The sequence below is a fragment of the Synechocystis sp. PCC 6714 genome (assembly GCF_000478825.2).
GTDB lineage: Bacteria > Cyanobacteriota > Cyanobacteriia > Cyanobacteriales > Microcystaceae > Synechocystis.
The window spans coordinates 1-57,671 of sequence record NZ_CP007544.1; the positions used below are offsets into that span (position 1 = coordinate 1).

Sequence of the window (57,671 nt, forward strand, 5' to 3'; positions counted from 1 at the left end):
CGTGGAATTTTTCCAACTCTCCATCGCTCAACACAAATTATTGCTAATTATTCTCAGTTGATAAATCCTGAAATCTATCACCATGCCCTAAATCGCCTAATATGGGTCTTTGCTGAAGAAAATGATGTATATCAGGTGAAAAGCAAAATACAAAGCTTACAGACGATTCTCAGTGGTGTATTTTGTACTGATTTAACTATGAAATAAAATCATTGCCATGGGATACTTGATGCCAAGGCGGTAGCTGGATTAAGTCATCAAGATTAGCTTGCATTGTTTGACAGATTTGATCCAATGGCAGATCGTTGGCATCCTGGCCAAAAGGATTTTCAATCTCCACACCAATTTCCTCAATGCCAAAGACAGTGAAAGCGATAATGCCCACAACAAAAGCAGTAGCCCAGTGGAGGGTGTTGACCATCTGGAAAGGGGTAATAAAGCAATAGAGGAAAATTAACTGGCGCAAATGAATAGCGTAGGCCAGGGGAATGGGAGTCTTCAAAATCCGTTCACAACTGCCCAACACATCAACCATGCTATCTACCAAACGCAACATGGCAGTCAGTTGATAGGCGTTAATATTTTTCTGGTTATATTCCTGTTGTAAATAGTTACTAATCCAAAAGGCAATTTCCAGTGGTGGGTTATTCAAGTCTTCAAGTTGGCGGTAACCGGATTCCGGTAAGAGGGCCCAGATTTCTTGATTTAATGGTTCAGAACGGAGATGTAATTTGGTTGCCACAGCAAAAGCGACCAAAAGGTGCAAAATTTTAATTTTGTCGTTGTGGGCATCGGGGGTAGGTGTCGCCACAGAAACCCAAATACCACGGGATAGGTTACGAATGGTATTTACCAAGGTTCCCCAAGCTTTTCGTCCCTCCCAGAAGCGTTCATAGGCAGTATTTGTCCGAAATACCAACAGTAAACCCAACACAATACTCGGCACAATGCTTTCCTGGAGAGGAATAGAAAATTCATAACCCCGCCAATCGACAATACTTACCCCCAGAGAAAAAGCCATACAGATTAAAACCCTAGAGGCGATCGCCGGAATAACTGACCCCTGCCAGCAAAAGAGAATATCTGTCCAGACCCGATGGGAACGATGCTGAGGGATAGGGGGGTTAAAAATACCAAGGAATTTCATTAATTTTCAATAGGTGGAGAGAGTTACCGACTCTCCTTTTCTATTTTCCAGAGTAAAGGCTTAGGGCCTACCCCACTCAAGCCAGCGAATTAATAGTTTTCCCTCCCGGTGGTGAACAATTACCGACACAGCTTCGGCAAAATCTTCCCCGGCTTTTTCAATGGAGCCAGAACCATAGCTAATCATTTCTTCCACCGTTTGCCGTAGGGTTTGGGGTGAATATTGCTGCTGAAGTTCCGGGACTAACAAAGTGTAAGCAGTGTCGTAATCAGCCTGGGTTAAATAATTTCCAAATCCTTGGGCTAAGTCAATGGCTAGGTTAATCATTGTTGATGTCCAAACTGGTAGAGGTACAGCATTATAAACACAGTTTTAGCCCCCTAACCGTAACTGGAGTTGGTAGAGATCGCCAACTTTAAAACCCCTAGTAAAAATTATTGGGGTCGATTTATCTAGCTAAAACTTCCTACTGAGATTGATAAATATCGTTACATTTTAGCCCCCACTTAATAGCATCCCCAATAATCAGCTCAGCAGTTAACTAGGATTGTCAGAGCGTTAGTGGACAAATTAAGGAAACTTTAAAGAAAGTTAAATTTTCTAATCTTTGTGGTCATTTCTCTTTAGCTATTGGACAATATAAATTATTAATTTTAAGGAGTTCACTATGGAATTTAACTCCCACGACTGGCCTACCCATAAACAAGGTGAAGTTGTCCGCCAACTAATACTGGATGCGTTGGACAGTCCAAAGACTAAGGAAGAATTGTCCAGTTTGTGCAATAAGAGCGTTAGACAAATCACTAGACATTTGCAACGTTTGTCCAGCGAAAATAAGATTTTGTCCAATGGCAAAGGGCAATTTGTCCGGCGGATTACCGCTGGATTTTTACTCCTTTACGTTGGACAAATTTAGTCCAGCGTTGGACTTGACAGAAAAAAATTGTCATATAGAATCCCCTAAACGACAAGTTCCACAAAAAAATATTTGGGAGATTTAAAAAATGTCCATCGCTGGAAAGTCCAAAGGTGACGTTGTACAACAACTGGAAAAGTCCTACGGGGTAGCCCGGACAACAGTGTTCAATCGGCTGAAATATTTAGGCTATTCGTTGGACAAAGTTGATGATTTGTTCAGTTTGTCCGATGAACAAATGGCTGAACTTGATAACCTCCACCGCTGGATAAGTGATGGAGGCAGAATGGCCGATTATCCCAAACCAGGGCAATTGGCCACGGTTAACGAAATGGAACTAGAACAATATGGGGAAGTGATTAATTTTGATGCCCTAGAAGGGGACGAGGAACTGGGTCACGCTGAACTGATTCGAGCCGCCCAAAATCAAGCCGCTGGTATCTTAATTGCCCAGAATTTACTAACCGCTGAAATCCTGAAAAATCCCCAGTATCTACCCCAGGATTTATTAGCCCAGGTGGAACAGTCCAAGGTGGCGATCTCGCAGAGATCCGCTACGCGGCGCGCCCCAAAGCCCCAGAATCCGTTGGTGGTGGCTTCGGAATGGATTACCAAGGCAAAGAGTTACCAGAAGAATCAGAATCAGGAACCATTGGCGGCCTAGAAGATTATGTCCAGCCCCAGGGGAACAACTGTTATCGGCAACCGGAAATGGATGGTCTGCTTAATTCCCTCTATTCTGCTCGGTCGGTGCTAGTCACCTCTGGGGAAGGCATGGGCAAAACCTACTTGGTGCGCCGGGTCTGGGAACGGTTGTTAGCAGAGGGGGTGGTGTGCGAATACTTTGAACCCGCAACACCCAAGACGGTCTTAATGGCGATCGCCGACATGGCCGGGGTCGATATTAAAAATCTGGAAGGACGGAGCAAAACGGTGGAAGTGCTTAAGCAGGAGTTAATCCAATGGTTCAGCGTTAATCGGGCGGTGTTGATCTTTGACGATGCCCATTACCTGGAAGTGAAGTTTCGGCTTTGGCTCAAGAAGCTCAAGGATGTGGGGGTTCCCATTCTGTTGGCGGCCACCAATCCCCCCCGCACTGACCTGTTTATTTATGTGCCCCGCATCGAACTCAAGCCCCTCGCGGAATAAGTAGGGTTTGGTTGGCGATCAGATATAAATAGGGTAATATGCCAAAAGTTTCCACATATCGTTACTTTAAAGGGTGTTATACAGAAAGTTTCCGTATAATCAATAGTTAGCCTGGTTAAGTATCCATGGCAAGTGAAACATTAAGATTAATTTTTATTGTTAGGGTTTCGTCTCAAGTCAGCCTATTATGTCCACAAAGAAAAGAGCGATCACGCTAAATAAAAGTTAATCCACGAACGCATCAAAAACCCATAAATCAAGCTCACAAGCATTTCTTCATTACGTAGCACAACCAAGGAAAGAGAAACATGAGCACCATCACTACCAAAGACGGTACGGAAATTTACTACAAAGACTGGGGTTCTGGGCAACCGATCACGTTCAGCCACGGCTGGCCCTTGAGTGCGGACGCTTGGGAATCGCAGATGTTTTTTCTTGCCTCCCATGGCTACCGCTGTATTGCACACGATCGTCGTGGTCATGGACGATCAAGCCAACCATGGAATGGCAATGATATGGACACCTATGCTGACGATTTAGCAGAACTCTTCGAGGCTCTAGACCTAAAGGATGTGGTGATGATCGGTCACTCGACGGGTGGTGGAGAAGTGGCGCGTTTTATCGGACGACACGGCACTCAAAGGGTATCCAAGGCGGTGTTGATGGGGGCAGTGCCGCCGCTCATGCTCAAAACGGAGGCAAATCCGGGGGGGCTTCCCATTGAGGTCTTTGATGGCTTTCGCGCCGCATTTTTGGCTGATCGATCACAGTTCTTTCTGGATGTAGCAAGTGGTCCATTCTTTGGTTTCAATCGACCTGGTGCTAAAGTCTCCCAAGGACTGGTCTATTCATGGTGGATGCAAGGCATGATGGCTGGACATAAAAACGCCTATGATTGCATCAAGGCATTTTCGGAAACAGATTTCACTGAGGATTTGAAGAAGTTCGATGTGCCAACGCTGATTATTCATGGCGATGACGATCAGATCGTACCGATAGGTGCTTCCGCTCTACTGTCTGCGAAGCTTGTCAAGAATTCAATCTTAAAGATCTATCCCGGTGGATCGCACAGCCTAGGTGACATGAGTAGGGAACAGCTCAATGCCGACTTGCTAGAATTCGTTAAGTCCTGATGCTAAAGCGCTTACGTAATAAATTAAATTACTGTCAAAGATTCTGAATTGATGGTTCTCGTCAGTTTGTACCCGTTTCGGGTAGACCGTTCAAACTTAATACACACAACACTTACAATCGTGAAAAAACTGGACGGAAAAGTTGCAGTCGTCACAGGGGCATCTAAAGGAATCGGTGCCGAGATCGCCAAACATCTAGCAGGCGAAGGTGCAGCCGTGGTTGTCAACTACACATCGAGCAAAGAAGGAGCCGATCGCGTGGTTGACGAGATTGTCAGCACAGGTGGAAAGGCGATCGCCGTGCAGGCAAATGTTGCCAAAAAAGCAGAGATTCAACAGCTTTTTGCTGAGACGAAACAAGCCTTTGGCAAGCTCAATATCCTGGTCAATAATGCAGGCATCTACGAATTTTCTCCGCTTGAAGGCATCACAGAAGAGCATTTCTACAAGCAATTTGATCTGAATGTGCTGGGTTTGCTTTTGACCTCACAACAGGCAGTAAAGTCCTTTGGTGAAGAGGGCGGTAGCATTGTCAACATTAGTTCAATTGTTAGCACTCTGACACCCGCAAACAGCTTGGTCTATAACGCCACCAAAGCGGCAGTCGATGCCATTACGAAGTCACTCGCCAAAGAGTTGGGTTCACGCAATATTCGCGTTAACTCCATCAATCCTGGCATGGTAGAAACGGAAGGTGCTCGTACAGCAGGAATTACCGAAAGCGAAGGTCGCCGACAGGTTGAAGCGATAACTCCCCTCGGTCGAATCGGACAGCCGCAGGACATCGCCCCTGCTGTCGTCTTCTTGGCGTCTTCCGATTCAGCCTGGATCACTGGCGAAACGCTGTACATCACAGGTGGTCTTTATTAGTTAGAACGGCATTGAGTTGTTTGTCAATGAAGGGATAGGACAAATCCAAATAGGTGCGATGGTTTATTTCTTTGCTCTGATTATCGGTATTATTGCGGGTCTGCGCGCCATGACTGCACCCGCTGCTATGAGTTGGGCGGCCTATTTGGGTTACCTCAATCTTGGTGAGGGCTGGCTCGCTTTTATGGGTTACCGCTTCACGCCATGGATTCTCACCGTACTGGCACTGGGCGAATTTGTGACAGATCAGCTACCTTTCACGCCCAGTCGCAAAGTACCGGTTCAGTTTGGGGCTCGCCTGGTCAGTGGTGCACTCTCGGGAGCCATGGTAGGGAGCGATGGCGGCACGCTCTGGGGTGGGTTGGTAGCAGGCATTGTCGGTGCGGTGATTGGCACGTTAGGTGGTTCAGCGGTGCGTTCTCGACTCGCCACTGCTTTTGGTCGTGACCTACCGGCGGCCCTGATCGAAGATGCCATCGCCATCATCGGCGCAATTGCAGTGCTGGGTATGTTGCGATGATTTGATTCAGTCCTTTGATGCCCTGATTATTGGTACCGCTCATCTTGCCCACCGCGCGTAGACTATGGTGTGATTGTGATGATCGCGGGGGTGATCGCCAATAAAGCTGGGGTTTGGGCTAATGGGGATGCGGAACGCCCTTGGGATTGGCGGAGAAAGAATAAGTAAGGATTGGTTGGCGATCGGAATATTGACGCATATACTCATTCAAATAGATTTTTTTGTACCCAGGTTTTGGCTGGCAATTCAGAAGGTACAGACAGAATTTTCTTCAAAGATTCCTCCATGTTATCTTTGCTAATAACAATTACCGTATTGTCTTCTTTAAGAAGTTGTCTATTTAAATCGTATTTAGAATTATTAGCATTTAAAACAAAATCATACATAATAGCTCTAGGAATTGAGTAGCTTAGAGCATAATTCATTGCGTATCTTGATCCGCTATCATTTCCCAAGCTATTTTCTGCATAACTAGCCGATAAAATAACACAATCACTAAACAATGCCTGTAAACGATTACGTTCGACATATCTACTATTCAACTGCTTCTTAGAATTAGCTTTTTCATAGTATTCGGAAATTAACAGTCCGTTTTTTTTGACAATTTCTTCCGCTAGCATTTCGTTGCTCTTAGGCAAAATACTGTTGATCGGGCTGGGAAGTATTGCTATGGTTTTACCATTAGACATAAGGGCCTCTTGATGTGCTACTGAGTCGCAGCCTAATGCAAGTCCACTTAAAATTGTAACGCCGTGATTTACAAGAGTGGAAACAACTTTTCTTTCAAATAATTCAGTATCTTTATCTGGATCAAGAAGTCCGATCACAGCAACATTTTTATTTTGTTTTTCCAAAAGACTTAAGTTGCCACGATAGAAAAGTACAATTGGCTTTTCACTATTTTTAACTACTCCCCGATGTAAAGGAAAGCTTAAATCTCCAATTGCCGTAACACCATCAACGACTCCTCGCAACTTCTCAAATTGACGACATATGATTTGTTTCCTTTCTTCAAATTCAGGAACCGATATCGTACATTCCTCTTTTATACTTTGATTTAATAAATTTACCAATTCATCGATAAGTTCATTGCCTTTGATGTTTTTTACAATCCAGGCTTTGCCAATACCTCTATAGGTTTTAGCAGTCAAAATATTCAGTACATTATCTGTAAATTGCATGATTTCAACCTTTATAAAACTCTTGCAACCGCATAGAAGATTACTGTATTTGTGCCCATCTCAATTAAGGCATTGATAACATCTTCATCTATGTTTACTCGTGGCGTATATATATCATCAATAAGCAAAATGTTCCGCCCTTCAACATTCGGTGAAATTTCACAGGTTTCTCGCGTAATTCCTGGGTATGGTAATGGCCCATCATTTATGTAATTAGGAATCGGGTTGCGAAGGTGTGTAGTCATAGTATTGACATTACGACGTATAAAGTCCGTTCCATCAACAAGCCCATCAACCTGCCGAACAACTTCCTGTACTGTAATCTTAAAAAGTCTTTGTTTTATATGATAATTATCTTCGGCTTTTGCCCTAGGTACAACACAAACAGTTATAGCATCAAAACCTAATAACTCGGGTATCTGCGGAAGATCCTCTTGTAAAACGCTTCGTAATTCTTGTACAGCAGATGATAATTTACGCTCCGAGAAATCGTTGAAAGTGTTTTTCAGGACATTCAAATAATCGGGATTTCCTGGATTTCCCATACGAGTATAGTTAACATGGTAGAATGAATTCACATTAATATTTAAATAATCATTAGCTAAAATTTGAAATTGCATCATAATGCTCTTCCCCTTAAGTTAAACGTATATTGATATTGTTTTTTGGTATTCCTGCAAGTACTGCTTTTTTAATTTCAAGAATTTCATTCTCAAACACAAGTACAGCATTTGGATCGACCTTCATCAAAGTCAAAGCGTATGCATACTTACATTGTAACCCTGACTCTAGCACATCCTCCTGATAAATTAAGCGGACGAAGTAATCTAAAATATTATGATACTGCAATGTTTCAATAGCTCTACTTTGTCTAGAGTTTGTCACTAAAATAGACTGAATCATGGGGTTGCACCTTCGTATGAAATTAGCCAGATCATTATTTAATCTAGTTTTCGGAAGGTAATCACGGAAATACTTAGCTTTGAGAGCCACAATATTTTCGAGCTGATGCTCAGTGAGACTCGGGATGCATTTTTGTAAACTTTCTCTGTTAAGCCTTTTCAGATGATCAAATTCAATATCATACTTTTTTTGTGTTACCTCGATAAGCGCACGACTATAAGCTAGATAGTTTGCATAGTCAGTATCGATCAAAGTTCCATCCATATCGCAGAAAATGCTATATCCAACAGGAACTTCATCGCCAATGTTATTCCCTTTGTGAATCACAATATTCATTTCATCAATTCATCTCACACATAATTATATACTATATAAAAACCTCCTTACATGATCTAGAAATAGAATAATCGTAGGAAAATTTAGATACAGCACCCCAAGTTAAGGTAATCGCTGACTAATATATTCCAAGGAAAACGCTAAAGTTTAATCAGCCTCTTAGAGGCTACCAACTGTCTGAAAGTAAAGAGCAAGAATTCATAATTCTTTACAAAACTCTCAAATCTTAAGTGATCGCCAGAAATTACCAGGGGATAAGGTTTAAAACTTGGTATTTGGAGATCCAGAAAACAAGCCAGATATGGTTCCCGGCACTTTATGGTCGTCGTCCCTCCCTTTTTTTACTGCCTCCCCACCCCCCTAACCCCCCGAGTGTGGGAACCGGAATTGACTTCGGCTAAAAATTACTGGAGGTTCACTGGCGAACTCCTAGCACAAATAGAACAAACAGGAGGAAAGCAACGGATGAATTTGGTAACAGTTAGAATTGTTGAAATATTGTTCCTCCTGAATGAAAAAAGTAGATTACCTCCTATCTCTGCCAAATCTGCCGACTCTCCCAATCATTAGGAAATCCCATTGCAGATAAGGACTGAGGACAAGTATAAATTAAACCCTTTAATTCCTTACCCCATTTATGACTTGGTGCAACCTGATCCATAAGATAAAGTAAAATCACTAAGGTATTGTAAATATTGCGTGAATTGCTTACAAAATCATTGCTTAAAGGTTGTCTAGAACTCGTAATTAAGATAGGGACAACTGTAAATTCTCTATTCCATAGACGGGAGTGATGGGCGCAGGTATTCCGAATCATTGCAAGGTGGTGTAACCAAGATTCAAGAAAATTTGCTCGAAGGTTATAGGTGGTGGCGATCGCCGCTTTTGTGCCAGCAAATCGAATCGTTTTAAACCATCGAGATAATAATCCAAAAGACATCACTTCACAAACAACCCAAACAGGGGGTAACGATTCAGTATAAGTCTGTTGAAAATGCTGGACAAAATCTTCTTCAGAACGATTAACTTCTCTCATTAAATCATTTAAGTTCCGTTGCCAAAAACGACGATCAAATAAGTTTTGATCAAGATGAGCATGGGAACCATGAAGATGTGCCAAATGATAGGCCCATTGGCTACGAATAGAGACTTCAATTCGTTCTATAGCATCAAGTATCAGTAAGCGAAACTCTCTGTCAAAAATGTATAAATCTAGAACATCCTGAAATCGAGTCCCTTCCCGAAACTGATGGGATGTTGAGTCTGTCTCAAAAAATAGCCAATAAGCCCTTAATCGATAATAGTTTAGATGTTTTAAGTAAAATTTTGCTTGCTCATGATCCTCGATGAGCATCCTCCTTGACTTTAGTAAACTCACTTGTTCATCAAGAGTTTTGGGCAGTTTTGAGAAAGGTCGTGACATCCACCCCGAAAGAGAGTAACCCGCCTATTTGAGGATGTTTACACACTAGCCTTGGCGGGTTTTGTTAGCTAGATCGTAGCGTGTCATCTGTCAGCAGTCAATCAAAATATCAATGGCGATCGCCAGTATAATCTCTAGTCCTTTGATCCTTATGTTGGGGGCCATCAATTTAGAGGATGAGGCACTTGCCCTAATGGAAGATGAGGAAATCTACCTCGACCCGACCATTAAGGTATTGAGCGGACATTGGAGTTCCAGGGAATAACAACCCCATACATTGGACGAAAGATAATAGCTCAAAAATTACTAGGGGTTAATGGGACGACCTGTAGGAGATCTCTAGGCGATCGCCAAAATATTCACCACGCACCAACCGATAGCTCTCTCAAGTTCTAGTTATTTTGGTTAGCGACAAACCGATTAACCAGTTCAACATCAATATCTAACTCCTTGGCAATTTCGGCAATTGTAAGACCTAATTTCTTGAGCAGGGGTATGGTTTCTAGTTTCGCCTCCAGCCTACCTTCTAGTTTGCCCTCCAATTTTCCTTCCAACCGACCCTCCAGTTTCCCGGCAATTTTACCTTCCTCTAAAATTTCTTGATAGACTGCGGATTCCTTCATAATTTCACTCCTTAAAATTGTCTTGATCAGCTCAGGGGCCAGCAGAATTCCTCCAAAAACCGAGGTTGCTGTCATGAGATTTGCCTTAACTCGATTATCCTCAATCTGATCTAGTGCAGTCGCCACTTCCCTCAATTTTAATGCCGGGTCAGAGGTCTGCGTCAATACCGCTAGGGGCAATAGCCATGCTAGCAACCACGCGGCATAGTCTTCAGAAAAGGATTCAGCCAGAAATTTGCAGAGATTGTCAAACATAGCTGAATTTTACTGGCGATCGCCAATGGTTGTGACCCCTATAGTTGCCAGGCTATTGGATACCCGTTGGATAACCTCGGGCCAATCCCCTGGGGTTGATTGTCGGAACAAGCGCATCGTTGGATACCAGGGAGAATCCTCCCGCTCTAGGAGCCAGCGCCAATGGGGATTATCGCTGAGTAGCGTCCAGACAGTTTTTCCCAGTGCCCCGGCCAGATGAGCCAGAGGAGAGTCCACCGTAATTACGAGATCAAGGCAATCAACCAGCGCGGCGGCGTCGCCGTAATCCCCGAGGTGAGAAGCCAGATCCAGCAAGGGTGATTCAGAGGAAAGGCTCTCAAGCCCGACAGCACTGTCCCCGGTCTGGAGGCTATAAAACTGACAGTCGGGCGTTTTCAGTAGGGGTAAAAAATCTCTGAGAGAACTATTTTGGACGGCGTCCGAGCTACCAGACCAGGCTAATCCCACCTGCAAATTCCGGCTTTGTTTTAGCGGTTTTAAAAACTCACCCAGTGCCGTCCGACGAGGAGCCTGGAGATAGGGGACGGAGTAGGGAATGGTCTCTAGAGTGGTTTGGAAAATTGAGGGCAAACTCGTCAAGGCGCAATGGACGTCAAAGTCCTTGAGGGAGATTTCCCCGGCCTGCCGTGGCTGAATGGCTCTAGTCATACCTTCCAGAAGGGTCTTTAGATAGGGGCTACAGACGAAAATAATTTGATGACATAGTTGCGCCGCCAGGGGAAGATAACGCAGGAATTGAATCGCCTCCCCGGCATCTGATTCGGCGTAAATGAGCAGTGTTTGCTCTGGGAGCGTCTCCCCAGCCCAGAAGGGTTTCGGCGCCGCAAAGGGAGTGAAGCCCTTCGTTCGCCAGCGCCATTCCCATTCTGTCCACCCCCGCGGCCAGTCTCCGAGCCGCAGTAACATTAAGCCCAAATGATAGTGCGCCTCAACATGACCCGCTTCATTGGCGGTCACGATCGCCAATTCCTGGGCTGCTTCCCCGTAGCGCCCTAAATGGCCACAAGTCACCCCCAGACCATAACGAGCGGGGAGATATGTGGGGTCTAGTTCTAGGCATTTTTGAAAAGCGCCGACAGCTTCCGCAAATTTACCGGCTTCGTAGAGGCGATTACCGCGAACAAAATAGGTTTCCGCAAACTCCCAATCTCCGGCGGGTTGCACCGCGTTGGCCAGCGCCACCTGGGGCAACACATAAGACTGGGCTAACAATTCAGGCTCCCAGGCAAGGACTTCAGGAAACCTCGTTTCTGGCAGGACGCAAACGGCAAAAATTTCCTGTACCCCTTCCTCAAATTTCAAAAAGGCGAGGGTCTTCCCCCGCTCAATGTCCACAATCCAAACACCGCAAATGCGTTCTGAGAGGGTTTGGGTGAGGGGTAGACCGCTAAAGACTGCGGATTCCCGAATTTGGGACAGACCGACGAAGGCTAAATTGCCGTAAAAATCTAAGCCCCTGGTAAATCCCGGCATCTGGGCTACTGTCACTAGTTCCGTACTAACGGGATCTAAGTAGGATAAAGTACCCTTGCCGGACTCCAACAACCAAAGGCGATTTTGATGCCAACGGGGAGAATGGGGCATGGAGAGACCCCGGCGCAAAATGGTATTGCTCTCAATATCCATTACAATCCCGCCGTTCGCTTTGTTCCGGCGCCAGCCACCAGGGTCATCAGTTTCACCTAGGGCGGTCACGTATCGGGGTCGTCTATCCCGAAGTCCTAAACCATTGAGGTGGCATCGGTCTCGTAGGTCATAGGCGCTGATAAAGGGGGGGCGCCATTGGGGCACGAAACTATGCTCCCGATCCAGAGTGCATAAGCAGGAAAATCGGGTGTTAATAAACCATAATTCGTCATCGACCCAGGCCATTTCGTGGATATCAATATCGCCGGTGACGCGAATCTCTCGCGGTAAAAAGCAGGCGTCGTGCTTGCTGGCCGGGGAGAGCCGTTGGGCGGCGCCGATGTTGTTGCGTAGTTTCCAGATGGCTGTCGCGGCGCCAATCGCTAACTCCCCGCCCCGGACGGCAACGCCCATGGGTTTTTGAAAGGCTTGAAAATGGGTGTTTACTACTCCGTCGTCGGCCCGGAGGACGATCAGTTTACCCGCTTGATAGGTGGACACGACAAGAGAAATCCCCAGTTGTTGGAGAATTTCAAAGAAGGTACTAGTATGAATACTACGCAAGGATTGATCTGGATTGGCGTTAGGCTCTGGGGAGAAATTCATTGGGTTCTGAGTCGTCTCCTAGGGGGCGGTCTGTAAAAATCGTCGCTAGCCGTTGGGGCGCAAAGGGTTGCAGAGATATGGGCAAGTATAGTTAATTCCAGTACTAGTGGAAATTTCTTATGTTTCCTATAATTGTTATCTAGCTATCATAAGAAATTCTGCACTATCGGTGCGAATTTTTTAAAGATGAGGCTATGATTACTAAGGGTTTAATCGGTAAGGTCATTTAAGTGAAAGCATAAATATTTCTACTGACAAGTTTTTTATTTCATGTCTGCATTGTGAACAACCAGCATTAGCACTCTTGGCATTTATGAATCTCTCTGTTGCTCTCGGTCTAGTTTACGAGCAGTTAAATGCTGTCGCCCAGTCCCCGGACTATTGGACAATTCTCAATACTGCTTTTGGCGATCGCCACGATCCGGATCGAGCGACCCAGCTTCAGCGCCAGTGGCAAGAGGAGGACTTCGGCGATTTACCGTCAGTTCAAGTTCTTAGCGCTGATGTTTTAAGTTTTGCGAGGGGCGCCTACGCCGTTAGTAACAATACGATCTATCTGGCGGATTCTTTTCTCGCCACTGCGTCGCTGGAGGCGTTAAACGCCGTTCTGTTGGAAGAAATTGGGCACTATGTGGACAGGTTGATTAATGCCGAGGATAGTCCGGGAGACGAGGGAGAAATTTTCGCGGCGCTGGTGTTGGGCGTTGAACTGAGCGAGCTGGACTTAGAAAGCCTCAAGGCTCAACCTGATCAATTCACGATTTGGGTAGCCGGGGAACCAGTTGCTGTGGAAGCGGCGACTTTTACCGTTACCAATACGAACGATAACGGCGCTGGGAGTCTCCGTCAGGCCATCATCGACGCCAACGCCAACGCTGGGGCTGATACCATTACTTTTACTGGCTCAGTCTTCACCGATGGAACGCCCGACAAGATTACCTTGATCTCTGGTGAGCTAAAGATTACGGATAGTGTGACGATTCAAGGCCTGGGCGCCAATTTATTAACGATTAGCGGCAACAACGCCAGTCGAGTCTTCTTGATTGACGACGGTAATGAGAGCAAACTCGCTCAGGTGATGTTGAACTCTCTTACTATCACCGGCGGAAATAATTACTATGGAGGAGGGATTTTTAACCAAGAAAATCTGAGCCTTAGTAACATTACCCTCACTGATAACTCTGCCTTCCGAGGGGGCGGGATTTACAACAACGGGACAGCGACGATCGCCAACAGTACCCTCAATGGCAACTCTGCTGACGAAAGCGGCGGCGGGATTTTTAACAAAGAAAATCTTAGCCTCAGTAACAATACTATCAGTGGTAACTCTGCCGCCTTCGGCGGCGGGATTTTCAACGACGAAGGTGGAACAGCGACAATCGCTAACAGTACTATCAGTGGTAACTTTGCCAGCTTCGGCGGCGGGATTTACAACAATGGTGTAGCAACAACTTCTCTAACCAGTGTCATTGTCGCCAACAACACAGCAAGTAATAATGGCAATGATCTTTTACGAAGTTCAGGTTCAGGAACGATCAATGCGATCAATAGCTTGATTGAGAATAACGCTGACCGAATCAATGGAACTAAGAGCAACAACATTACGGGACAAGATCCCCTGCTAGGGCCGTTACAAAATAACGGCGGCCCCACCCAAACCCTTGCGCTGTTACCCGGCTCTCCCGCCATAAACGCTGGCAGTAATCCCAATAACTTAACCACCGACCAACGGGGCGCAGCTCGTTCCCAAGGCGCGGGAGTGGACATCGGCGCCTTTGAATTTTTTAGTGAGTTGGTGGTGGATACCCTGGTAGATGAAAACGACGGGAACTTTTTGGCGGGGGATCTATCTCTGCGGGAGGCCCTAGCTCTGATTGTCGACGGCGGGACAATTACCTTCGCCAATAGTCTGACCGGGGGAACGATTACCCTGAATGGCACAGAACTATTAATTAATAGGTCCCTAACCATTAATGGAGACATTAACGGCGACAACCGCGCCGATATTACCATCAGCGGCAACAACAACAGTCGAGTTTTCTTGATTGACGACAGCAACGGAAGCAACCTCGCTCAGGTGACGCTGAACTCTCTTACTATCACCGGCGGAAATAGCGGAAATAATTACTATGGAGGAGGGATTTTTAACCAAGAAAATCTGAGCCTCAGTAACATTACCCTCACTGGCAACTCTGCCCTCATCGGCGGCGGGATTTTCAACGACGACGGTGGAATAGCGACAGTCGCCAACAGTACTATCAGTGACAACTCTGCTACCTTAATCGGCGGCGGGATTTTCAACGAAGACGGTGGAACAGCGACAGTCGCCAACAGTACCATCAGTGGCAACTCTGCCAACTTAGGCGGCGGGGTTTTCAACGACAAGAGTGGAACAGCGACAGTCACCAACAGTACCATTAGTGGCAACTCTGCCGAGTTGGGCGGCGGGATTCACAACATTGGGACAGCGACGGTCGCCAACAGCACCATCAGTGGCAACTCTGCTAATTTCCAAGGCGGCGGGATTTTCAACAGCAACAGTGGAACAGCAACGGTCGCCAACAGTACTATCAGTGGCAACTCTGCTACCTCCCAAGGCGGCGGGATTTTCAACCGTGGGACAACTTCTCTAACCAGCGTCATTGTCGCCAACAACACAGCAAGTAATGGAAATGATCTTTTACGAAGTTTAGGAACGATCAATGCGACCAAGAGCCTGATTGAGGAGGATGTTAATCCTAGTCTCGGTGAAGAAAAAACTATCAATGGAACGGATATCGATAACATCATCGGTGAAGACCCCCTGCTAGGGTCGTTACAAAATAACGGCGGCCCCACCCAAACCCTTGCGCTGTTACCCGGCTCTCCCGCCATTGATGCCGGCAGTAATCCCAATAATTTAACCACCGACCAACGGGGCGCGGCTCGTTCCCAGGGCGCGGGAGTAGACATCGGCGCTTTTGAGCTAGAAAGCCCAGCACAGACGGTAATTACAGTGGACAGCGCCGGTAATTTGGTGATTACTGACCAAGTCGATACAGACGACACCTTAACCCTTTCCTCCAACGGAACTTTTCTAACTATTACCGACGCGAGCGGCAAAGTGATTAGGACGGCGATCGCCGGAGCCACAGGTAATGGAACCAATACCGTCGCCATCCCCCTCAGCAGTTTCTCTGGCAGTATCCTGACCAATACCCTCGGCGGCGATGACACCCTGACCGTAGATTTTTCCGGGGGAGCAAATCCGATTCCCACAGGGGGATTAACCTTTAATGGCGGCACCCAAACAACCTCTGCCAACGGCGATAAGTTAGTTTTGACAGGTGGCAGTTTTACTAATACTACTTATAACTACACCAACGAAAACAACGGCAGTATTAATTTGGATGGGAAGGTCATTACCTACACCGGCTTAGAACCGATCACCGCTAGTGTGACAGCGACCAACGTCATCCTCAATTACAGCGCAACGGCTGAAACCATTACCCTCACCGGCGCCAGTGCCACCCAAACCACCGTTGACTCCACCGCCGGAGAAATCACCACCTTTAACAATCCTTCCCAGTCTTTAACTATCAATGGAGGAGCAACAGGTGCCAACACTTTCAATCTCAACGGTATTAGCTCTGGTTTTGTCGGAGATCTAATCCTGAATGGCAGTGGCGATACCAATGGCGATACGGTCAATATTAACGTCAATCCCCACAGTAATCGGTTTAATATTACTAACATCCAAAATATCAATGTCGCTGGCACTGCCAATATTACAACCAATGATACGGGCGAAAATGGGGATGTAAACTGGACCACCGGACAAGCCATCAACTTAATCAGTGGTTCGAGTTTAAATACCACCCAGGGAAATATCAAGCTCACAGCCAAAGGCGAAATCACGGGGATTGATTACCGGGGTATTGTCGTTGACAATGGCCAAATCACATCGAGTCAAGGCGCGATCGAACTCAGTGGCACCGCCAACGGCGCTAGTAGCGAAAGGTATGGTGTTCATGTCGTCAATGGCGGGCAAGTAATTTCTGCTGATAGCGCGACAATTACCATCACAGGTCAAGGTTCGTTATCCGGTACGGGCACGGGGAACTACGGGATTCGCATTGAGGGAACGAATAGCAAAATTACTTCTGTGAATGGGACGATTGACATTGAAGGTAAGGGAGGAACAGGAAACGGTTTTAATAGTGGCATTTTGCTCTCCGGTGGAGGAGAAATCACTAGCGCAACAGGTGCGATCGCTCTCAAAGGTACAGCCGATAGTCAAGGTGGAACCAGTATTGGTATTGCCGTCGTTTCAGAAGCAAAAGTAACCAATACCGTGAATGGCACAATTGTTCTGATCGGACAAGGTTCAAAAAGTGGGACAGGAAATGGAAATGATGGTGTTCGCGTAGAGAATACTAATAGTCAAGTAACCGCTCAAGACGGTTCAATTTCCATTACGGGTACAGGGGGAAGTAATCGAAGTGAGAATTTGGGAGTTCGTATCACTGGCGGAGGGCAAGTCAAATCGATAGGAAACGCCACTATTGATATCACTGGCCAAGGTAGCGGAAATGGTGTGGACACCAATTATGGAGTACAAGTCACGGGGGCAAGTAGTTCTATCACATCTAATGACGGTGACATTACGATCACAGGTACGGGAGGAGGTACAGGCGGGAATAATCGTGGTGTTTCGGTAGAAGGGGGCGGCACGATTTCCTCTACAGGAACAGAAGCCAATGCCGCCCAAATTAATATCACAGGTCAAGGCTCGACTACCGCTTCCGGCACTAGCAATTACGGCGTTCTCCTTCAAAGCGCCGGCAGTCGGATCACCTCCGCGGATGGCGCCATTAACGTCACCGGGACCGGCGGCTCCGGCACAAATAATAACACCGGCGTTTTATTGTTTGGTGGCGGAGAAATTACTTCAACGGGAACCGGAGCGACTGCCGCCACCATTACCATTCAAGGTACGGGTGGCAGTGGCGCCAACAGCGATGGCATCAGGCTGGAAAACGCAGGCTCCAAAATTCAGAGCGATAGCGGCGCGATTAACCTGAATGGAACAGCCAGCGGCGCTAACTTTGGCATTAATTTGCTGAGCGGCACGGTAATTACCAGCGCCACGGGTAACATCAACTTATTGTCCAGCGCCATTAATCTTGCGGATACCGCCAGCCTTACTACCGCGGGCAATGTCTTGATCAACCATGATGACGACGCAACCGTCGGCGCAACTACCATTGGTGCGACCATCAACGTCACAGCAACTAAGCTCTACCTAAACGACACTATCAACATTGACTACAACTCAGTCCTTAGTCGTTTTGATACTATTGATCTTACTGGCGAGGTAGATCTAGCTGGTTCAAACCTCAATCTCGACCTCACCAACTTTGTCCCCGCTTTTAACGGTTTTTATACTCTGATTGACAATGACGGTAGCGACGCCGTCACGGGAATCTTCGCCGGGTTAGCAGAAGGGGCGATCGTCAGCACCCAGAGCACCTACAATCTCCTCATCACCTACAAGGGCGACGCTGCCAACCCTTCCTTAGCCAATATCGGCACAGGAAACGATGTCCAAATTTATGTGAATCAAGCCCCCACCGCCGTTAGCGTTCCCAATGCCAACCTAGCGGAAAATACTGACACCACTAATCCGGTGAAAGTAGCAGATATTATCATCACCGATGATGCTTTAGGCACCAACAACCTCAGCCTGTCCGGTGCCGATGCGGCGCTGTTTGAAATTATCGGTACTGAATTGTTTATCAAAGCAGGCACCAATCTGAATTCTGAAACCCAAAGTAGTTTTTCTGTCACCGTGGAAGTGGATGATCCCGCTATTGGTACAACTCCCGATGCGACGGTGGTGTTCAATCTGAGCCTCCAAGATGTCAATGAGTTACCAACTATTGCCCTTGATAACCAGGTCAACACCTTGGAGGAAAATACTGACACCACTAATCCGGTGAAAGTAGCAGATATTATCATCACCGATGATGCTTTAGGCACCAACAACCTCAGCCTGTCCGGTGCCGATGCGGCGCTGTTTGAAATTATCGGTACTGAATTGTTTATCAAAGCAGGCACCAATCTGGATTCTGAAACCCAAAGTAGTTTTTCTGTCACCGTGGAAGTGGATGATCCCGCTATTGGTACAACTCCCGATGCGACGGTGGTGTTCAATCTGAGCCTCCAAGATGTCAATGAGTTACCAACTATTGCCCTTGATAACCAGGTCAACACCTTGGAGGAAAATACTGACACCACTAATCCGGTGAAAGTAGCAGATATTATCATCACCGATGATGCTTTAGGCACCAACAACCTCAGCCTGTCCGGTGCCGATGCGGCGCTGTTTGAAATTATCGGTACTGAATTGTTTATCAAAGCAGGCACCAATCTGGATTCTGAAACCCAAAGTAGTTTTTCTGTCACCGTGGAAGTGGATGATCCCGCTATTGGTACAACTCCCGATGCGACGGTGGTGTTCAATCTGAGCCTCCAAGATGTCAATGAGTTACCAACTATTGCCCTTGATAACCAGGTCAACACCTTGGAGGAAAATACTGACACCACTAATCCGGTGAAAGTAGCAGACATTATCATCACCGATGATGCTTTAGGCACCAACAACCTCAGCCTGTCCGGTGCTGATGCGGCGCTGTTTGAAATTATCGGTACTGAATTGTTTATCAAAGCAGGCACCAATCTGAATTCTGAAACCCAAAGTAGTTTTGCTGTCACCGTGGAAGTGGATGATCCCGCTATTGGTACAACTCCCGATGCGACGGTGGTGTTCAATCTGAGCCTCCAAGATGTCAATGAGTTACCAACTATTGCCCTTGATAACCAGGTCAACACCTTGGAGGAAAATACTGACACCACTAATCCGGTGAAAGTAGCAGATATTATCATCACCGATGATGCTTTAGGCACCAACAACCTCAGCCTGTCCGGTGCCGATGCGGCGCTGTTTGAAATTATCGGTACTGAATTGTTTATCAAAGCAGGCACCAATCTGGATTCTGAAACCCAAAGTAGTTTTGCTGTCACTGTGGAAGTGGATGATCCGGCTATTGGTTCTATTTTTGAAGACTCCATTAACTTCTCCCTCACCCTCACAAATATCAACGAGATTGATGGCAATAATGCCGCTAATTTGCTTTTTGGAACTCGAAAAAATGAATTAATTCGAGGTTTTGGCGGTAATGATATCCTTTTCGGTAATGGCGGGAATGACACACTAAATGGTGGTCAAGGTCATGACTATCTTGATGGAGGTATTGGCAACGATATCCTCAATGGCGGAGAAGGCAATGATATTCTCATCGGAGGCTTTGGTGATGATGTACTGATGGGAGGAGGGGGAGCAGATAAACTAAGTGGTGGATTTGGCAATGATCAGTTTCTCTACAAAGCCTTAAACGAAGCGGCAGACGTAATCCTTGATTTCAATCGAAGCCAAGATCAGTTAGTTTTAACCGAGTTATTTAAAGATCTTGGTTACACCCGTGGAAATCCCGTTGCCGATGGTTATTTACGCTTCAATCGCGCAGGATTGAGTACACAGGTGCAAATTGACTCAGATGGTAGTCAGACTGCCTTCAACTACACTACCCTGACTACCCTGATTGGAGTCTTGCCTTCTGGTCTCATTGTAGGAAGCAATGTGGTTATCTAAACTTCTTTAGGAAGAAATGGTGTTAATTGGGGTCACCACAGAAAAGGGAAAAGTCGTAGGCTAAGCAAGATTTGGCAATAAGAAAGCCTATAAATAAAAAGTTTTAGCATTTAGCCAGGCTTCCAAATATAGTCACCAGTAAGGCCAATATGCTCCCAACCGAGGGGGGAAAGATATTGCAATAAATGGGGAGGGATGGATTGTCCAGAGTCTTCAAGAAACTGGAGAGCCTTTTGCAAATAGACAGTATTCAATTGGAAACGTCCTTATAGTCAATCAAAGTAAGCTTGAGACGGCTAAGGTCTTTACCAAAGAGGCTTTTAGCTCCGGTCAGTGTCTTACTTTCAATTAAATCAACTATAAATGACACAACCATTGATTTGAATCCCTTTTTATTGCTCTATTTTCCTTAGCGTACGTTTTTTTCCCTTTTCTGTTGTGACCCCTTGAAGAGTTTTAGGCAAGCCTTTGAAGAATAAGATGGCGTTGCCAAACAACATCCCACGGGGTTAGCTAGCGGAGCGGCAGGGAAAACTCACTACTTCAACACCAAAGGAAAAACCCTAGACCTTGCTTGTGGAGAACTCTATGATGGTTGTCCCTTGTATGCCGCCTAGAGCTTATTCATAATGGCGATCGCCAGAAGTTGTTGTTGGTTACTGATGGGCAGGAAAGTCCGACCGGCTAAAGCCCATCTTTCTGTGGGGTCTATATTTGATGGCACCGTGGATTACCACCGTGCATTAAGAATGTTGTAAACGATCGCCAACAAAGCTGGAGTTTGGACTAATGGCAATGCAGAACGCCCTTGGGATTGGAGAAAGCAGAATAATTAGGGGTTGGATTGGCGATGGGTCAACACTAGATTCACTAGGAAATTTTCCGGCGATCACGGCTAAATGGAGTGATATCCCGAAAGTCTCGACATATCGTTACTTAAAGAGTGTTATACGTAAAATTTTCGTATAATCAATAGTTAGGCGAGCGCTCGCGCCCCGTTAGCGTGCAACGAGAAATAGAACAAATGCCAAATCTCCTATTCGAGGCCTTAGCAAGTGAAATTGACGAGACGTACGCAAAACTAGGTCATTCATTAGGGTGGAGGTTTCTTACCTCGCCAAAGAGGACTCTCTCTAAGGAGACAGATTATATTTTTCTTACAATTAATCCCGCTGGAAACAAAATTACCCACGCCGATAGCAGAGAAAGCTGTGAAAACGGCTCTCCTTACCTATATGAAAGATGGAAAAATTCAGCCCCTGGGAAATCCCCGCTGCAAGTTCAAATACAATTACTATTTATGGAATTAGAATGGGAGTTCGATAGTGTTCTGAGCGGACAGCTTGTGCCTTTTCGTTCCCCGTCTTGGAATGATTTACCTCATCAGAAACAGTCGCTAAATTTTGGCATTAGTATCTGGGCCAGGATAATCGCACATGTACAACCTAAGATGATAGTTGCTGTAGGTAAAACTCAACTGAGAGAGCCGATTTGTAAAATGTTGGGTTCACCAATTTTGAGCAGTGAGGAGCTAGTCGGCTGGGGAAGCATTTCTGCTGGTTTGGATATATTTGATAGCTGTTCACTAGTCACTCTTCCACATCTATCGAGGTTTCAGATTATGGGGCGTGATAAAAGTAAAGAGCCAATCAGAAAACTGATTCAGACAGCCAGGGCGAAGGGTAATGTCTCAAGGCTCTGAGTAGTAACGGAACAGGAATGCACTCTAAGGATTTTTAGGCGGGTTAAGCCGACGAATTTAATAGTGTGTAATTTTTAAGACTTGACAGCAGGCAGGCAGGAGTTAAGATGTATAGAAACTTGTACTCAAGGGCCTCTTAATGGTCAACCACTGTAAAAATTTTCTGCTAGTCGGCTACCTTTTGACCTGTTCGTGGCCTGCGATGGCTCAGCAGGCACCTTCACCCAGTAGATGCACCGAATACCGGGACGGGCGAGCCGTAAAAACATACAAATGTCTGGTTGGTCGAGACTCTTCTGGCTCAGTTAATTTTATTGAATGGGAGTATGGAACAGCTTCCACAAGCCTTGGGGGATGGGTACGTGTATCTGGTTCTTGTTTTGCCGCAAGTGAAGATAGAAAATCGCGGATATGTGCAAATTAGTATATCGTCAGACTTTCTTCTAACGATTGTCAGCTCTCTTTATTCAGGGAGTGAACAGAAAAAGTCTTACTTGTGTGGCGAGTATGAACTAGACTTAAAAGCCTTGCTGTGATTGGATTTCAGGCTTGGCGTGCATTTTGGTTCCATTACTACTCAAACCCCTATTCAGATAAAATTTACTAGGGGTTTAATGACGATCACCAGTTAAATGGACTCAAACAAAGAAGTTGACCGTCAATGAATCTAGCTGGGTGAAAACCTTATCTGCCATTAGCCCGGCTAAGCTACATCAATTAGTTCAGAAACCTAACCTCGAAGAAACTAAAATGACGACCCAAGCTCTCACTGCTGAATTTGCTATTGAACAACTAAAAATACTTTGCCAAGATGGAGATGTTTCCGATACTTTTTCAGATTTTGAAAAAAGTAGCGATGATGAAGACCAAGGCGTAAATGAGGATGATATAAGCAAATTTGTCGGGATTCTTGCCAAATCAAATTGGGAATCAGAGGAAGAGTTTTTCAAATTCTACAAATTCGTAGGTTATGAACTCTTTACTACAGCTTCAGACCCTGAATTATCTGATCCATCTGGAGATAAAACTCTTATTCGTACATCTCCCCATGACATTCAATTTAGCCCCTATACCCTTACTTCCATTGGTGGCTATTTTGACCTTTACGCCAGGGCTCGTGAATTTTTAAAACAAGATCAACAAAATGGACAATATGCGTATGAAGAAGTCGAAATACCTCCTCAATGTGATGCTGAGTCCGAAGATATAACTGTAATAGATTTGATTCCTGGTGCCACAGCTTACATTTATGATCACGGATCATATTTATCAGGTCACAGTTCCCTATTTGATAAACTTCAAGTTCAGTTTTGGTGCGACCTTATTTACTTTTTAGGTGCTGGTTACGTAGAAAGTTCCTATAATTATGATGATACATTTCCAAAAAGGGATATAGCACTATGCCTAGACAATGGTGTGGTTTTGGAGCACTTATTTTATCGTAATGAAGAGACTAATAATGATACCTATATCTACAGTCAAGATTGCATTGATCATCTTTGTACAAACCAATCAACCACAAGTCAAATACTAAAAACAATTACATTAGCCGCCACCCATAATTATGAAAAATTAGCCGCTGAATTGGAAGAAGAAGAGATTTGGCATGGTTCTGAAGATTCCTTTGAGAAATTTCGTGAATACATAATGGAAGATCTTGATTGGGATACAGAAGAAATACTTGAAGCAGTCAAATCCCATCCTAATTGCACTGATGAAATTTTAGAAATTATTGACGAATATGAAGCAGAAAATTCTGACGATGATGGAGAAGAAGAAGACCTATGACAATTAATGTTTAAAAAACCTCGAAAAATCACCTAAGTTAGACTATGTTTGCTTTTACAGTAAGCCATAGTGTTGCTGCCACTTGCGCTCCAAATCATTGATATCTTCGTTATCCTGCACATTGCAGAGAAATGAAAGTTTTATCGCGTGATTGTTTTTAATAGCCTCTGCCATTTTTCGATGGATTTCACGAAAATCATCAGGCTTACTTTTGCGGTATGGGCGCTTCTGCAAGATCTTATTAACATTACGGCTATAGTGCGTACGCGGTCTATCTGCTCCCTGAGAAGCTTCACCTACATACCTGTACAACACTTGTTCATTTTGTTCATTCAGATTGATGATCTCCCACAAATATATGAGGGCCCTGGTGGGATCTACATCCCCTTTGACCTCTATAAATTCCATTTCAAAACTAGGATAGGGATTAATTACCTATCAAGTTAAACATTATCAGCATCAATAACGCCACCCAACAGGGCTAAAACTTGGACTATGGCTTCCCCAATAATGTGGACTGAAGATATGACAAACTAATACTAAAGTTTTTTAAATCAATCCCCTGCCAGAAAGTAAAACAGATATGATTCCCGGCACTTTATGGTCGTCGTCCCTCCCTTTTTTTACTGCCTCCCCACCCCCCCGCCGGACGAAAGCTAACTATTAAGGCCCAGAGTCACTGACTGGCGGCCCCCCGAGTGGGGGCAAGATAGCAAGAGATAAGCCTGAAAGTTGATATTCCCCCAATCCAGAGGGTTTGCCAGTATGGCGGCGGGGAAAAATCATTGCTCAACACCGAAGGAACAACCCTAAACTTTGCTTGCGGGGAACTCTATGGCGTGACCCCTATTTGCTCAAACGGGGTTACAAAGCCCAGATCAACGGTGGCTAAGGGGCTTGTGCCGAAACCGCTTCTCAAGGAATTAGAATTATTACTAATTATTCTGTTTTAATGACTATTCATAGATTTCAAAGCCGCCCCCAATCGTTTTAACCCCTGGGAACAATCAAAGCGATCTAGATGGACTTCAATAAAAATTGGGGAAGAGAGATGGTGACAGGCTTTTTCTAGGGCTGTTTCCAACTCAGTTTCCGTGCGGACTTCACAACTCCAACAGTCGCCAAACACCTGGGGTAATTGATGATATTTCCACGGTTGTAGGTCGTTGTAAACATTGTCTTGAATGACTCGTTCAATGGTGTAGCCATCGTTATTTATCAGGAAAATAATCGGGTGTAACCGGTGGCGAATAATGGTGGATAATTCCTGGGCCGTCATCTGGAAGGCCCCGTCCCCCACAATGGCGATCGCCCGTCGATCCGTGGCGGCCAAGCTGGCCCCTAAACAAGCGGGAATGGAATAGCCAATGGAAAGGTAGAAGGCTTGGCCAATAAATTCGGCGGCCTGGGGCATGATCAAATCCATCGTAGCCACAATGGCATCCCCCGTATCAGAAATGACTAATTGGGGATCTGTCATCTCCGTTAAAAAATGATTGAGTCGTTTGTAAAAATAGGCATTGGTTAATTTTTGCTCGGCAGTGGGAGCGAGGGGTTCTGACAATAAAGAAGCGGCAGGGATAATGTCTAAATTCTGGCGGGGGGAGTTATGCCACTGTTGACAAAGTTCGTCCAAAAAATCCCCTAAATAAACTGGTTGATAATAGTGATGTTTAATTTTGACTTTTTCAGAATTGGCATTAATTAAGCGTTGTTCTTCGAGTTTGGCGGTGTAAACCCCTAAATTCATGTCGGACATAATCGCCCCTAAACAAAGCACACAATCTGCTTTTTCTACGGTTTCATGGACGGCTTGACGACTCAGAGCGCCAACATAGGTGCCGATAAATTGGGAATGGGTTTCGGCAATACAGGATTTACCCAATAACGTAGTAGCGATGGGAAAACCCGTAATTTCTAGGAGTTTTAATAATTTATCTTCGAGGTCAAAACGATGAAATTCCACCCCGGCTAAAATCACAGGGGACTTGGCCTGACTTAATAGGGCGATCGCCTCTTGAACGGCTTCAGCGCAGGCATCGACATCAGTTAACGTTTCAGCGAACGCTGGGGGAGCAGCAGAAACTGGACAGGGTTGCTGGGCAATATCCGTGGGAATTTCAATGTAAACGGGACGACGATAATGGGCGCAGGCTGCCAGGGCTTGATCGATTTGTTGGGCGGCTTGGTTCACATCATTGATTACCACTGCCATCACCGTGGCTTTCTCTAGAATTTTGTACTGTAAATTCAAATCCCCCGTCGTATGGTGCAACATCAGATGGGAGCGACGATTGGCCCGACTCGGAGCACCACTAATCACCACCAACGGCACCCGTTCAGCGTAGGCCCCCACTACGGCATTGATCAAACTAAACGCCCCGACGCCATAGGTTACACACACTGCCCCCATGCCCCGTACTCGGCCATAGGCATCCGCCGCATAACCCGCATTCAACTCATTACAGGTGCAGACTAATTCCACAGGACTATTAATCAATTCATCCATCAGCCCCAGCACATAATCCCCCGGCACCCCAAAGATATGGCTGACATTAAAGGCCCGCAGGCGATCGCCGAGATAGAAACCCACTGTCATTGTTGTGTCCATTGTTTACCTCTAGGGTAGGGACTTATTTCTTACTGTACTCAGCTTTGGGGGAATTGCAGGGAAAAATGTTTACCGGGGGAATCCTTTAGCCAATAAAAGTCCGTAGCCATTCCTGGGAGGATAATTCAACTAATAAATCCCCTGGGCCGTCTTTGCCCCACGCTTGAAATTGTTCCGACTGAATCACATAAACGTTTTGCTGATTACTAATGATTTTCAGGGGTGATCTCAAAACTGGCAACATTAATAATAAATGATCCTCTTTATCGGTAAATTGCACCACTGTTGTACCCAAATCGCCGAAATTGCCTAAACGAATGGCATTTAAGAGGTCTGACCCCTATAGGCTGGGGAAATAACGATCACCAAAAGTATTTATTGGTTACTGATGGGACGGAAAGTACGACCGGCTAAAGCCCGCCTTTTTGTGGGGTCTATATTTGATGACACCGTGGATTACCACCGTGCATTGGATGTATGGCGATCGCCAAGTTTTACTAGGAGTTTAACGACTATGGCTGTTCAGGGAATGCTTTCCTTCCAAAGTGAGCGGATCTTTTAGATAGACTATGATTTACCACCATTTTCCTTACTCCCCATTCTCCCCAGATAGTCTCAGATAATCTGGCCTTAAGCTGATTGATGATAGCAGGTCGCTACAGATAAATTCATTCAAGAATAATCCATTAATCAATCAAACAAATTTGATTACGTCCTTGAGCTTTTGCTTGATAAAAAGCTTGATCTGCTTCACCGATTAGCTTAATCGGAAACTCACCATAATTGGGAACGATAGAACAAATTCCTATACTTAGTGTGATATGCGAAGCAACAGTGGAAGCCTGATGAGGAATAGCTACTTTATTAACCTGTTCCATAATGGTTCTTGCAATACAATAAGCGCCTTTCCCGCTAGTTAATGGCAGAATAATAGCAAACTCTTCTCCTCCGTACCGAGCAACTAAATCTCCTGGACGATGAACTATAGATAGCAATAACTCTGCAACATTTTTTAATGCCATATCTCCTGTATAGTGACCATAGTGATCGTTATACAATTTGAAGCAATCAATATCAATCATAATTAGAGCAATAGGAGTTTGTTCACGCTCTGCTCGACGCCACTCTTTCATTAATGTTTCGTCAAAATATCGTCGGTTAAATATTCCTGTTAGCCCATCTATTATGGATATTTCTCTTAATTTTTTGTTAGCACTTCTAAGATTATTTTCCAAAATTTTTTGCTGAGTAATATTGGTTAATGAACCAATAGAACCCAAGCAATTTTCATTTTTATCAAAGAGAAAAATACATCTTGCTAATACAAAAATAACGGTTTGATCACGATGAAGAAATCTATATTCTTCTTCCCAAAATGAGTGAGTCTGAAAGGCATTTTGCCAAGATTGCATCATTCTTTCTAAATCATCTGGATAAATTCGATTAATCCAGCCATGCCCTAAACACTCTTCCAGAGTGATGTCTAATAAATATTCAGTATAGGGATTAATATATAGCCAACTGAAATAAGAGTGGGGCGGACGGTATGTATAATGCTATATTATGAATAATGACTAAACTAATAAGCAACTTATGGCATACGATCTTGATTTACGACTAAGAGTAATAGGTTTTCTAGAAGAAGGGAATGGTGTAACGAAGGCATCAAAAATATTTAGGGTAGGTAGAGAGACAATTTATAGATGGTTAAGCCGGGAAAATCTGGAACCAACGAAGGTAAAGAACCGGCGTCGGAAGATAGATATAAAAGAGCTGGAGAAAGATGTGATGGAAAATCCAGATATGCCGATGAAAGAGAGAGCAAAGAAATTCGGTGTAACTCCTAGCGCACTGTCATATAGATTTAAAGAAATGGGAATTACGAGAAAAAAAAACAGTTACTATATAAACAAAGAGATGAAGAAAAAAGAGCAGAATATCAAAAAATCCTGAAAGAGCTAATTCTAATTTATGGGGTTGCAAGCCTTGTATTCATAGATGAGGCTGGTTTTGAGGAGTTTGCCTCTTCAGTGTACGGATGGTCAAAAAGAGGAGAAAGAGTATATGGGGAAAGGCAAGGAAAAAGAGGAAAGAAAGAAAACCTTGTAGCAGGTAGAAGAAAGAATAAAAAAGATTTAATAGCACCGATGCTATTTAGTGGAAGTTTAAACGCCGAAGGTTTTGAAGGATGGCTTGAATTATACCTGATACCTGCATTAACAATTCCATCGGTATTAATTATGGATAATGCGCCTATTCATAGAAAGAGTAGGATTAGAAAAATAGTAGAAGAGGCAGGACATACAGTTTTGTTTTTACCTACCTACTCACCAGATCTTAATGACATAGAGCATGATTTTAGTGCATTGAAAAGAGCAAGAATATACGCCTCTCCAGGTGTAAGCATAGATGAAATTATTCGTAACTACTGTGCAGCATAGTGCCCCATAGTTATTTTAACTAGCTATAAATACAATAACCATCTACGTCATTACGATAAATACCAACGGGAATATGGTCTAAGAGATTTACCGAAGTGGCAGAATCAGTGACAGTCTTATCAGCAATTAATTTCAGTATATCCACCGCTATCACAACTTTGAACTATTTAGATAATCTAGGATATTCTATTTCATAAGTGATATATTATACCCACCGTTCATTCTGCACTTCCAAATTTTATCAATTTCCAGGTTTTAGGCACAAGGAAACCGGTCAAATGATCAATGCTATCTTGACTCCCTCCTACTTATCTTTGTCAGTGGTTTCTCTGGCAATCGTCAAATATTAAGCAGGACTTAGAAATCTCCTAAGATCCACTTAATACGTCAAACCCTTGATCTGTATGGTTCCCGGCACTTTATAGTCGTCGTCCCTCCCTTTTTTACTGCCTCCCCACCCCCCCGCCGGACGAAGGTTAATCATCAATACCCAAAGCCACTGACCGGCGGCCCCCCGAGTGGGGCAAGAAGGCAAAAACTGGATAAATTACTAGAGGTTGGTTGGCGATCGCCAAAAGATAAGTCAAGGCATATTTTGGCCAATGGCCATTTCAACCCTTAATTGTTCTGGTTAGCAACGCATTTATTAACCAGTTCAACGTCAATGTCTAACTCCTTGGCAATTTCAGTAATGGTCAAGCCTAATTTTTTTAATAGGGGTACGGTTTCCAGTTTGCCCTTGAGTAAGCCTCGTTGTTCCCCTTCCCGTAAGATTTCTTGATAGACTGCGGATTTTTTCATAATTTCACTCCTTAAAATTGTTCTAATAAACTCAGGGGCCAGCAGAATTCCCCAAAAAACCGAGGTTGCAGCCATCAGATTTGCCTTAACTCAATTATCCTCAATCTGATCTAGTACAGTCGCCACTTCCCTCAATTTTAATGCGGGGTCAGAGGTCTGCGTCAATACTGCTAGGGGCAACAGCCCTGCTAGCAATCAGGCGACATAGTCTTCGGAAAATGATTCAGCGAGGAATTTGCAGAGATTGTCGAACATACCCAAATTTTACTGGCGATCGCCTCTCCAATGCAGAAGTCATGGCCCTAAGAAAATGTTGCGCCAAGTTTGGTCTGGGCCGTGACCTGTGGAGGAAGGATAAACCCCAGCCCCTCAAGATGGGAGAACGGCAAGAACCAGAGAAACAGACAGTTTTGGCCCCAGGCACTATCTCACGGGAAGAATGACTCAAGAAAAAGGCACAGACTTAGATAAAATGCGCGATTAGAAAAAATTATCCTAGCCGACTTCCAAATATCTTTGAGGACTATGAGTCTGGATACGTTGGCCAATAGCAAACATTAAAGCCGCCAACTGAGAAGAATCCAAATTTCTAACCAAAAGCTCAGGAGATAAGGCTCCAAAGGATAAAGACGCATAAAAATCATCGGCAAACCCTGGCGACAAGCGGTCAGCCGCATCAATCAGTTCGTTGAGACTGTCAATGGAAGGAGAGACTTTACGGTTCAAGACCTCTGAAATGTTCTGGGGGGTTCTCCCTGCTTCAGCCGCCAAAAACTTCCCCTTTATCCCATGGGCATGCAGTTTGGCACGAAACACCTCTATAAAGTCTCTCTTCATTACTTTAATTAACTTTATTTCTGAACTAATGGTGCTAGAATTAACCCGAAAGATTAATAGGCAAGCTCCAATCCCAATGTAACACATAGAAGAGGATCGTTATGCTCCAGAAATTAGTCCATGAGTGACATTGACCGAATTTATGAGTTTTCGTATACCAAAGCACGTTCTTGTCCTGGCTGTTCAGTTAAACAGTATCTAATTTATTTAGCATAGGTTTACCTTAAGCCTTTATACCTGCAACTAGACATTTTCAGAACTTAATTGCACAAATCAGATCAGCGTCTTATCTCCGTAAATCCACGCAAATAGACCTCAAACTTGCCAAAAACGGCGCAATGCTGAAAACCAAATTGCAATTTAGTAACTTACTTCCCCAATTTTTATCCTTTACAAAAATAAAAAAGGCGGAGGGCCTTGAGCACCCAACGCCCCAAAAAAATCTTTAAATATGACTCAATTCTACAAGCTAACCAGCCAAACCATCGATCAGTTAATCGCCGCCGATTTACCAAAGTCCGCCCACAAGCTCTGGCTATGGGTTTGCCGCCTTGACCCCTTTGGGAACCGCCAGGTGCAGATCACTTGGGAAAGGGCCAACGAAGCCCTGAGTATCAGCAAGACCACTTTCTACCGTGCCCTAGGTCAATTAATTAATTCAGGTTTACTAATTAGCCAGAAGATAATCGGCTTTTGCGTTAGTCCCAAAAATGGGACTCAAGACCCAAACTTGGAAATCGAGTCCCAAAATTGCAATCCCCAGTTCCAAAAATGGGACTCCTCCTTATATAAAGAATTTAAGATTCTCTCAGAAAGACCAGACTACAAGAGCGAGGAAAAAGAAAAAATTCCAGATCCAGAAATCAATACAAATGGACGATGTAATGGAATTAAGCCAAAAATCCCAGAAAAACTAGCTACGGCAGAAGTTAACCAAAACTCATCTGTAAAACCTGTAGGTCAAGGAGAAGAAAAATATTCCGCCGCCCGCCGTACTAAAAAGCGCACGAAGAAGAACCAAGACTTTGATTGGCTTCCTGATGGCCCCTGGAGTATTGAGGGCAAGCTAGACCCCAATTTCCGGGATTGGTTGGCGAAGAACTGGCAGAAGCGTTATGGCGGAGACTTCCACGACAGACAGGCAGATGTGTTGGCCCATTTCAGGAAAGACCCCGCTAATTTGCCCATTCGCTGGGAGCAATATCAGAAGGAGTTTGTCCATCGGGTAGAAAATACCCAAATGCGCCTCGCCAATGGCTGTCAAATCCCTGAAGACCAGCAACGGAACCTAATTACCCATCAACGGGCTGTGACGGCGGTTCTACCCCCAGAAATGAATCCTGTGGCTGTGGTGGAACCCACAATTGCACCAGTGCTTCCCCCAAGGGCAGAAGAAGTTACTAGGGGTTTGGAAGTTGTTGAACCTGTGGCGGAATTATCCCCTGGTAAAGATTTTGAAGAAGCTGAGCTGGCCACCACGGAAATCATCCCCCCAGATTGTGAACCTTCTCCCTGGGAAAGTGACTGCTCCACCGAGGAACCCCAAGAAGTGACTGGGGATGTGTTTGTGTCAGCGGTGAGTGTTGAAACCCTTAGTAAAAATTCTCAAACGGAATCTGCCCCTCCTGAAAATTCTTCCCCGGCCTCTGAATACACCATCCTTCCCGACGGCACTCGCTTAAAAGTTTTCCAACGCCAGCAAAAATCCGAGCCTGTAGCCCCAGAACAAGCCAAAGCATTCAAGCAAATGGTGCAGGGTTTGCTCAAGGGTTTTGGTAGTAAGCGAGAAGTTTGCCCCAAGCCCCAGTCTGAATTGGAACGACTCAATCAATGGCTCTACGACCCCATCCTACGAGAGGAAGCGATTAATTATGCTCGGCGATCGCCAAATTACAAATATTGCTCCGAAACTGACCAAATCATTCACTGCGAGGAGTTCTAGCCATGGAAAGCTTAAACACCTCGACCTATTTGCCGGATGTGGTGGATTCACCCTCGCCGCAGAACAAACCGGAGGAAAAATACAAACAACTCAGTTTGTTGAAATCGACCCCGACTGTCATACCGTCCTCCAATACCACTGGCCCCATATCCCCATCCACGCCGACATCAGGGACTATTACCCAAGCCCAGGGCAATTTGACCTTGTTACCGCTGGTTTCCCCTGCACCGGCACCAGTAGCGCAGGAACCAAAACAGGCCTCCACCATCCTGAATCAGCCCTCTTTCGGGAAGTGTTACGCATCGTTGCCCAGTGCCATCCCCCATTTGTCGTCATTGAGCAACCCCTGGGAGTTATCCATCGAGGCCTTAGAGCAATCCTTGGCGGACTCCGAATGGTTGGTTATCAAAGCGAAGTTGAAATTATCTCGGCGGCGGAGCTGGGAGCGGGGCACCGCAGGGAAAGATTGTTTGTTGTTTCCTACCCCCACGGCCTGTTTGGGCACCTACCGCCAAGCTGGGTCGAACAAGTTGGAGCAATGGTTCAGGAGCAACGGGTTAATTCCCAATGGCTCACAGTTAAGTGCAACCGCCTATGCCCTGATTCAGGGTTATCCTTCTCACTGGTTTCAGGCCTTGGCTCCCAATCCTGCATTGTCCCCACCGGAACCCCCGGCAGAATTAAAGCCCGCAAACTGGCCGGCAGAACTGTTACCCCAGGACAAGCCAGTATTGCCATCAACCGAATCCTCTACCTCCATTCCCTTATCCCCTAGTAAAAATTCTGAGCAGAAGTCAAAACGGCGATCTCGGGGCCAAGGTAGCGGTTACATCCAATTGCACTATTGCGAAAAACAGACCTCAAGGGGCAAAAAATCCTATGAGCAGTACTATTACCACTATGAGCTGGAAATAAAGGGGAAACGGGTTAAACGCTCTGCCTATATTCCCGAGGATAAGCTTGATGTGGTGCAGGAATGGGATAGGAAAAAATTGAATGTAACCTTTATCCTGCAATATCTTGGCAAGACTGTCTAGTTAGTAATAGACACTATAAGTTCAAGTTAATGTCTAGCGGCTGATGGACGGTGTAAAGTCACCGCTAGGCAACTCTATTTTTCCCGACATGTACTATTACCTATAGCTCCCCTAATCACTACCGATGACAGCTCACTTTTTGAGAAAGTATGAACTAATAAAATGATCCTCTTTGATAATCTGGTCTGCGTTAGGAAACAAACCCCCAGTAATTTTTGTGAAACTGTCTAGTTCGATGTCTATTAAGCACTTGATAGTGTCCGCCATATTTCTTTTTTTACTGTCTAGTCAGCATGAGACAGTTCACTATCAAATTTTTCAAACCTTTACTAAATAAGGCTTTAAAGTATCTAGTCAACAATGGACATTGTAAATTGGCTGAATATTTTTGATGTCTAGTAGTGGCTGGACAGTGGTAAATCTCAAGACTGTGGCTCCAAACCCCTAGTAATTTTTTTAGGACTGTCTGGTGGATAGAAGACAGTGTAAAGCTCCTAATAGACAGCCAATGGATTTTGTTACAGGGTTTGCCAGAATTGTTCATATCCCCAGCGTTTACCCCATGCGTTTACCTATTTTTCCTATTGTTGCCAGTATTTTAATGTCCACCTTGCCTGTGGTGGCCCAAGTTATCCCCTCATTTGTTGGGTTACGCTATGAAGCTATCTCAGATCCCGACCTTGAAACCTTGGTTTACAAAAACCTTCCAGCGGGCATGGTTTCTGAAGGAGACTCCATAGTCGGTGAAGTTGATATCCCCCAACCCTTGTCTGTTTCCTGGTATCGCCTGGGGGATGTGCGCTATATGTGGTTTGAGAAAATTCTTTCTAATGTCATTACGGAACGTCCCAAAGGATTAAAGAATCATCAAACCATTTTGGTTTTGGATGCGGTGCAACTGCCCGATGGGGAATTTTATCTTTTGCGTGGATGTGAACGTAACGGTGAACAAGATCCAGAAATTTTTGTTGTTGGAGACACTACAGATCCAGACTCAGAATGGGTCACCGAATTTAAACAAGTCTGGCGGGCCAATCGGCAAACGGAAAAGCTTGAAAAAATCTCCCCTGTCGGTATTCGCTGTGAGAATCCAGCCTGGGGGATCTAAACGCATTGCCGAAACTGTCTATTAACCATTTGATAGTGTCTAGTTTTACTCCCTTCTTAATTGTCTAGTTGGTAGGAGACAGTTAGTTTTGTTTTTTCCAGAATCTCTGCTGAGTAAGCTTTTAAGTTATCTAGTCAGCACTGGACATCGTGAAGTAGCCGCAGCATTTATGTGTCTTGTCAGTGCTGGACAGTTGTAAATTCTAGGAATGGCTGTGAACCCCTAGTAATTTTTTGAGGTCTGGTTACATAACCGACTTACCATGGTTGGAGAATAACCATAGCTTGGTATGGAGAATAATTCCGAATGTCCACTTCTGCCTTTCCCAGAACCGTTTTAGTCACTGGTGTTACTGGACGTACAGGTTCATTGGTGTTCCAAAAATTACAGGCTCAGCCGGAATATTTTACTGTCAGAGGATTGGGGAGATCACCGGAGAAACAGCAACAGGTGCTTGGGGAGCAATCGACGTGTTTTGTAGGAGATATACGCAAACCAGAAACTTTAGTCGAGCCTCTGCGGGGCTGTGATGTTTTGGTAATTTTAACCAGTGCGATTCCTGTGGTGGTTGGACAACCAGAACCTGGGCAACGTCCTCCCCTTGGGTTTTTGACGGGAGAGATGCCGGAGGATGTCGATTATCATGGTCAGGTGAATCAAATTGAAGCGGCTAAGGTGGCTGGAGTCGAGCATATTATTCTGGTGGGTTCGATGGGAGGAACCAATCCAGATCACATGCTAAATAAGATTGGTGATGGCAATATCTTGCTCTGGAAACGCAAGGCTGAGCAATACTTGATTGATTCTGGTATCGATTACACGATTATTCGGGCAGGGGGTTTATTGGATCAGCCTGGGGGTAAGCGAGAGCTTTTGGTGGGGAAGGACGATCAATTACTAATTGATCCACCGGAGGGTATTCCGACTTCTATTCCCCGTGCTGATATTGCCGAATTAGTGGTACGGGCAATTATTGAACCTCAAGCCCGTAACAAAGCTTTTGATGTGATTTCCAAGCCAGAAGCCGATACTACGGCCACTGTTACGAGGGATTTTGCTGGCCTTTTTTCCCAGACAATGCCGGGATTGTAAGCTTCTGTAATTTTTTAAGACTGTCTAGTGAAATGTCTATTGGTTACTTGGTAGTGTCTATTCTTGATTTTCCCAACTGTCTAGTGAGCAGGAGACAATAATGAGGTATATTTTCAGAATCTTGTTTGGGCAAGCATTTTAAATGCCTAGTTATCACTGGACAGTGTAAAGTATCGGAACATTACTAGTGTCTAGTAGTCACTGGACAGTAGTAGATATTTGACCCGTGGAAGAATCCAATGCTGCCGATCGCCGATTTGTTGACCCGTTATAACTTAAAGACCCGCCAGAGCCTCTACAACCGTATTAATGCTTTGGGGCTTGAACCGACCCGTAAGGGGAATAAGGTTTTGTTTGATGACGAAGCGGTTAAGCTACTTGACCAATTGGATGAACATCTAGAGGAAGGTGGAACCCTCAATAACTTTGTCCCTCCCTCTGAAGTAACTACAGTGGAAAGCAGTATTGAATCCGTTGCCGTTGATTCTGACCTTCTCCCTTTTGACCCCGGCATGGTGGCTCTGATTCAGTTAATGGAATCTAGGCGATCGCCGTTGGATAATCTCAGGGATTTGGAGGATGCGGTCAGTTATGGTTGGTTGCTCACCACCACGCAGATAGAAAAATTACTAGGGGTTAAACCCAGAGGTGAGCAGTTTGATCGCCAAGGATTCTTATTTACTCGCCAGGGCAAAGCGGGACGAGAAGCCCAATGGTCGGTGATAAAAATTACTAGGGGCTTACGGTCTGTGGAGATGGAGTAAGGAGGGAGTGGATTACATAACTCAAAGGTTTGCTGTGAGTGTCAAGCACTCGCTAGACACTGTATATTTTCAAAGAGACAGTTTCCTGAAAGCTTTGATTGTTAACAGTTTCAAGAATAGACACTTAGGTCAATCCTATGAATGCCTCCCCTGATTTGACCCCCGACGAGATTCAAGATATCACTGATTTTTTGGTGACGGTTTACCAGGGCAACATTGAAAACATTGAAATGCCGGAGGAAATTAATGATGAACTCTATCGCTATACTTTCTGGGATGGCCCCAAACACATCCAGGTTATGGTCAATGAAAAAACGATGAAGATTGCGACCCGTATTTTGAACCCTGATGAGATTTAGGACTGTCAGTCTTTCACTAGACACTGTTCACCATTCACTGGACATTTGCCCAAAAAACCCATTAGATAAGGCTCAACAAAGAATATGATTGTTATTTACCACAATCCAGACTGCGGCACATCAAGAAACGTTTTACAGTTGATTGAAGCGGCGGGTTATTTGCCCCAGGTCATTGAGTATTTAAAGGAAGGTTGGACAAAGCCCCAACTCTTAGGATTATTTGCGGCGGCCGATCTAACACCCCGCAGTGCCCTACGAACAACCAAGTCTCCTGCGGCTGAACTGAACCTGTTAGAAGAAACTGTAACGGATGCTCAAATATTAGATGCAATGGTGGAGTATCCGATTTTGGTAAATAGGCCAATTGTCTGTACTCCCAAGGGAGTCCGGCTCTGTCGCCCTAGTGAAGTTGTTTTAGATTTGTTGGATCAGTGGCCTTCTGGCCCATTTGCCAAAGAAGATGGTGAACTGATACTGGATGAACAGGGAAATCCTGTCAAACTTGGATTGTCTACTACTCACTAGACAGTTTTCCGAAAGTTTCGCTCCCTATAGCCTTTGGGGAATTACCAGTGGTTACTGAGCTTGTCGAAATAGGGTTAAGAATAAGTGTTGAATTTTTTACTAGGGGTTTAGGGTGAAAGATAATCGTTATTCTCCTGACTGGACTGCGATCGCCACCACCAAAAAGCAGTCCGTTAATTGGGTCTGTGAACGGTGCGGGGTGCAATGTCTTAAGCCTGGAGAGGATAAAGAGTTGTCAAAGGAAGAACGCTATCGGCTCAGGATGGCGGTTCACCATTGCGATTACAATCCAGCTAATAATTCCCCTAGTAATTTGATGGCCCTTTGCTTGCCTTGTCATCTCCACTATCACCGCAGGCAACAGGGGAATGTCACACCAGGACAGTTATCGTTGGAATTTTGCTAGGATTTGTTTACGTGTTTTTTAACTGAATTTGATTTCCCTCTCTATTGAAAAGTCTCAGAGGGGAGGCTAGAAACATAAAATGTCACTTAAATTACTAATTTAACTATTTTTTATAAAATTTATGAGTCATAATCAAGAAACACAAGACCAAATACAAGACCAAATACAAAAACTATTTGATTCTTTGGAAAATGCGACACAGCGTTGTGTTGAAGAGCACTTTACTGAGCCAGCTCAAGTCAATGAATGGAACTTAAATGATGTATGTCATGCGGTATCTAAATATTTTGAAAAAGATATTAAAAATACATTAAAGATATACAATGGGCAAAAGTTAATTCAAGAACAGTTAAACGTAATTACACCGCGTCTTCAACTAGTTATAGAAGATATTAAAATTATTAAAGACTTAAGAGAAGAAGTTAAACAATTAAGAATAAGATATGAAGATTCTTTTAAATCAATCCATTTAAGCGTTGATTCTTTTCAAGATACTAGCAGAACTTTGTCTGAATTGATTAACAGAACAAAAGAAGATATTGATAAATTTCCGACAAAAGATTCGATAGAAATAATGATTCATAATCTTACAAGAGAGCTAATTTCTCAAAACACTTTTGATTCAAGATTGAACTCTATTGATGAAAGGATTAGAAGTAATGAAATTTCATCTAGAAACCAATTTTTAATTACTATTGCAACTCTTATAATAGGATTTATAGCTGTGATTGTGCCTCAATTTTATATATTATATGAAGATAAAAAAAACTCAGATAAATCAAAAGAAATGTCTAGTACGGAATTAGAATGCCCAAAACCTCTAATTGTGACCGATGCCAGTTTTACTCCCATAATCCTCATCTAGTTTGTGTGGTTCATCCTATTGGAGTGGAGGGAAAATGTTCCGACTTCAAACCCGACCTAATTCACGGGCGGATGAAGATGAATAATGGTCGCCCCTGGGTTATTTTTGGTGGGATGGGGAGCTATCTCCCAATAGGCCTGTTACATTGACCCCAGGGGAACAGCTTGAAATCTTGGACTTTCACCCCTTTTTTACTGGAGTTTGCCCTAAGTGTGGTCATGGGTTTGACCAGGATAATCCTCCCCCTATTTATTGGGATTGTCCGGCCTGTGGTTGGGTGGATGATTCGGTGTGATGATGATATTGCTTGCTCTATTTCAACCCCTTGAATTTCCTGATTCCTTCAATCAGGCGATCGCCGTCAATGTTTATGCCGAAACCATTTGCAAGAGTCAAGATCCTTTGGACGTAGCCCGTGGGGAAGCAACTCAAGCGGCAATGCAAGCTTTTAACCGCCATCGGCAACGACACGTTTTTCCCTTGGAAATCTGGGAACCCACCGAAGACCCAACGGAAGTAGAATTGCTGAGACGTTGGGACGAGTTTTCACAGAAGGTCTGCCCTGAAAGGTTGGAGTGATTATTTTCGCCAAGGCCAATGGGTTCCCATCTCAGTCTTTGCTGACCAGATTAGGTAAAGCATCAAGAGGCTGACTCCGGCGAGGAATGGTAATAGATCTTCCTTCATAACCCCTAGTAATAAACTGAATTCACTGTGCCCATTGCCCAATGGTCGTAATTAGTATGGATCAAAACGAGTGGATTATCTTTGCCGAGTTGCGACGGTCAGACTTTGAGTTGATTGTTTCAATCCTATCTGACCACTTCCCTCGTCTGGAATGGGGTTCACAGTGCGACGACTGGCTCTGGATTTATCGCCGGGACTACAAGTTAGAGATTGACTCGTTTTCGTCGATGGAACTGGAGGTGAAGGGCCCAAGGAAAGCCTATGGTTTGGCCCAGGAAATTTTGTGCCTGTTGCCGCCTTCGGTATTCGTTCAGGTTTTTGAAAGACCTAAGTTGGATCTCACCCGCTGAAGCCCCGATTAATAACCTTTTGGTTAACTATCACAATTTGTTAAGACCTTGCAACGGCTGATCTTATGTTGCGCTAGTATTCCGTCATACAGTAGAAACCTACCGTCAGTTATGAAAAGTAGGCGATTATCGATCCGGGTTCCAGACCCGTTACTTGGTCGGTTGGAGTCTTATCTTGACCAGCAGGGTTTGACGGTGACTGAGGGGGTATTAGCGTCCTATGTTGGGCAAAATGAACGGTTACCTTTCCTAGCGTGGATTGGTCGTGTTAAGCAACGCTTGGTAGTCTTGAAAAACAATATTTTTTTACCCTGAAGATTTTTTGCAGGGGCCGTATTTTAGGCTGTAAGTAATGAGTTGAGATGACTAATCAATGACGGCTCAAAATGTACTTTCCCCTCGACAGCTTGAACGACTACTAGCAATTGATGAATATATTCGCTCACCTATTCGATATACAGCAAAAGTAATTGCTGAAAAGTTAAGTGTAGCGGAAAGAACGATTCGTCTCGACTTTGCTTTTTTAAGAGATAGATTTAATGCTCCTATTCAATTCAATCAGTCTAAAGGCTACTACTATTCAGATAATACTTGGCGTTTACCAACAATCCCTTTGACCCAAGGGGAATTATTTGCTTTGACGTTGGGTGCAAGGGCATTAGAAGCTTATTCTGGGTCTGCCTATGAAGCAGAATTACAATCGTCCATTAAGCAGTTAGCAGCTCGTTTACCGCAAAAGATTTGGGTGGATTTAGAACGATTAGTCGATGAGCGGATTCACTTTCAACCAGGGGCAGAATTGTTAAATCTTGACCCGGATATTTATCAGGTCTTACATGAGGCTTGGAGGTCGTCACGTTCATTATGGATGCGCTATTACACTGCAGGCAGGAATGAAGAATCGGAACGTATTGTTGACCCCTATTATTTGGATATTTATCGGGGTAGTAACCCCTATTTAGTTGCTTTTTGTCATAATCGCCAAGCATTTCGGGAGTTCCGTTTAGACCGTATTCGAGAATATCGAATCTTAGATGAGCATTTTGAACCTGACCCTAGCTTTGACTGGAAAAAGTATAGTCAGAATGCGTTTCAAGTGGAAAAGGGCGATCGCCTTCATAAAGTAGTGATTGATTTTGCATCGAGGGCTGCTCCCTATATCAGAGAGCGGGAGTGGCATCCCTCCCAAAGGATTGATGAGCATCCTAACGAGTCTTTGACATTGTATCTGGAAGTGGGAGGACTTCAGGAGGTGAAGCGGTGGGTGTTAGGTTACGGCAAGGATGCTTTGGCCAAGTCTCCACCGGAACTGGTCAAATTGCTTCAGGAAGAGACTGAGGCAATGGCCCGACAAAACGAAATTGGAGGTTGGGAGTAATGCAAGAGGTTACTATAGCTATAGGCAGACCTCCATTGATGCAACTGGTTGGCCCGCAATCAGACTGCGTTGAGCACATAAGTGCGGTATCGGATTACCCTCCTATACTCTCAACCTTTGATGCCATAAGGCGTTCCGTGTCTGCCCTCACAAAAAATCTAATGATAAGAGTGGTATCGGAGAGACTTATGCTAGAATGAAGCAACAAAAAGACGACCGCCGTCCGCATGGGATAGGGTCGCTTTCACAAAACTAATTTGATCATTATGGAAAACCGCCAAAAATTCAAGGATTCAGGCTTATTCCCTTCAATATCTACATCTTCTTACCACGACAGGGAATTTGTAGAGCGTTTAATCAGTGAGAATCAGCAACTACGTCAATTGGCTTGTCCGCTATCTGATGACTGTCTTTGCGTTGATGACTGGCTACAAAAAGACTACGCCAAAGATAGGGGCTTGTAATTGCTTAATGACTTACTCCCTGTCTGACTTTTTGATGGGAAGTAAGTATTTGCTAAAAGTAAACTATACGTTTTATGGAGACTAATACAAAATGCATCAAATTTTGACCATTATTGAAAAGGATGAGTTTGGCTATTATGCTTATTGTCCTGCTTTAGAGGGTTGTCAAACTCAGGGAGATTCTTTGGAAGAAGTTGAGCAAAATATCAAAGAAGCCATTGCATTATACCTTTCTACGTTGACGAAGGAGGAAAAACAAAAACTCTTTGATAAAGAGTTAACTGCAATGATGACAGAGGTTCAAGTTGCCTAAAATACCGCGTTTAACTGCAAAACAAGCTGAGAAAATGCTCTTGGATGCTGGGTTTGAATTGTTACGAAGTGAAGGTAGCCATCGTATTTATGGCAAACAATCACGCAGAGTTGTAATTCCATTTCATTCTGGCAAAATTTTGCATCCAAAAATTGTTAAGCAAGTAATTCAAGCAATTCAAAATGATTAATTGGTGATTATAATGAACTTTATTGATTTGGCCTTTCCTGTAAAAGGTACAGTGCTTAATGCCGATCACAATTATTATTTGTATTCGGCGATCGCCAAAGAGTTTCCTATCCTTCACGATTTACCCGATTTGGCAGTTAATACTATTTCTGGCAAGCCAGATCGAGAGGGTAAAATTCTATTAGTGCCAGGTTCTAAACTTTGGATGCGTTTACCGATTGACAACATTACCCACATTTACCAATTGGCAGGTAAAAAGCTTCGTATTGGTCAATATAGTATTGAGCTGGGTAATCCTAGTTTGCATCCTTTAGAGCCGGTAGAATCACTGAAAGCCCGTATCATTACTATTAAAGGTCATACCGAACCTATTTCTTTTTTGGAAGCAGTAAAACGGCAACTTTTTGCCCTTGAAATTACTGAAGGGGATGTAGGGATTCCAGCTAATCATGAGGGGATTCCGAAGCGGTTAACGTTGCAAATTAAAAAACCAGAAAGAACCTATTCTATTGTCGGCTATAGCGTTTTATTATCTAACCTCTCTGCTGAAGATTCTTTGAAAATTCAACAAGTTGGGATAGGAGGGAAACGTCGGCTTGGCTGTGGTGTGTTTTATCCCGCAGTTAAAAAATCTACTAATTCAGGAAATAAGAAAAATGTTGAAGCAACTCTTGGCTAAGAGTTTACCGACTGATCCACAAAAAAAGCCTTTGTCCCTTGAGCAGCATTTATTGGATACAGAAACAGCGGCTTTAGTGATTTTCAAAGGTCGTATGCTTGACAATTGGTGTCGTTTTTTTAAGGTTAAAGACCCTGATGAGTTTTTATTGCACTTGCGGGTAGCGGCCTTATTTCACGATCTGGGTAAAGCTAATCACGAATTTATAGAAGCTGTTACAGCTAAAGGCTTTGTCCCACAAACGTTACGCCATGAATGGATCAGCGCCTTAGTGCTTCACTTACCTGAAGTCAGGCAATGGTTGGGAAAAAGTAATCTTAACCTAGAAGTTGTTACAGCGGCGGTGTTATCCCATCACCTAAAAGCAAGTCCTGATGGAGATTATAAATGGGATGAACCTCAAAAATCAGGAGATAAGGTTGAGACTAAACTTTATTTTAATCATGAAGAAGTTGACCGTATTCTTAACAAAATTGCCAATTTATTGGATGTTGACAGCAAACTACCTGAATTGCCTAAAAAGTGGATTAAGGGAGATATTTTTTTGGAAAATATTTATAAAGATGCTAATCAAATAGGCAGGAAATTTACTCGTCAAGCCAAAAAAGATGACTCTTTAAAAGGTCTACTTTTAGCGGTTAAAGCGGGACTAATCGCTAGTGATTCTGTTGCTTCTGGTATTTATCGCACTCAAGATTCAGAGGCGATTGCCAATTGGGTTAACCAAACTCTCCATACAAATTCCATTACACCAGAGGAGATTGAGGAAAAAATTCTTCATCCCCGTTATCGCCAAGTCGAGAAATCGATTAACGAACCGTTTCAGTTAAAACGCTTCCAAGAAAAAGCAGAAACCTTAAGTTCTCGTTTGTTACTGATGAGTGGCTGTGGGTCGGGTAAAACGATTTTTGCTTATAAATGGATGCAAGGTGTTCTGAACAAGCATCAGGCAGGCCGTGCTATTTTCCTTTATCCGACTCGTGGAACGGCAACGGAAGGATTTAAAGATTATGTTTCCTGGTGTCCTGAAGCTGATGCCAGTCTATTAACCGGAACTGCCACCTATGAATTGCAGGCGATCGCCAAGAATCCAACGGAAGCAAATGAAGGCAAGGATTATCAAGCTGATGAAAGACTTTATGCTTTGGGTTACTGGGGAAAACGCTTTTTTTCGGCAACCGTTGACCAGTTTCTCTCATTTTTGACCCACAACTATAAAAGCATTTGTTTATTACCAGTTTTGGCAGATTCCGTGGTGGTAATTGATGAAATCCATAGTTTTTCGCCAGAGATGTTTGATAGCCTGGTCTGTTTTCTCAAAACTTTTGACGTTCCGGTTCTTTGTATGACGGCCACGTTACCCCAAACTCGCATTGAGGATTTAACGATTCAACTTGATAAGGACAAAGACGGGTTAGGGTTAGAGGTTTTTCCCACGTCTGATCGCTCAGAGTTGGCAGAACTTGAAAAGGCGGAAGGGATGGAGCGGTATCTGATTGCTCACACTAATGAAGAAGCCGCGCTAGACCTTGCCGTTAAAGCCTATCAAGACTCAAAACGAGTGTTATGGGTTGTCAACACCGTTGATCGCTGTCGAGAGAAGGCACGCAAGCTGGAATGTTTACTGAAAACTGAAGTTTTGACCTATCACAGTCGTTTTAAGCTGGCCGATCGCCAAAACCGTCACCGAGAGACAGTAGAAGCATTTGCTTTACATCAAGCTCAAGGAGAGAAAAAAGCGGCCATAGCGGTTACAACGCAGGTGTGTGAAATGTCCTTAGATTTGGACGCAGATGTATTGATCACAGAGCTGGCTCCCATTTCTTCATTAGTACAACGTTTTGGGCGATCTAATCGCGGTGACAAGAACGATAAGACTGAACCTTCAAAAATTTATGTTTATAAGCCACCGAAAGATAAACCCTATAAACAAAAAGATGATCTAGATCCTGCTGAAAAATTTATCAATGATGTATTGGGTCGAGCAAGCCAAAAGCTATTGGCAGAGAAACTCAAAGAACATTCACCGCCTGGACGATATTCGGATGGTTCAGCCCCTTTTGTTACTCAGGGTTATTGGGCAAGCTCCGATGAACCTTTTAGAAAAATTGATGACTTTGCTGTTAATGCGGTTCTGACGGAAGACTTAGGAGAAATTACTCAATACTTGAACAGTAACCCACCAAAGCCTATTGATGGCTTTATTGTGCCAGTTCCTAAAAAGTATAAGTTCCAGGGTTTTTCACACAGGCCACCACAATTGCCCAAATACCTTGAAATTGCCGACAGTAAATTTTATTCATCAAAACGAGGGTTTGGAGACGATGCCTAAAACTCAAGCAGAAATCTTAACACTAGACTTTAATTTAGCTGAGTTACCTTCTGCACAACATCGTGCTGGTTTAGCAGGACTCATTTTAATGATCCGAGAACTGAAAAAATGGCCATGGTTCAAGATTCGCCAAAAAGAAAAAGATGTTCTTTTAAGCATTGAAAACCTCGATCAATATGGGGCTAGTATTCAGCTTAATCTGGAAGGCTTAATCGCTCTATTTGATTTGGCTTACTTATCCTTTACCGAGGAAAGAAAATCAAAAAGTAAAATCAAGGACTTTAAAAGGGTTGATGAAATTGAAATCGAGGAAAATGGTAAGAATAAAATCCAAAAGTATTATTTTTATGACGTGATTACTCCCCAAGGAGGCTTTTTGGCAGGATGGGACAAATCTGATGGACAGATTTGGCTTAGAATTTGGCGAGATATGTTCTGGAGCATTATCAAGGGTGTTCCTGCTACTCGTAATCCATTCAATAATCGCTGTGGTCTTAATTTAAATGCAGGTGACTCATTTTCTAAAGATGTTGAATCTGTTTGGAAAAGCTTACAGAATGCAGAAAAGACAACAGGACAATCGGGTGCTTTCTATCTAGGAGCAATGGCGGTTAATGCTGAAAATGTTTCTACTGATGATTTAATAAAATGGCAATTTTTACTGCATTTTTGGGCTTTTGTCGCTCAAGTTTACTGTCCTTATATTTTAGATAAAGATGGAAAGCGAAATTTTAATGGCTATGTTATTGTGATTCCTGATATTGCTAATCTTGAAGATTTTTGCGATATTTTACCTGATGTTTTAAGTAATAGAAATTCTAAGGCTTTTGGTTTTCGTCCTCAAGAATCAGTTATCGATGTTCCTGAACAAGGAGCATTGGAATTACTTAATTTAATTAAACAGCGGATTGCCAAAAAAGCAGGGTCTGGTCTTTTATCTGACTTGATTGTAGGAGTTGAAGTTATTCATGCGGAAAAGCAGGGTAATAGCATTAAGTTACATTCTGTTAGCTATCTTCAACCTAATGAAGAAAGCGTCGATGATTACAATGCCATCAAAAATTCTTATTATTGTCCCTGGTTTCGTCGTCAACTTTTATTGAACTTAGTGAATCCTAAGTTTGATCTCGCTTCACAGTCTTGGCTTAAACGTCATCCCTGGTATGGCTTTGGTGATCTACTAAGCCGTATTCCTCAAAGGTGGCTCAAGGAAAACAATAGTTACTTTAGCCATGATGCCCGTCAATTATTTACTCAAAAAGGAGATTTTGACATGACTGTTGCTACAACTAAAACCCGCGAATATGCTGAAATTGTTTACAAAATTGCCCAAGGATTTGTACTCAGCAAGCTATCCAGTAAACATGATTTACAATGGAGCAAATGTAAAGGAAATCCTAAGCTAGAGCGGGAATATAACGACAAGAAAGAAAAGGTAGTCAATGAAGCTTTTTTGGCAATTCGTTCTCGTACAGAAAAGCAGGCTTTTATTGATTACTTTGTTTCAACGCTCTATCCCCATGTTCGACAAGACGAGTTTGTGGACTTTGCCCAAAAACTTTTCCAAGATACGGATGAAATTCGCTCATTAACCCTACTCGCCTTATCTAGTCAATATCCCATCAAAAGACAAGGGGAAACAGAGTAAGTTTTCGTTTTGGCAAGATTTTTATCCATTGATGCCCCTAGGCGAGTAATTTTTTACCTTCTTACCATTTGACTTTAAACACCATGAGTAACCTCAATCTTTTTGCCACGATTTTAACTTATCCTGCCCCTGCGAGTAATTATCGGGGGGAATCGGAAGAAAATCGCAGTGTGATCCAAAAAATCCTTAAAGATGGACAAAAGTATGCCATTATCAGCCCCGAGTCGATGCGGAATGCCCTGCGGGAAATGTTGATTGAGTTGGGTCAACCTAACAATCGCACTCGCTTACACAGTGAAGATCAGTTAGCGGTTGAATTTAAGGAGTATCCTAACCCCGATAAATTTGCCGATGATTTTTTGTTTGGCTACATGGTTGCCCAAACTAACGATGCCAAGGAAATGAAAAAGCTGAACCGTCCAGCGAAGCGGGATAGCATTTTTCGGTGCAATATGGCGGTGGCTGTGAATCCCTATAAATACGACACGGTGTTTTATCAATCTCCTCTTAATGCTGGGGATAGTGCCTGGAAAAATTCTACCTCTTCGGCCTTACTCCATCGGGAAGTTACCCATACAGCATTTCAATATCCCTTTGCTTTAGCCGGTAAAGATTGCGCCGCAAAACCAGAGTGGGTCAAAGCCCTATTGCAGGCGATCGCCGAATTAAATGGAGTCGCAGGGGGTCATGCCCGTGCTTATTATGAATTTGCACCCCGGTCTGTGGTGGCTCGGTTAACGCCAAAATTGGTCGCCGGTTATCAGACCTATGGGTTTGATGCTGAGGGAAATTGGCTTGAATTGTCTCGTTTAACTGCTACTGATAGTGACAATCTTGATCTACCGGCCAATGAATTTTGGTTAGGAGGTGAACTGGTGCGGAAAATGGATCAAGAACAAAAAGCTCAATTAGAAGCGATGGGGGCCCATCTTTATGCCAATCCTGAAAAATTGTTTGCCGACTTAGCAGATAGTTTTCTGGGGGTATAACCAATGGCACAGCTAGCATTGGCTTTAGATACAGTTACCCGATATCTCCGGCTTAAAGCTCCCTTTGCGGCTTTCCGACCCTTTCAGTCGGGTTCCTTTCGTTCTACCACACCAGTTCCCTCTTTTTCAGCAGTATATGGGCTACTGCTCAATCTAGCGGGGATTGAACAACGACAGGAGGTGGAAGGTAAAGTAACGCTGATTAAACCCAAAGCCGAATTACCTAAACTGGCGATCGCCATTGGTCAGGTTAAACCGTCCTCAACTTCCTTAATTAATCAGCAGTTGCATAACTATCCAGTGGGTAACTCTGGCAAGGAATTTGCTTCAAGAACTTTTGGTTCTAAATATTGGATTGCTCCGGTGCGACGGGAGGTATTAGTTAATCTTGATTTGATTATTGGACTACAATCTCCGGTTGAATTTTGGCAGAAACTTGACCAAGGTTTAAAGGGAGAAACCGTAATTAATCGTTATGGATTGCCGTTTGCTGGGGACAATAATTTTCTTTTTGATGAGATTTATCCCATTGAAAAGCCAGATTTAGCTAGTTGGTATTGTCCTTTAGAACCAGATACCAGACCGAATCAAGGAGCTTGCCGTCTGACTTTATGGATTGACAGAGAGAATAATACTCAAACTACAATCAAAGTATTTTCTCCTAGTGATTTCAGGTTGGAGCCACCCGCAAAGGCTTGGCAACAGTTACCAGGGTAAATTGATTATTAAAGAATTATCAGGTGTCAGACATGATTACTCGTGAACAATTTAAGGCCGAATTAGATGCTGTTGATGATCTAACGATCAATATTTTACATGGCGTTATGATTGCCCTTAAGCAAAAAGTATCCACTTCTCCAAATCAAGCTGATTGGTCAACCAACAATCCCCTTAAAAATAGTATTGTCTATGAAAACGATGTTTTGAGTCCTATCGATGAAAATTGGGATGCAGAACGATGATTGTTTTAGATACTCACGCATGGTTTTGATAGGTAGCAGAATCACCTAAAATTTCTCGTATTTATTTTCACCCCTGAAAGATTTTTGCAGGGGTCTTTTTATAGAATGTAAGTAATCGAATTTTACTTACTCTTATGTACACATTAGAACCACAAGAAACTCAACAAATTACGGAAGATACCCTCCGAGTTTGTTCTCTTCATGCTTATGCTTATTGTCCTCGTCTTTTCTACTTAGAAGAAGTCGAGGAACTTTACACCCAAGATGCGGCGGTTTTTGCCGGACGGCGCTTGCATGAGGAACTTGAAAAAAACGAGGATGAGGAATGGTTAGACCTTTATCTCGAAGATGAGCTTTTGGGTTTACGGGGACGGGTAGATGCGCTTAAAACCCGCAACGGTGAAACGATTCCCTATGAGCATAAGCGTGGGCGTTGCTACCGGGATGAAAATAAGCAGCCCCAAGCCTGGGAAAGTGATCGCCTACAAATTTTGGCCTACTGTTACCTTCTGGAAGTCGCACTAGGTATCACGGTAGCGGAGGGGCGTATTCGTTACCATGCAGACAATGTTTTAGTTCATATTCCCTTTGACCAAGCAGCAAAATGTTCGGTAGAGACGGCCATTCAAGAAGCTAAAGCTCTGCGGCGCACCGCGAAGCGGATCTCTGTGAGATCGCCCTATCGTCCAGCCGTAACCAACAACGAACATCTTTGTACCCGTTGTTCTCTGGCAGCGGTGTGTTTACCGGAGGAAGCCCGTCTTGCTCACAATAAAGAATGGCATCCGACCCGGTTATTTCCCCAGGATGATGAGCGCGAAGTTATTCATATTTTGGAACCGGGAACCCGTGTTGGTCGTACCGGGGAACAACTGAAAATTACACGGCGCGATCAACCAATTGAAAAATTATCGGTGCAACAAGTTAGTCAGGTGGTGCTTCATAGCTTTTCCCAGCTTTCTACCCAAGCTCTGCATTTTCTTTCTTACAAAGATGTTGGTATCCACTTCATTTCTGGGGGAGGGCGTTATGTGGGTAGTTTAGATACTCGTCAAGGCAGTATTCAAAGACGTATTCACCAATATCAGGCGTTAACTCAGCCAGATTTTACTCTCAGTTTGGCAAAAAAATTAGTTTATTGTCGCGGTGAAAGTCAACGAAAATTTTTGATGCGAGGCAAGCGTAATCGGCAAGAATCGCTTCCAATAGTGGAACAAGCAATCGACCAAATTAAGGCGGTTGTGCGTCTTGTTCAACATTCTGAATCTCTAGCATCTTTATTGGGGTATGAGGGCAATATGGCCGCGTTATATTTTGCGGCTTTATCGGAACTTCTCTCAGAAGATGTTCCCGATAATCTGCGTTTTGCTGGGCGTAATCGTCGCCCTCCCAAGGATCGTTTCAATGCACTACTCAGCTTTGGCTATGCGTTGCTGATCAAGGATGTGATGAACGCTATTCTCACCGTGGGTTTGGAGCCAGCACTGGGGTTTTATCACCAACCCCGCACCCAAGCGCCGCCCTTGGCATTGGATTTGATGGAAGTTTTTCGAGTGCCATTAGTTGACATGACGATTATCAGTTCCCTTAATCGGGGGCAATGGCATGAATCGGAAGATTTTGATATCCGGGGCCAACAAGTTTGGCTTAGTGAATCGGGACGACGTAAGTTTATTGAAATCTATGAGGCCCGTAAGTCAGAAAAGTGGAAACATCCTGCCACAGGCTATTCCCTAACCTACCGCCGTTTATTTGAGTTGGAAGTACGTCTACTCGAAAAAGAATGGTCGGGGGAAGCCGGTCTCTTTGGTCGTTTGATTTTACGCTAGGGAAAATTATGGCAGAACTCAAAAATTGGTATTTGATTTGTTATGACATCCGTTGTCCTAAACGCTGGCGTAAAGCTTACAAACTACTTGAGGGGTATGGCGATCGCCTACAATACTCCATTTTTCGCTGTTGGCTTAGTCAACGAATGCGTGAAAAGTTGCGCTGGGAGTTGGAAAAGATTCTGACTCTTGAGGATGACCTAATTTTAATTAGGCTGTCAGCTCAATGTGTCAAGGATTTACCAAAATATAATCGCCAAAATACTTGGATATTAGAAGGGGGTGGCTTTCGGGTAATTTGACTAAGCGCAGAGATCTGTCTTTGTCTTCTCACGAATTTTGTCCAAGGAGCCTCAATGCTTGATCTGATAAGCAATTGAAGTCTTTCCCCCATCAGTTAGATCCTTGTAAATGCTGTATCCTTTGTTCTGTCTAAATTGTGAAAATCTCTCATACTCTATTTTCCTTGACTTGTCTTTTTTGAAATTTGAGTTGTTGAGCACCTTGTAAAATCCTTGTAGAAGGTACGCATGGTAATCTTTTTGAAAGTCGCCGTGTCCAAACCATTGATGCCGTAAGGCGTTGAGCACTTACAAATGGAACTAACACTTGTTTTGGATCGAAGTGTGTCCAAACCATTGATGCCGTAAGGCGTTGAGCACACCTGGAATTTGGAGCCACCCAAACCCAGCGGGGGGGTGTCCAAACCATTGATGCCGTAAGGCGTTGAGCACTTTATCACCGTGTCCCCAATCTGGATATTTTGTGTGTGTCCAAACCATTGATGCCGTAAGGCGTTGAGCACTAACAATTACAGAAACTTCAAGCGGATTTGCTATAGTGTCCAAACCATTGATGCCGTAAGGCGTTGAGCACACCGTAAGATTGGCAGATATTATCGTCCCTGATATGTGTCCAAACCATTGATGCCGTAAGGCGTTGAGCACCATACCGTGCATCAGGATAATATCACAATGCTTTCTGGTGTCCAAACCATTGATGCCGTAAGGCGTTGAGCACGCAGATCTGGACATTGACACGACCAGGGAAACCCTGTGTCCAAACCATTGATGCCATAAGGCGTTGAGCACGGATTTGCTCATGCCAATTGTGGGGGATTTTGCCCGTGTCCAAACCATTGATGCCGTAAGGCGTTGAGCACGCGTGGCGGGCGGGGCAATTGTTAGTGCGATCGCCGTGTCCAAACCATTGATGCCGTAAGGCGTTGAGCACTACGTTTTTCCGTCCCAGGCAACATAGCAGGCATGGGTGTCCAAACCATTGATGCCGTAAGGCGTTGAGCACCTTGGTTTGATGAGTCCACCGGCTGGGTTAAAGGTAGTGTCCAAACCATTGATGCCGTAAGGCGTTGAGCACCTGTTGGCGTGGATACGGTTATTCCCTAGCCGTGAACCTTATCGTTGGGATTCCCTCACGAGCATTAGGCGATCGCCAGCATAATCTAGTCCCCGCGCAGCTCCGCAGGCAAAGTTAAAATAATGTTAATGAGTGCCCTGCCCATCTCTACGAGATCGTTCCTTTCCCCACTCCAACCTGCAAACATGGCCCAAATCACCCTAGACCTCCCCGACGAACTCCTAGAGCAAATAGTACAAGCAGGAGAAAACCCCTCAGAGTGGTTACGCCATCGCCTACCCGACATTCTCAAACCGGTTCCCCCCTTACCTGCCCACCTCTATCGCCACATTCTGAACTTCATCGCTAGCAATCCTACTCCCCAACAAATCTCAGACTTCAGACCCACCCCAGAAATGCAGGAACGCTTAAGAAACCTCTTGAATCGAGAAGAAAACCTGACCCCCTCAGAACAGGCCGAACTTGAGGAGTATGAACGAATCGAACATCTTGTCGTTATGCTCAAAGCAGGCAACCTTAAAAACTTAGTCGGCTAACTGTGAGCAAAACCTATATCTCTCTTGCCCTGCGCCGCCTAGTCACAGAACGAGCAAATGACCAATGTGAATACTGTCGCCTCCCAGCAAACCTTTCCTTTTTCCCCCATGAACTTGATCACATCATCGCGGAAAAACACGGAGGACAAACCATTTCCGAGAATCTTGCTCTAACCTGTTGGCGTTGTAATCGTCACAAAGGAAGCGACTTAGGCTCCTTCGATCCTCACACCAACGAATTTTGTTTTCTCTTCAACCCTCGTACCCAGTCCTGGAGTGAGCACTTTAGCCCCAGTCACCATCACATTGAAGGACTAACCCCCGAAGGACGCACAACGGTCAAACTTCTGCAACTCAACACCTCAGAACGTATCGCAGAACGCAAACGGCTAAACCCCATAACTAGGCGATCGCCGAAGAACTCAGACTATATTAGCCCTGACCGTCTTTATGCAGAGTCTTATACTAAAACTTCAAAAGACCAGGGTTACAAGGCATTCTTCATGGTGTCAAATGTACCGAAATGATAGTCCATATCAAAATGAGATTGTAGATAAAGCCTGCTCTTTTTCTTGTTCAGAAACCTCCAGATAATGGGACAACACATTCAAATTCTTGTGACCACTAATCTTTTGAATAACCCGCAAATTAATGCCCTTGCGACACATCATAGTTAACGCAGTGCGGCGGAAAGAATGGGTCGATACTCCCCTCACTCCAATCCTATCCGTTGCTGCTTTCAAAATTTTGTGGGCCATGGAAGGGTGAAGATGTGACCCCACCCGTTTGCCCCGAAACACATGGGATAATGAAAATTTAAAATATTGTTAGGATTAGTTTTCATTCAATGATTTTGCAAAATATTGAATGACTCCCACAACCCTAATTCTATCCTAGAATTTTTCTGATTACCCATAGCTTAATGCAAATTATTGCTAATCTTTATTGCTTCGATGATGAATTGGCGATCGCCACAGGAAACAACTTGGCCCAGAAATAAAACTGGCAGTGGTGACAACGAAGAGTTTTAAATATTTTTTATTCCGTAGCAAAATTCCAACGATAATTGCCCCGGTGTGATATTGCCCTGTTGCCTGCGGTGATAGTGGAGATGGCAAGGAGAGCATAAAGCCATCAGATTGCTAAGGGTATTGTTACCAGGATCATAATCACAGTGGTGAACTGCCATCCTGAGCCGATACCGTTCTTCCTTTGACAATCCCTTCCCCTCCCCAGGCTTGAGACATTGCACCCCACATCGTTCACAGACCCAACCAACGGACTGCTTTTTGGCAGTGGCAATCTGACTCCAATTGAGGGGATAACGGTCATCCTTCATGGCAAACCCCTAGTAATTTTTTAATCATTCACTCTAAACCCCTAGTAAATTTTTTTGGCTAGGGATGATGCTCAATGTAAAAATCTAGAGCCGCTTCAAACACATCCTTGAGGGAAAGATCATGTTTAGCCGCATACTGTTTGAGCTTGCGACGCATTTCTGAAGTCACCTTAAAATTCAAATTAACGAATTCGCTACTTCTTGCTTTCGTTATTTCTGGTTCTGGTGTGGATTCCGCCTTTGCCGTGTCGAATACCTTACTGAGCCGTCCCATTGATAACCTCCATAATTTCCTTGCCGATAGTTTTGTAATCTTGCCAAGGGTAATGATCCCGTCCCTTCATTTCCGCAGTGGTCACCCCCATATCAATGGCCTTAACCACCGAGGCTGAGCGTCGGATGAATCCTTTAAAAACTTCAATCCGATTTTCAGCTAGAACAGACCGCAATTCATCGGCTGATTTACTCGGATAAGGAGGAGCAATGGTAATCAAAACCCGGTAGATGGCACTTGGGTATAAGTCGTGAAACATCTGGAGCATGGGGTCAAGGCTGATGGCATCTGGTACGCAGGGCAGAATGGTTAGATGGGCTTCTTGGCTAATTTCTTTAAGTTCATTACTATCAGGGCGAGCTGGGGTGTCCAAAACCAAAAAATCATTCCCGGCAATATGGGCCGGAGCAGACTTTTCATTTTTGACCTTAAAAAGGGGTTCCTTTTCTGAACGGGCTGCCCATTTCTCCACCGAACGGTTAGGGTCAGAGTCAATTAACAACACTTTCCCCTGATCGGCCAAGTAACGAGCAATGTGGATTGAGGTGATGGTTTTACCCACTCCTCCCTTATAGCCAGTCACGGCAATTATCTTCATTTCGTGTTTTCTAGATTTCGTTATTTCTTGCTATGACATTATATTAAGCTATCTGTGCCCATAACAAAATTCTTTATTTCGTGCTTTCTTCATTAATGGTGTTGTCAATGAAAATCTGTTCACAGACTGGTGGCAGTTCAGCCCCTTGACATATCTCCCATACCTAAAGGTAGGAAAGTAGCTTGCTTGAGTGTGGCTAGTTCTTTGGGTTTGCCTTCAATCCACCAATCCGGTCTAAATCTTCTGGGCCAAATGACCAGGGCAATAATTCAGTGATTGATAGTGGCCCGATGGGAGTCATGATTTGCAGTTCCCTACCCCCATGCTCTAACAAGACCTGACGACAACGGCCGCAGGGAGCAAGATAATTATCCTGACTATCAACACAGACCACTGCCACCAAACATCCCCCACCAGTGGCCATCAAATGGGAGACCAAGCCACACTCCGCACAAAGGGTTAGACCATAGGACGCATTTTCGATATTACAGCCCACAACAATTCGCCCGTCGTCCACTAGCCCTGCCGCCCCCACTAAAAAATGAGAATAGGGGGCATAGGCATTTTGTCGAACCTCGATAGCAGATCGATGTAACTGCTCCCAACAAATATCAACCATTGGTCAAACCTTAATTTTTCAACAATCAGGTAAAAGAATTAGATACCCCAGGCTGCACTGACACAGCGAATACCAGCAGAGGAAATTTTTAAGGCTTTCTTCTTTTCCGATTAGCTTGCCAAATCTGTTCAAATTCCCCAACCCATTCCGAGTGTGGATCAGTAGTGCTTCCAATGACAAAAATCTCTGGATCTTGTTTGCCGTTGAGTTGACATCTACGCAGAATATCAAATTGGTGATTGGGGAGTTTTACCGCATCAAAAATTAGGATATTTTAATGGTCTCCTAATCCTTTAAGATGTTAGGCAACGACATTGGAAAGAATCTTTTCAAATCATAATTTAATCCTAATTTGATGATTATATTTAACGGAATTTGCGCTCTGATTCCTGAATTGACAAATCATTAATACTGGCTTCCCGTCTTTGCATTAAACCGTTAGAGGCAAACTCCCATTGTTCATTGCCATAGGCTCGATACCATTTTCCTAAATCGTTGTGATATTCATATTCAAATTTGACAGAAATACGGTTATCGGTAAAGCTCCAAAGTTCTTTTTTGAGCCGATAATCTAACTCTGTATTCCATTTACGGGTGAGAAATTCTCGAATCTTATCTCGACCTTGAAAAAATTCGGCTCGATTACGCCACACAGAATCTTGGGTATACGCTAAGATGACTCGTTCCGGGTCACGGGTATTCCAAGCATCTTCAGCTGCTTGCACTTTAGCTTTTGCTGTTTCCAGGGTAAAGGGCGGTAAAGGGGGGCGGGAAATAAATTCAGTCATGGTTAATTATCTTCAATTAAAAGATTCAGTTAATATTTCCGTTGCTTTTGTGAAAGTAGAAACGAGAGCGTCATCTCAAACCATTTCAGATTTTTCCAACTCAGCAATACGAGCCTGGAGGGGAGCAATCATGGCCGTAACTTCCGCCTCAGAATAACGAATGGGAATATGTTGAGGACAGTTTTCACTAATCGCTTCAACTTGAAATAAGATTGCCCTTTCTACAGGTGCAGAATAGTCTCTCTGTCGCAATGTTTGCAGTAGCTCCGATTCCCCTTCCAGATAATGGGCACGACCCCAAATTTTAATGCGTTTACGGTGGCGATAATCCATCAAAAATAAAAAGGCTTTGTCATTACCGGACAGATTGCCAACGGTGATGTACTGCACATTGCCAGAGAAATCCGCAAAGCCCAAGGTTTTTTCATCCAACACTTTAAGAAAGCCTGGAGGGCCGCCGCGAAATTGAATATAGGGATAACCGTTAGACCCCACTGTTCCCAAATAAAAACCATCCAATTGGGCAATAAAATCGGCAATTTTTGGCGTAATGGTATCGTTACTGTCGCCATTGGCAATATACCGTTCATAGGTTTGCCGTGAACCCCGATCGCTCTGGGCGGCTTGGACTTCGGGGGTAAAAGCAATCTCACCAAATTTTCGGGGCATAACCTTCTCCTAAGTAATAACTAATTCTTCGATGCCGATCATGCCCACAAAACCAGGCAACTTTTTGACCCGTTCAATCCAGGTTAAAACATTGGGATAGGGACGGAGATCAATTTGCCCATCACCCGCTAAAGCCACATAGGGAAACACTGCTACATCGGCGATCGTGGTTTGTGCCAATGCCAACCAAGTTCGTTCCGTTAAATGTTGATCCAATTGAGACAAAATAAAGTCGGCTTTTTGATTAGCTCGTTCTATATCAATGTTGGTTGCGCTGAAGAGATGGTATAAACGGGCGGATTCTGGTCCCTGACGAATTTCTCCGGCCGCCGTTGATAGCCAACGCACCACTTGAGCTAGGGGTAAAGGTTCCAATGGCAACCAACGATCGCCGCCGTACTGTCGTGCTAGATAGACCAAAATTGCCTGGGCGTCTGCTAGTACCGTCTCACCATCCACCAATGCGGGGAGCTGTCCAAAGGGATTCAACGCTAGAAATTCAGGCCGTTTGTGCGCTCCTACCATTAAGTCCACTTTAATCCATTCGTAATCCAATGCTAGTAAGGACAGCAGCAACTTGACCTTGTAAGTGTTTCCCGATAATTCATGGCCATAGAGCTTAATCATGGGTTTTTTGTTTTAGTATGAACCGTTCGTTCGGTATAAAGTCAATCCAACCGAACGTTTGGTATAGTGTCAAGGGGTAAACACAAAACTGTTTGGGGAGATGGGAAAAATGCCGAAGGACAATTATTTACCTTGTTTGCTGCAATTGTTTCGTCAGTATGGTTACGATGGTGCGACCCTTTCCAAAATTGCGGCGGCGACGGGCTTGGGTAAGGCGAGTCTTTACCATCATTTTCCAGGGGGTAAGGAGGAGATGATGACTTCGGTGTTAGCCTATGTGGAGGGTTGGTTAGACAAAAATCTGTTGCCAAGTCTTCAGGGAGATGGAACAGCCCAGCTCAAAT

At 44.2% G+C, this 57,671-nt stretch carries 54 protein-coding genes, 5 pseudogenes and 1 CRISPR repeat array (1 of these 60 running past the window's edge); of the genes and pseudogenes, 36 read left to right on the top strand and 23 right to left on the bottom strand.

The features are described 5' to 3' along the window. Nucleotides 1-196: 196 nt before the first annotated feature. Both D082_RS16500 and D082_RS16505 read right to left on the bottom strand, forming a co-directional pair. Nucleotides 197-1,147: a bestrophin family protein gene (locus tag D082_RS16500; RefSeq protein ID WP_051738961.1), complete on the bottom strand. Its 951-nt coding sequence runs from the start codon at nt 1,145-1,147 to the stop codon at nt 197-199. A gap of 60 nt (nt 1,148-1,207) precedes the next feature. Next, entirely contained in the window at nt 1,208-1,474 is a 267-nt protein-coding gene (locus D082_RS16505) for a hypothetical protein (protein WP_028949118.1), read from the bottom strand. Between the two features lie 340 nt (nt 1,475-1,814). Between D082_RS16505 and D082_RS16510 the strand changes: the two genes are divergently transcribed. From D082_RS16510 to D082_RS16535, 6 genes are all read left to right on the top strand, one after another. Then, nucleotides 1,815-2,063 carry a hypothetical protein gene (locus tag D082_RS16510; protein WP_040122996.1) on the top strand — a complete coding sequence of 83 codons (249 nt, stop codon included), beginning with the start codon at nt 1,815-1,817 and terminating at the stop codon, nt 2,061-2,063. An 88-nt stretch (nt 2,064-2,151) separates the two neighbouring features. Beyond that, the gene (locus D082_RS16515) at nt 2,152-2,727 is read left to right on the top strand and encodes a hypothetical protein (RefSeq protein WP_040122997.1); all 576 of its coding nucleotides are present in this window, start codon (nt 2,152-2,154) and stop codon (nt 2,725-2,727) included. Beyond that, on the top strand, nt 2,667-3,212 hold the full coding sequence (locus D082_RS16520; protein WP_238546923.1) for an ATP-binding protein: 546 nt from the start codon (nt 2,667-2,669) through the stop codon (nt 3,210-3,212). The genes D082_RS16515 and D082_RS16520 overlap by 61 nt, the downstream gene beginning before the upstream one ends. Before the next feature lie 308 nt (nt 3,213-3,520). Then, a complete protein-coding gene (locus tag D082_RS16525; protein ID WP_028946588.1) occupies nt 3,521-4,345 on the top strand; it encodes an alpha/beta fold hydrolase in 825 nt (274 codons plus the stop codon). A 120-nt stretch (nt 4,346-4,465) separates the two neighbouring features. Beyond that, entirely contained in the window at nt 4,466-5,215 is a 750-nt protein-coding gene (locus D082_RS16530; protein WP_028946587.1) for a glucose 1-dehydrogenase, read from the top strand. 58 nt (nt 5,216-5,273) lie between these two features. After that, a complete protein-coding gene (locus D082_RS16535; protein WP_028946586.1) occupies nt 5,274-5,735 on the top strand; it encodes a DUF4126 family protein in 462 nt (153 codons plus the stop codon). A gap of 203 nt (nt 5,736-5,938) precedes the next feature. Here the strand turns inward: D082_RS16535 and D082_RS16540 are convergent, their stop codons facing one another. The 6 genes and pseudogenes from D082_RS16540 to D082_RS16565 all read right to left on the bottom strand — a co-directional run bounded on the left by D082_RS16540 (nt 5,939) and on the right by D082_RS16565 (nt 12,709). Then, the gene (locus tag D082_RS16540; RefSeq protein ID WP_028946585.1) at nt 5,939-6,916 is read right to left on the bottom strand and encodes a DNA-processing protein DprA; all 978 of its coding nucleotides are present in this window, start codon (nt 6,914-6,916) and stop codon (nt 5,939-5,941) included. 11 nt (nt 6,917-6,927) lie between these two features. Then, on the bottom strand, nt 6,928-7,539 hold the full coding sequence (locus tag D082_RS16545) for a hypothetical protein (RefSeq protein WP_028946584.1): 612 nt from the start codon (nt 7,537-7,539) through the stop codon (nt 6,928-6,930). Between the two features lie 13 nt (nt 7,540-7,552). Next, nucleotides 7,553-8,155: an HAD hydrolase-like protein gene (locus tag D082_RS16550; RefSeq protein ID WP_028946583.1), complete on the bottom strand. Its 603-nt coding sequence runs from the start codon at nt 8,153-8,155 to the stop codon at nt 7,553-7,555. A 532-nt stretch (nt 8,156-8,687) separates the two neighbouring features. Next, complete coding sequence (locus D082_RS16555; protein WP_238546924.1) at nt 8,688-9,509, bottom strand: Abi family protein; 822 nt, start codon at nt 9,507-9,509, stop codon at nt 8,688-8,690. Between the two features lie 461 nt (nt 9,510-9,970). Beyond that, nucleotides 9,971-10,384, bottom strand: a pseudogene (locus D082_RS16560) (Rpn family recombination-promoting nuclease/putative transposase); the annotation flags it as partial. Between the two features lie 81 nt (nt 10,385-10,465). Beyond that, the gene (locus tag D082_RS16565) at nt 10,466-12,709 is read right to left on the bottom strand and encodes a TIGR03032 family protein (protein WP_051738962.1); all 2,244 of its coding nucleotides are present in this window, start codon (nt 12,707-12,709) and stop codon (nt 10,466-10,468) included. A 313-nt stretch (nt 12,710-13,022) separates the two neighbouring features. On the opposite strand from D082_RS16565, the gene D082_RS16570 reads away from it, so the two are divergent. Continuing rightward, nucleotides 13,023-20,402 carry a choice-of-anchor Q domain-containing protein gene (locus tag D082_RS16570; RefSeq protein WP_040122998.1) on the top strand — a complete coding sequence of 2,460 codons (7,380 nt, stop codon included), beginning with the start codon at nt 13,023-13,025 and terminating at the stop codon, nt 20,400-20,402. A 110-nt stretch (nt 20,403-20,512) separates the two neighbouring features. On the opposite strand, the pseudogene D082_RS19490 reads toward D082_RS16570, so the two are convergent. After that, nucleotides 20,513-20,653: pseudogene (locus tag D082_RS19490) on the bottom strand (Tn3 family transposase); the annotation flags it as partial. A gap of 2,201 nt (nt 20,654-22,854) precedes the next feature. Between D082_RS19490 and D082_RS16585 the strand changes: the two are divergent. After that, the gene (locus D082_RS16585; protein ID WP_028946719.1) at nt 22,855-23,892 is read left to right on the top strand and encodes a hypothetical protein; all 1,038 of its coding nucleotides are present in this window, start codon (nt 22,855-22,857) and stop codon (nt 23,890-23,892) included. 54 nt (nt 23,893-23,946) lie between these two features. Here the strand turns inward: D082_RS16585 and D082_RS16590 are convergent, their stop codons facing one another. The 3 genes from D082_RS16590 to D082_RS16600 form a co-directional block, all read right to left on the bottom strand. Continuing rightward, nucleotides 23,947-24,300: a hypothetical protein gene (locus D082_RS16590; RefSeq protein WP_028946718.1), complete on the bottom strand. Its 354-nt coding sequence runs from the start codon at nt 24,298-24,300 to the stop codon at nt 23,947-23,949. 541 nt (nt 24,301-24,841) lie between these two features. After that, a complete protein-coding gene (locus tag D082_RS16595) occupies nt 24,842-26,503 on the bottom strand; it encodes an alpha-keto acid decarboxylase family protein (protein ID WP_028946717.1) in 1,662 nt (553 codons plus the stop codon). A gap of 85 nt (nt 26,504-26,588) precedes the next feature. After that, entirely contained in the window at nt 26,589-26,783 is a 195-nt protein-coding gene (locus tag D082_RS16600) for a hypothetical protein (protein ID WP_238546925.1), read from the bottom strand. A gap of 108 nt (nt 26,784-26,891) precedes the next feature. On the opposite strand from D082_RS16600, the gene D082_RS18670 reads away from it, so the two are divergent. Further along, nucleotides 26,892-27,065, top strand: a complete 174-nt coding sequence (locus D082_RS18670; RefSeq protein ID WP_158506529.1) for a hypothetical protein — start codon at nt 26,892-26,894, stop codon at nt 27,063-27,065. A gap of 124 nt (nt 27,066-27,189) precedes the next feature. On the opposite strand, the gene D082_RS16605 is transcribed toward D082_RS18670, so the two are convergent. Continuing rightward, complete coding sequence (locus D082_RS16605) at nt 27,190-28,014, bottom strand: sensor domain-containing diguanylate cyclase (protein ID WP_255356957.1); 825 nt, start codon at nt 28,012-28,014, stop codon at nt 27,190-27,192. Between the two features lie 82 nt (nt 28,015-28,096). Between D082_RS16605 and D082_RS19370 the strand changes: the two are divergent. Then, nucleotides 28,097-28,944, top strand: a pseudogene (locus D082_RS19370) (IS630 family transposase). 618 nt (nt 28,945-29,562) lie between these two features. On the opposite strand, the pseudogene D082_RS19495 reads toward D082_RS19370, so the two are convergent. Both D082_RS19495 and D082_RS16630 read right to left on the bottom strand, forming a co-directional pair. Then, nucleotides 29,563-29,931: pseudogene (locus D082_RS19495) on the bottom strand (Rpn family recombination-promoting nuclease/putative transposase); the annotation flags it as partial. 309 nt (nt 29,932-30,240) lie between these two features. After that, complete coding sequence (locus D082_RS16630; protein WP_144428771.1) at nt 30,241-30,582, bottom strand: helix-turn-helix transcriptional regulator; 342 nt, start codon at nt 30,580-30,582, stop codon at nt 30,241-30,243. Nucleotides 30,583-31,033: 451 nt separating this feature from the next. Here D082_RS16630 and D082_RS16635 point away from each other — a divergent pair, with 451 nt between their 5' ends. The 25 genes and pseudogenes from D082_RS16635 to D082_RS17945 all read left to right on the top strand — a co-directional run. Then, complete coding sequence (locus D082_RS16635) at nt 31,034-32,524, top strand: hypothetical protein (protein WP_028948654.1); 1,491 nt, start codon at nt 31,034-31,036, stop codon at nt 32,522-32,524. Continuing rightward, nucleotides 32,454-33,299, top strand: a complete 846-nt coding sequence (locus D082_RS17935) for a DNA cytosine methyltransferase (protein ID WP_081857715.1) — start codon at nt 32,454-32,456, stop codon at nt 33,297-33,299. Before D082_RS16635 ends, D082_RS17935 begins: the two co-directional genes overlap by 71 nt. Further along, a complete protein-coding gene (locus D082_RS19500) occupies nt 33,256-33,561 on the top strand; it encodes a hypothetical protein (RefSeq protein ID WP_369796154.1) in 306 nt (101 codons plus the stop codon). The genes D082_RS17935 and D082_RS19500 overlap by 44 nt, the downstream gene beginning before the upstream one ends. A 508-nt stretch (nt 33,562-34,069) precedes the next feature. Continuing rightward, nucleotides 34,070-34,669 (top strand): hypothetical protein, encoded by a 600-nt coding sequence (locus D082_RS16650; protein ID WP_144428772.1) that lies wholly within the window; start codon nt 34,070-34,072, stop codon nt 34,667-34,669. Nucleotides 34,670-34,975: 306 nt separating this feature from the next. After that, nucleotides 34,976-35,761 carry an SDR family oxidoreductase gene (locus D082_RS16655; protein ID WP_028946514.1) on the top strand — a complete coding sequence of 262 codons (786 nt, stop codon included), beginning with the start codon at nt 34,976-34,978 and terminating at the stop codon, nt 35,759-35,761. Nucleotides 35,762-36,000: 239 nt separating this feature from the next. After that, nucleotides 36,001-36,525, top strand: coding sequence for a hypothetical protein (locus D082_RS19225; protein WP_238546928.1), 525 nt, complete (start codon nt 36,001-36,003; stop codon nt 36,523-36,525). Nucleotides 36,526-36,662: 137 nt separating this feature from the next. Continuing rightward, nucleotides 36,663-36,884, top strand: coding sequence for a hypothetical protein (locus D082_RS16665; protein ID WP_028946512.1), 222 nt, complete (start codon nt 36,663-36,665; stop codon nt 36,882-36,884). An 84-nt stretch (nt 36,885-36,968) separates the two neighbouring features. Then, nucleotides 36,969-37,409 (top strand): arsenate reductase (glutaredoxin), encoded by a 441-nt coding sequence (arsC, locus tag D082_RS16670; protein ID WP_028946511.1) that lies wholly within the window; start codon nt 36,969-36,971, stop codon nt 37,407-37,409. Nucleotides 37,410-37,521: 112 nt separating this feature from the next. Continuing rightward, complete coding sequence (locus D082_RS17940) at nt 37,522-37,815, top strand: HNH endonuclease (protein ID WP_071880937.1); 294 nt, start codon at nt 37,522-37,524, stop codon at nt 37,813-37,815. A 121-nt stretch (nt 37,816-37,936) separates the two neighbouring features. Further along, nucleotides 37,937-38,680, top strand: a complete 744-nt coding sequence (locus D082_RS16675) for a hypothetical protein (RefSeq protein ID WP_028946510.1) — start codon at nt 37,937-37,939, stop codon at nt 38,678-38,680. A gap of 294 nt (nt 38,681-38,974) precedes the next feature. Then, nucleotides 38,975-39,259 (top strand): hypothetical protein, encoded by a 285-nt coding sequence (locus D082_RS16685; RefSeq protein ID WP_238546929.1) that lies wholly within the window; start codon nt 38,975-38,977, stop codon nt 39,257-39,259. A 149-nt stretch (nt 39,260-39,408) separates the two neighbouring features. Then, nucleotides 39,409-39,717: a hypothetical protein gene (locus tag D082_RS16690; RefSeq protein WP_040123004.1), complete on the top strand. Its 309-nt coding sequence runs from the start codon at nt 39,409-39,411 to the stop codon at nt 39,715-39,717. Between the two features lie 373 nt (nt 39,718-40,090). Continuing rightward, the gene (locus D082_RS16700; RefSeq protein WP_028946506.1) at nt 40,091-41,095 is read left to right on the top strand and encodes a YafY family protein; all 1,005 of its coding nucleotides are present in this window, start codon (nt 40,091-40,093) and stop codon (nt 41,093-41,095) included. A gap of 555 nt (nt 41,096-41,650) precedes the next feature. Continuing rightward, entirely contained in the window at nt 41,651-41,872 is a 222-nt protein-coding gene (locus D082_RS16710) for a type II toxin-antitoxin system HicB family antitoxin (protein WP_028946505.1), read from the top strand. Next, nucleotides 41,865-42,062, top strand: a complete 198-nt coding sequence (locus D082_RS16715) for a type II toxin-antitoxin system HicA family toxin (protein WP_028946504.1) — start codon at nt 41,865-41,867, stop codon at nt 42,060-42,062. The genes D082_RS16710 and D082_RS16715 overlap by 8 nt, the downstream gene beginning before the upstream one ends. A 12-nt stretch (nt 42,063-42,074) precedes the next feature. Beyond that, entirely contained in the window at nt 42,075-42,740 is a 666-nt protein-coding gene (cas6, locus tag D082_RS16720; protein ID WP_071880938.1) for a type I-MYXAN CRISPR-associated protein Cas6/Cmx6, read from the top strand. Then, a complete protein-coding gene (locus D082_RS16725) occupies nt 42,718-45,072 on the top strand; it encodes a CRISPR-associated helicase/endonuclease Cas3 (protein WP_040123006.1) in 2,355 nt (784 codons plus the stop codon). The genes cas6 and D082_RS16725 overlap by 23 nt, the downstream gene beginning before the upstream one ends. Next, nucleotides 45,065-46,720 (top strand): type I-MYXAN CRISPR-associated protein Cmx8, encoded by a 1,656-nt coding sequence (gene cmx8, locus D082_RS16730; protein WP_071880939.1) that lies wholly within the window; start codon nt 45,065-45,067, stop codon nt 46,718-46,720. The genes D082_RS16725 and cmx8 overlap by 8 nt, the downstream gene beginning before the upstream one ends. 83 nt (nt 46,721-46,803) lie before the next feature. After that, complete coding sequence (locus tag D082_RS16735; protein WP_028946500.1) at nt 46,804-47,709, top strand: CRISPR-associated protein Cas8; 906 nt, start codon at nt 46,804-46,806, stop codon at nt 47,707-47,709. Between the two features lie 3 nt (nt 47,710-47,712). Beyond that, nucleotides 47,713-48,426, top strand: a complete 714-nt coding sequence (cas5, locus tag D082_RS16740; RefSeq protein WP_051738965.1) for a CRISPR-associated protein Cas5 — start codon at nt 47,713-47,715, stop codon at nt 48,424-48,426. Between the two features lie 32 nt (nt 48,427-48,458). Continuing rightward, nucleotides 48,459-48,671, top strand: coding sequence for a hypothetical protein (locus tag D082_RS16745; protein WP_028946498.1), 213 nt, complete (start codon nt 48,459-48,461; stop codon nt 48,669-48,671). A 134-nt stretch (nt 48,672-48,805) separates the two neighbouring features. Next, entirely contained in the window at nt 48,806-50,500 is a 1,695-nt protein-coding gene (locus D082_RS16750; RefSeq protein WP_028946497.1) for a type I-MYXAN CRISPR-associated endonuclease Cas4/Cas1, read from the top strand. A gap of 8 nt (nt 50,501-50,508) precedes the next feature. Next, nucleotides 50,509-50,802, top strand: coding sequence for a CRISPR-associated endonuclease Cas2 (gene cas2 / locus D082_RS16755; protein ID WP_028946496.1), 294 nt, complete (start codon nt 50,509-50,511; stop codon nt 50,800-50,802). 252 nt (nt 50,803-51,054) lie between these two features. Beyond that, nucleotides 51,055-51,877: direct repeats of the CRISPR family, unit length 36 nt; unit sequence GTGTCCAAACCATTGATGCCGTAAGGCGTTGAGCAC. A gap of 185 nt (nt 51,878-52,062) precedes the next feature. Then, nucleotides 52,063-52,413 carry a hypothetical protein gene (locus D082_RS16765; protein ID WP_028946495.1) on the top strand — a complete coding sequence of 117 codons (351 nt, stop codon included), beginning with the start codon at nt 52,063-52,065 and terminating at the stop codon, nt 52,411-52,413. A 2-nt stretch (nt 52,414-52,415) separates the two neighbouring features. After that, nucleotides 52,416-52,805: pseudogene (locus D082_RS17945) on the top strand (HNH endonuclease); the annotation flags it as partial. Nucleotides 52,806-52,949: 144 nt separating this feature from the next. Here D082_RS17945 and D082_RS16770 read toward each other — a convergent pair. From D082_RS16770 to D082_RS16805, 8 genes are all read right to left on the bottom strand, one after another. Continuing rightward, complete coding sequence (locus tag D082_RS16770) at nt 52,950-53,213, bottom strand: tyrosine-type recombinase/integrase (protein ID WP_369796153.1); 264 nt, start codon at nt 53,211-53,213, stop codon at nt 52,950-52,952. A 227-nt stretch (nt 53,214-53,440) separates the two neighbouring features. Continuing rightward, on the bottom strand, nt 53,441-53,752 hold the full coding sequence (locus D082_RS16775) for an HNH endonuclease (RefSeq protein WP_040123008.1): 312 nt from the start codon (nt 53,750-53,752) through the stop codon (nt 53,441-53,443). A gap of 58 nt (nt 53,753-53,810) precedes the next feature. After that, nucleotides 53,811-54,026 (bottom strand): hypothetical protein, encoded by a 216-nt coding sequence (locus D082_RS16780; RefSeq protein WP_028946494.1) that lies wholly within the window; start codon nt 54,024-54,026, stop codon nt 53,811-53,813. Further along, nucleotides 54,010-54,624, bottom strand: coding sequence for a ParA family protein (locus tag D082_RS16785; RefSeq protein ID WP_028946493.1), 615 nt, complete (start codon nt 54,622-54,624; stop codon nt 54,010-54,012). The genes D082_RS16780 and D082_RS16785 overlap by 17 nt, the downstream gene beginning before the upstream one ends. A gap of 196 nt (nt 54,625-54,820) precedes the next feature. Continuing rightward, complete coding sequence (locus D082_RS16790; RefSeq protein ID WP_028946492.1) at nt 54,821-55,243, bottom strand: cytidine deaminase; 423 nt, start codon at nt 55,241-55,243, stop codon at nt 54,821-54,823. A gap of 365 nt (nt 55,244-55,608) precedes the next feature. Further along, entirely contained in the window at nt 55,609-56,031 is a 423-nt protein-coding gene (locus D082_RS16795; RefSeq protein WP_028946491.1) for a nuclear transport factor 2 family protein, read from the bottom strand. A gap of 75 nt (nt 56,032-56,106) precedes the next feature. Then, the gene (locus D082_RS16800; protein WP_028946490.1) at nt 56,107-56,700 is read right to left on the bottom strand and encodes a pyridoxamine 5'-phosphate oxidase family protein; all 594 of its coding nucleotides are present in this window, start codon (nt 56,698-56,700) and stop codon (nt 56,107-56,109) included. A gap of 9 nt (nt 56,701-56,709) precedes the next feature. After that, the gene (locus tag D082_RS16805; RefSeq protein ID WP_028946489.1) at nt 56,710-57,327 is read right to left on the bottom strand and encodes a glutathione S-transferase family protein; all 618 of its coding nucleotides are present in this window, start codon (nt 57,325-57,327) and stop codon (nt 56,710-56,712) included. Nucleotides 57,328-57,436: 109 nt separating this feature from the next. Here D082_RS16805 and D082_RS16810 point away from each other — a divergent pair, with 109 nt between their 5' ends. Beyond that, a protein-coding gene (locus tag D082_RS16810) for a TetR/AcrR family transcriptional regulator (protein ID WP_028946488.1) crosses the window boundary here: on the top strand, nt 57,437-57,671 show its 5' portion. The gene runs 311 nt beyond the window's last position; 235 of the gene's 546 nt are visible here — the first part of the coding sequence; it begins with the start codon at nt 57,437-57,439; its stop codon lies beyond the right edge, outside the window.

Coding starts and splice junctions, on each gene's coding strand:
- D082_RS16500 (WP_051738961.1), bottom strand. CDS start 1,147: ATGAAATTCCTTGGTATTTTTAACCCCCCTATCCCTCAGCATCGTTCC.
- D082_RS16505 (WP_028949118.1), bottom strand. CDS start 1,474: ATGATTAACCTAGCCATTGACTTAGCCCAAGGATTTGGAAATTATTTA.
- D082_RS16510 (WP_040122996.1), top strand. CDS start 1,815: ATGGAATTTAACTCCCACGACTGGCCTACCCATAAACAAGGTGAAGTT.
- D082_RS16515 (WP_040122997.1), top strand. CDS start 2,152: ATGTCCATCGCTGGAAAGTCCAAAGGTGACGTTGTACAACAACTGGAA.
- D082_RS16520 (WP_238546923.1), top strand. CDS start 2,667: ATGGATTACCAAGGCAAAGAGTTACCAGAAGAATCAGAATCAGGAACC.
- D082_RS16525 (WP_028946588.1), top strand. CDS start 3,521: ATGAGCACCATCACTACCAAAGACGGTACGGAAATTTACTACAAAGAC.
- D082_RS16535 (WP_028946586.1), top strand. CDS start 5,274: ATGGTTTATTTCTTTGCTCTGATTATCGGTATTATTGCGGGTCTGCGC.
- D082_RS16540 (WP_028946585.1), bottom strand. CDS start 6,916: ATGCAATTTACAGATAATGTACTGAATATTTTGACTGCTAAAACCTAT.
- D082_RS16545 (WP_028946584.1), bottom strand. CDS start 7,539: ATGATGCAATTTCAAATTTTAGCTAATGATTATTTAAATATTAATGTG.
- D082_RS16550 (WP_028946583.1), bottom strand. CDS start 8,155: ATGAATATTGTGATTCACAAAGGGAATAACATTGGCGATGAAGTTCCT.
- D082_RS16555 (WP_238546924.1), bottom strand. CDS start 9,509: ATGCTCATCGAGGATCATGAGCAAGCAAAATTTTACTTAAAACATCTA.
- D082_RS16565 (WP_051738962.1), bottom strand. CDS start 12,709: ATGAATTTCTCCCCAGAGCCTAACGCCAATCCAGATCAATCCTTGCGT.
- D082_RS16570 (WP_040122998.1), top strand. CDS start 13,023: ATGAATCTCTCTGTTGCTCTCGGTCTAGTTTACGAGCAGTTAAATGCT.
- D082_RS16585 (WP_028946719.1), top strand. CDS start 22,855: ATGACGACCCAAGCTCTCACTGCTGAATTTGCTATTGAACAACTAAAA.
- D082_RS16590 (WP_028946718.1), bottom strand. CDS start 24,300: ATGGAATTTATAGAGGTCAAAGGGGATGTAGATCCCACCAGGGCCCTC.
- D082_RS16595 (WP_028946717.1), bottom strand. CDS start 26,503: ATGGACACAACAATGACAGTGGGTTTCTATCTCGGCGATCGCCTGCGG.
- D082_RS18670 (WP_158506529.1), top strand. CDS start 26,892: ATGGGACGGAAAGTACGACCGGCTAAAGCCCGCCTTTTTGTGGGGTCT.
- D082_RS16630 (WP_144428771.1), bottom strand. CDS start 30,582: ATGAAGAGAGACTTTATAGAGGTGTTTCGTGCCAAACTGCATGCCCAT.
- D082_RS16635 (WP_028948654.1), top strand. CDS start 31,034: ATGACTCAATTCTACAAGCTAACCAGCCAAACCATCGATCAGTTAATC.
- D082_RS17935 (WP_081857715.1), top strand. CDS start 32,454: ATGCTCGGCGATCGCCAAATTACAAATATTGCTCCGAAACTGACCAAA.
- D082_RS16650 (WP_144428772.1), top strand. CDS start 34,070: ATGGATTTTGTTACAGGGTTTGCCAGAATTGTTCATATCCCCAGCGTT.
- D082_RS16655 (WP_028946514.1), top strand. CDS start 34,976: ATGTCCACTTCTGCCTTTCCCAGAACCGTTTTAGTCACTGGTGTTACT.
- D082_RS19225 (WP_238546928.1), top strand. CDS start 36,001: ATGCTGCCGATCGCCGATTTGTTGACCCGTTATAACTTAAAGACCCGC.
- D082_RS16665 (WP_028946512.1), top strand. CDS start 36,663: ATGAATGCCTCCCCTGATTTGACCCCCGACGAGATTCAAGATATCACT.
- arsC (WP_028946511.1), top strand. CDS start 36,969: ATGATTGTTATTTACCACAATCCAGACTGCGGCACATCAAGAAACGTT.
- D082_RS16675 (WP_028946510.1), top strand. CDS start 37,937: ATGAGTCATAATCAAGAAACACAAGACCAAATACAAGACCAAATACAA.
- D082_RS16685 (WP_238546929.1), top strand. CDS start 38,975: ATGATGATATTGCTTGCTCTATTTCAACCCCTTGAATTTCCTGATTCC.
- D082_RS16690 (WP_040123004.1), top strand. CDS start 39,409: ATGGTCGTAATTAGTATGGATCAAAACGAGTGGATTATCTTTGCCGAG.
- D082_RS16700 (WP_028946506.1), top strand. CDS start 40,091: ATGACGGCTCAAAATGTACTTTCCCCTCGACAGCTTGAACGACTACTA.
- D082_RS16710 (WP_028946505.1), top strand. CDS start 41,651: ATGCATCAAATTTTGACCATTATTGAAAAGGATGAGTTTGGCTATTAT.
- cas6 (WP_071880938.1), top strand. CDS start 42,075: ATGAACTTTATTGATTTGGCCTTTCCTGTAAAAGGTACAGTGCTTAAT.
- D082_RS16725 (WP_040123006.1), top strand. CDS start 42,718: ATGTTGAAGCAACTCTTGGCTAAGAGTTTACCGACTGATCCACAAAAA.
- cmx8 (WP_071880939.1), top strand. CDS start 45,065: ATGCCTAAAACTCAAGCAGAAATCTTAACACTAGACTTTAATTTAGCT.
- D082_RS16735 (WP_028946500.1), top strand. CDS start 46,804: ATGAGTAACCTCAATCTTTTTGCCACGATTTTAACTTATCCTGCCCCT.
- cas5 (WP_051738965.1), top strand. CDS start 47,713: ATGGCACAGCTAGCATTGGCTTTAGATACAGTTACCCGATATCTCCGG.
- D082_RS16745 (WP_028946498.1), top strand. CDS start 48,459: ATGATTACTCGTGAACAATTTAAGGCCGAATTAGATGCTGTTGATGAT.
- D082_RS16750 (WP_028946497.1), top strand. CDS start 48,806: ATGTACACATTAGAACCACAAGAAACTCAACAAATTACGGAAGATACC.
- cas2 (WP_028946496.1), top strand. CDS start 50,509: ATGGCAGAACTCAAAAATTGGTATTTGATTTGTTATGACATCCGTTGT.
- D082_RS16765 (WP_028946495.1), top strand. CDS start 52,063: ATGGCCCAAATCACCCTAGACCTCCCCGACGAACTCCTAGAGCAAATA.
- D082_RS16775 (WP_040123008.1), bottom strand. CDS start 53,752: ATGAAGGATGACCGTTATCCCCTCAATTGGAGTCAGATTGCCACTGCC.
- D082_RS16780 (WP_028946494.1), bottom strand. CDS start 54,026: ATGGGACGGCTCAGTAAGGTATTCGACACGGCAAAGGCGGAATCCACA.
- D082_RS16785 (WP_028946493.1), bottom strand. CDS start 54,624: ATGAAGATAATTGCCGTGACTGGCTATAAGGGAGGAGTGGGTAAAACC.
- D082_RS16790 (WP_028946492.1), bottom strand. CDS start 55,243: ATGGTTGATATTTGTTGGGAGCAGTTACATCGATCTGCTATCGAGGTT.
- D082_RS16795 (WP_028946491.1), bottom strand. CDS start 56,031: ATGACTGAATTTATTTCCCGCCCCCCTTTACCGCCCTTTACCCTGGAA.
- D082_RS16800 (WP_028946490.1), bottom strand. CDS start 56,700: ATGCCCCGAAAATTTGGTGAGATTGCTTTTACCCCCGAAGTCCAAGCC.
- D082_RS16805 (WP_028946489.1), bottom strand. CDS start 57,327: ATGATTAAGCTCTATGGCCATGAATTATCGGGAAACACTTACAAGGTC.